The organism is Gordonia amicalis NBRC 100051 = JCM 11271 (genome assembly GCF_000332995.1).
In the GTDB taxonomy this organism is placed as follows: Bacteria; Actinomycetota; Actinomycetes; order Mycobacteriales; family Mycobacteriaceae; genus Gordonia; species Gordonia amicalis.
The window spans coordinates 56,874-107,759 of sequence record NZ_BANS01000004.1 but is presented as its reverse complement, the minus strand read 5'-3'; the positions used below and the strand labels follow the sequence as shown (position 1 = coordinate 107,759).

Annotated in this window: 49 protein-coding genes (1 of these 49 cut by a window edge); 10 read left to right on the top strand and 39 right to left on the bottom strand. The window is 67.1% G+C overall.

Going from position 1 to position 50,886, the window contains the following annotated elements:
- Positions 1–128 precede the first annotated feature (128 nt).
- From GOAMI_RS02825 to hrcA, 11 genes are all read right to left on the bottom strand, one after another.
- Entirely contained in the window at positions 129–1,985 is a 1,857-nt protein-coding gene (locus GOAMI_RS02825; RefSeq protein ID WP_006434875.1) for a pyruvate kinase, read from the bottom strand.
- 52 nt (positions 1,986–2,037) lie between these two features.
- Entirely contained in the window at positions 2,038–3,456 is a 1,419-nt protein-coding gene (locus tag GOAMI_RS02820; protein ID WP_006434874.1) for a YhgE/Pip domain-containing protein, read from the bottom strand.
- A gap of 73 nt (positions 3,457–3,529) precedes the next feature.
- Positions 3,530–4,459 (bottom strand): GTPase Era, encoded by a 930-nt coding sequence (era, locus tag GOAMI_RS02815; protein ID WP_006434873.1) that lies wholly within the window; start codon positions 4,457–4,459, stop codon positions 3,530–3,532.
- Positions 4,452–4,796: a cytidine deaminase-like protein gene (locus GOAMI_RS02810; protein ID WP_006434872.1), complete on the bottom strand. Its 345-nt coding sequence runs from the start codon at positions 4,794–4,796 to the stop codon at positions 4,452–4,454. Before GOAMI_RS02810 ends, era begins: the two co-directional genes overlap by 8 nt.
- Entirely contained in the window at positions 4,793–6,220 is a 1,428-nt protein-coding gene (locus GOAMI_RS02805) for a hemolysin family protein (RefSeq protein ID WP_006434871.1), read from the bottom strand. Before GOAMI_RS02805 ends, GOAMI_RS02810 begins: the two co-directional genes overlap by 4 nt.
- A gap of 2 nt (positions 6,221–6,222) precedes the next feature.
- Entirely contained in the window at positions 6,223–6,804 is a 582-nt protein-coding gene (ybeY, locus tag GOAMI_RS02800; RefSeq protein ID WP_006434870.1) for an rRNA maturation RNase YbeY, read from the bottom strand.
- A complete protein-coding gene (locus tag GOAMI_RS02795; protein WP_006434869.1) occupies positions 6,801–7,889 on the bottom strand; it encodes a PhoH family protein in 1,089 nt (362 codons plus the stop codon). Before GOAMI_RS02795 ends, ybeY begins: the two co-directional genes overlap by 4 nt.
- 169 nt (positions 7,890–8,058) lie before the next feature.
- The gene (locus GOAMI_RS02790) at positions 8,059–8,853 is read right to left on the bottom strand and encodes an alpha/beta hydrolase family protein (RefSeq protein WP_006434868.1); all 795 of its coding nucleotides are present in this window, start codon (positions 8,851–8,853) and stop codon (positions 8,059–8,061) included.
- Entirely contained in the window at positions 8,850–9,599 is a 750-nt protein-coding gene (locus tag GOAMI_RS02785; protein ID WP_006434867.1) for a 16S rRNA (uracil(1498)-N(3))-methyltransferase, read from the bottom strand. Before GOAMI_RS02785 ends, GOAMI_RS02790 begins: the two co-directional genes overlap by 4 nt.
- Complete coding sequence (gene dnaJ, locus GOAMI_RS02780) at positions 9,596–10,750, bottom strand: molecular chaperone DnaJ (protein WP_006434866.1); 1,155 nt, start codon at positions 10,748–10,750, stop codon at positions 9,596–9,598. Before dnaJ ends, GOAMI_RS02785 begins: the two co-directional genes overlap by 4 nt.
- A gap of 171 nt (positions 10,751–10,921) precedes the next feature.
- Positions 10,922–11,956 carry a heat-inducible transcriptional repressor HrcA gene (gene hrcA, locus GOAMI_RS02775; protein WP_006434865.1) on the bottom strand — a complete coding sequence of 345 codons (1,035 nt, stop codon included), beginning with the start codon at positions 11,954–11,956 and terminating at the stop codon, positions 10,922–10,924.
- Positions 11,957–12,061: 105 nt separating this feature from the next.
- Here hrcA and GOAMI_RS02770 point away from each other — a divergent pair, with 105 nt between their 5' ends.
- Entirely contained in the window at positions 12,062–12,556 is a 495-nt protein-coding gene (locus GOAMI_RS02770; RefSeq protein WP_006434864.1) for a type II toxin-antitoxin system VapB family antitoxin, read from the top strand.
- Positions 12,557–12,640: 84 nt separating this feature from the next.
- On the opposite strand, the gene hemW is transcribed toward GOAMI_RS02770, so the two are convergent.
- Positions 12,641–13,852 (bottom strand): radical SAM family heme chaperone HemW, encoded by a 1,212-nt coding sequence (gene hemW, locus GOAMI_RS02765; protein ID WP_006434863.1) that lies wholly within the window; start codon positions 13,850–13,852, stop codon positions 12,641–12,643.
- A 397-nt stretch (positions 13,853–14,249) separates the two neighbouring features.
- On the opposite strand from hemW, the gene GOAMI_RS02760 reads away from it, so the two are divergent.
- Genes GOAMI_RS02760 through GOAMI_RS02740 form a run of 5 tightly spaced genes read left to right on the top strand, consistent with a single transcriptional unit; the run spans position 14,250 to position 19,719 of the window.
- Positions 14,250–15,992 (top strand): nitrite/sulfite reductase, encoded by a 1,743-nt coding sequence (locus tag GOAMI_RS02760; RefSeq protein ID WP_040004523.1) that lies wholly within the window; start codon positions 14,250–14,252, stop codon positions 15,990–15,992.
- Positions 15,989–16,741, top strand: a complete 753-nt coding sequence (locus GOAMI_RS02755) for a phosphoadenylyl-sulfate reductase (protein ID WP_006434861.1) — start codon at positions 15,989–15,991, stop codon at positions 16,739–16,741. The genes GOAMI_RS02760 and GOAMI_RS02755 overlap by 4 nt, the downstream gene beginning before the upstream one ends.
- Positions 16,738–17,679, top strand: a complete 942-nt coding sequence (gene cysD, locus GOAMI_RS02750) for a sulfate adenylyltransferase subunit CysD (protein ID WP_040004522.1) — start codon at positions 16,738–16,740, stop codon at positions 17,677–17,679. The genes GOAMI_RS02755 and cysD overlap by 4 nt, the downstream gene beginning before the upstream one ends.
- 1 nt (position 17,680) lies before the next feature.
- Positions 17,681–18,976: a sulfate adenylyltransferase subunit 1 gene (locus GOAMI_RS02745; protein WP_006434859.1), complete on the top strand. Its 1,296-nt coding sequence runs from the start codon at positions 17,681–17,683 to the stop codon at positions 18,974–18,976.
- The gene (locus GOAMI_RS02740) at positions 18,973–19,719 is read left to right on the top strand and encodes a sirohydrochlorin chelatase (RefSeq protein WP_006434858.1); all 747 of its coding nucleotides are present in this window, start codon (positions 18,973–18,975) and stop codon (positions 19,717–19,719) included. The genes GOAMI_RS02745 and GOAMI_RS02740 overlap by 4 nt, the downstream gene beginning before the upstream one ends.
- Before the next feature lie 86 nt (positions 19,720–19,805).
- Here GOAMI_RS02740 and GOAMI_RS02735 read toward each other — a convergent pair whose 3' ends face one another.
- Complete coding sequence (locus tag GOAMI_RS02735; RefSeq protein ID WP_006434857.1) at positions 19,806–20,006, bottom strand: hypothetical protein; 201 nt, start codon at positions 20,004–20,006, stop codon at positions 19,806–19,808.
- Positions 20,007–20,101: 95 nt separating this feature from the next.
- Here GOAMI_RS02735 and GOAMI_RS02730 point away from each other — a divergent pair, with 95 nt between their 5' ends.
- Complete coding sequence (locus GOAMI_RS02730; protein ID WP_040004521.1) at positions 20,102–22,123, top strand: glycoside hydrolase family 15 protein; 2,022 nt, start codon at positions 20,102–20,104, stop codon at positions 22,121–22,123.
- 54 nt (positions 22,124–22,177) lie between these two features.
- Here GOAMI_RS02730 and GOAMI_RS02725 read toward each other — a convergent pair whose 3' ends face one another.
- The 18 genes from GOAMI_RS02725 to lepA form a co-directional block, all read right to left on the bottom strand.
- A complete protein-coding gene (locus GOAMI_RS02725) occupies positions 22,178–22,867 on the bottom strand; it encodes a hypothetical protein (RefSeq protein WP_006434855.1) in 690 nt (229 codons plus the stop codon).
- Positions 22,868–22,955: 88 nt separating this feature from the next.
- A complete protein-coding gene (locus GOAMI_RS02720; protein WP_006434854.1) occupies positions 22,956–23,915 on the bottom strand; it encodes an MlaD family protein in 960 nt (319 codons plus the stop codon).
- Positions 23,912–24,289, bottom strand: a complete 378-nt coding sequence (locus GOAMI_RS23370; protein WP_006434853.1) for a hypothetical protein — start codon at positions 24,287–24,289, stop codon at positions 23,912–23,914. Before GOAMI_RS23370 ends, GOAMI_RS02720 begins: the two co-directional genes overlap by 4 nt.
- 106 nt (positions 24,290–24,395) lie before the next feature.
- Positions 24,396–24,935 carry an MlaD family protein gene (locus GOAMI_RS23365; RefSeq protein WP_255219173.1) on the bottom strand — a complete coding sequence of 180 codons (540 nt, stop codon included), beginning with the start codon at positions 24,933–24,935 and terminating at the stop codon, positions 24,396–24,398.
- Positions 24,932–25,975 carry an MlaD family protein gene (locus tag GOAMI_RS02710; protein WP_006434851.1) on the bottom strand — a complete coding sequence of 348 codons (1,044 nt, stop codon included), beginning with the start codon at positions 25,973–25,975 and terminating at the stop codon, positions 24,932–24,934. The genes GOAMI_RS23365 and GOAMI_RS02710 overlap by 4 nt, the downstream gene beginning before the upstream one ends.
- A gap of 1 nt (position 25,976) precedes the next feature.
- Positions 25,977–26,753, bottom strand: coding sequence for an Mce/MlaD family protein (locus tag GOAMI_RS02705; RefSeq protein WP_238063802.1), 777 nt, complete (start codon positions 26,751–26,753; stop codon positions 25,977–25,979).
- Entirely contained in the window at positions 26,741–26,959 is a 219-nt protein-coding gene (locus GOAMI_RS23360; protein ID WP_006434849.1) for a hypothetical protein, read from the bottom strand. The genes GOAMI_RS02705 and GOAMI_RS23360 overlap by 13 nt, the downstream gene beginning before the upstream one ends.
- Positions 26,947–27,900 carry an MlaD family protein gene (locus GOAMI_RS02700; RefSeq protein ID WP_243829121.1) on the bottom strand — a complete coding sequence of 318 codons (954 nt, stop codon included), beginning with the start codon at positions 27,898–27,900 and terminating at the stop codon, positions 26,947–26,949. Before GOAMI_RS02700 ends, GOAMI_RS23360 begins: the two co-directional genes overlap by 13 nt.
- Positions 27,782–29,038, bottom strand: coding sequence for an MlaD family protein (locus GOAMI_RS02695; RefSeq protein WP_006434847.1), 1,257 nt, complete (start codon positions 29,036–29,038; stop codon positions 27,782–27,784). Before GOAMI_RS02695 ends, GOAMI_RS02700 begins: the two co-directional genes overlap by 119 nt.
- A gap of 1 nt (position 29,039) precedes the next feature.
- Positions 29,040–29,867 (bottom strand): MlaE family ABC transporter permease, encoded by an 828-nt coding sequence (locus GOAMI_RS02690; RefSeq protein ID WP_006434846.1) that lies wholly within the window; start codon positions 29,865–29,867, stop codon positions 29,040–29,042.
- Positions 29,868–29,916: 49 nt separating this feature from the next.
- Positions 29,917–30,723: an MlaE family ABC transporter permease gene (locus GOAMI_RS02685; RefSeq protein WP_040004526.1), complete on the bottom strand. Its 807-nt coding sequence runs from the start codon at positions 30,721–30,723 to the stop codon at positions 29,917–29,919.
- 548 nt (positions 30,724–31,271) lie between these two features.
- A complete protein-coding gene (locus GOAMI_RS02680; protein ID WP_006434844.1) occupies positions 31,272–32,267 on the bottom strand; it encodes a sulfate/molybdate ABC transporter ATP-binding protein in 996 nt (331 codons plus the stop codon).
- A 1-nt stretch (position 32,268) separates the two neighbouring features.
- Positions 32,269–33,207, bottom strand: a complete 939-nt coding sequence (cysW, locus tag GOAMI_RS02675) for a sulfate ABC transporter permease subunit CysW (protein WP_006434843.1) — start codon at positions 33,205–33,207, stop codon at positions 32,269–32,271.
- Positions 33,204–34,100, bottom strand: coding sequence for a sulfate ABC transporter permease subunit CysT (cysT, locus tag GOAMI_RS02670; protein ID WP_006434842.1), 897 nt, complete (start codon positions 34,098–34,100; stop codon positions 33,204–33,206). The genes cysW and cysT overlap by 4 nt, the downstream gene beginning before the upstream one ends.
- Positions 34,097–35,227, bottom strand: coding sequence for a sulfate ABC transporter substrate-binding protein (locus tag GOAMI_RS02665; RefSeq protein WP_040004520.1), 1,131 nt, complete (start codon positions 35,225–35,227; stop codon positions 34,097–34,099). The genes cysT and GOAMI_RS02665 overlap by 4 nt, the downstream gene beginning before the upstream one ends.
- A 152-nt stretch (positions 35,228–35,379) precedes the next feature.
- Positions 35,380–36,285: a cation diffusion facilitator family transporter gene (locus tag GOAMI_RS02660; protein ID WP_006434840.1), complete on the bottom strand. Its 906-nt coding sequence runs from the start codon at positions 36,283–36,285 to the stop codon at positions 35,380–35,382.
- Between the two features lie 12 nt (positions 36,286–36,297).
- Complete coding sequence (locus GOAMI_RS02655; protein ID WP_006434839.1) at positions 36,298–38,349, bottom strand: M3 family metallopeptidase; 2,052 nt, start codon at positions 38,347–38,349, stop codon at positions 36,298–36,300.
- Positions 38,350–40,236: a translation elongation factor 4 gene (gene lepA, locus GOAMI_RS02650; protein ID WP_006434838.1), complete on the bottom strand. Its 1,887-nt coding sequence runs from the start codon at positions 40,234–40,236 to the stop codon at positions 38,350–38,352.
- A 50-nt stretch (positions 40,237–40,286) separates the two neighbouring features.
- Here lepA and GOAMI_RS02645 point away from each other — a divergent pair, with 50 nt between their 5' ends.
- Both GOAMI_RS02645 and GOAMI_RS02640 read left to right on the top strand, forming a co-directional pair.
- On the top strand, positions 40,287–40,985 hold the full coding sequence (locus tag GOAMI_RS02645) for an alpha/beta hydrolase family protein (protein ID WP_006434837.1): 699 nt from the start codon (positions 40,287–40,289) through the stop codon (positions 40,983–40,985).
- Entirely contained in the window at positions 40,982–41,410 is a 429-nt protein-coding gene (locus GOAMI_RS02640) for a type II toxin-antitoxin system PemK/MazF family toxin (RefSeq protein ID WP_006434836.1), read from the top strand. The genes GOAMI_RS02645 and GOAMI_RS02640 overlap by 4 nt, the downstream gene beginning before the upstream one ends.
- Here GOAMI_RS02640 and GOAMI_RS02635 read toward each other — a convergent pair.
- The 4 genes from GOAMI_RS02635 to GOAMI_RS02620 form a co-directional block, all read right to left on the bottom strand.
- Positions 41,407–42,255 (bottom strand): transglutaminase family protein, encoded by an 849-nt coding sequence (locus tag GOAMI_RS02635; RefSeq protein WP_006434835.1) that lies wholly within the window; start codon positions 42,253–42,255, stop codon positions 41,407–41,409. The two genes, GOAMI_RS02640 and GOAMI_RS02635, sit on opposite strands and share 4 nt — an antisense overlap.
- Positions 42,252–43,229 (bottom strand): alpha-E domain-containing protein, encoded by a 978-nt coding sequence (locus GOAMI_RS02630; RefSeq protein ID WP_006434834.1) that lies wholly within the window; start codon positions 43,227–43,229, stop codon positions 42,252–42,254. The genes GOAMI_RS02635 and GOAMI_RS02630 overlap by 4 nt, the downstream gene beginning before the upstream one ends.
- Positions 43,226–45,046, bottom strand: coding sequence for a circularly permuted type 2 ATP-grasp protein (locus tag GOAMI_RS02625; protein ID WP_040004519.1), 1,821 nt, complete (start codon positions 45,044–45,046; stop codon positions 43,226–43,228). The genes GOAMI_RS02630 and GOAMI_RS02625 overlap by 4 nt, the downstream gene beginning before the upstream one ends.
- Positions 45,047–45,125: 79 nt before the next feature.
- A complete protein-coding gene (locus GOAMI_RS02620) occupies positions 45,126–46,277 on the bottom strand; it encodes a hypothetical protein (RefSeq protein ID WP_006434831.1) in 1,152 nt (383 codons plus the stop codon).
- Between the two features lie 230 nt (positions 46,278–46,507).
- On the opposite strand from GOAMI_RS02620, the gene rpsT reads away from it, so the two are divergent.
- Positions 46,508–46,768 (top strand): 30S ribosomal protein S20, encoded by a 261-nt coding sequence (gene rpsT / locus GOAMI_RS02615; protein WP_006434830.1) that lies wholly within the window; start codon positions 46,508–46,510, stop codon positions 46,766–46,768.
- Positions 46,769–47,131: 363 nt separating this feature from the next.
- Here rpsT and holA read toward each other — a convergent pair whose 3' ends face one another.
- The 4 genes from holA to GOAMI_RS02595 form a co-directional block, all read right to left on the bottom strand.
- Positions 47,132–48,100, bottom strand: coding sequence for a DNA polymerase III subunit delta (gene holA, locus GOAMI_RS02610; protein ID WP_006434829.1), 969 nt, complete (start codon positions 48,098–48,100; stop codon positions 47,132–47,134).
- 214 nt (positions 48,101–48,314) lie between these two features.
- Complete coding sequence (locus GOAMI_RS02605; protein WP_006434828.1) at positions 48,315–49,871, bottom strand: HD domain-containing phosphohydrolase; 1,557 nt, start codon at positions 49,869–49,871, stop codon at positions 48,315–48,317.
- Positions 49,872–49,894: 23 nt separating this feature from the next.
- The gene (gene mddA / locus GOAMI_RS02600; RefSeq protein ID WP_006434827.1) at positions 49,895–50,722 is read right to left on the bottom strand and encodes a methanethiol S-methyltransferase; all 828 of its coding nucleotides are present in this window, start codon (positions 50,720–50,722) and stop codon (positions 49,895–49,897) included.
- Positions 50,719–50,886: the end of a hypothetical protein gene (locus GOAMI_RS02595; RefSeq protein WP_040004518.1), read on the bottom strand. It continues 579 nt past the right edge of the window; 168 of the gene's 747 nt are visible here — the last part of the coding sequence; its start codon lies off the right edge, out of view — the gene reads right to left on this strand; the stop codon is at positions 50,719–50,721. Before GOAMI_RS02595 ends, mddA begins: the two co-directional genes overlap by 4 nt.

Genomic DNA, 50,886 nt, shown 5'->3' with positions numbered 1-50,886 from the left:
ACACGCCCCAAGACCGCAGCAGACCAGCCCCCTCACACGCCCCGAGACCGCAGCAGACCAGCCCCCTCACACGCCCCAAGACCGCAGTAGACCAGCCCCTCACACACGCCCCGGGACCACCAGTGACGTCAGTCCAAGCCGATGTCGAAAGAGGTCAGGGGTCGCAGCAGCGACCGCTTCTTCTCGACGTGACCGCCCATCCGGTCGAGGATCGAGGTCAGCGCTTCGATGGCCTCGACGATGTAAGGGCCCTTGTTGAGCATGACCCCCTCCGCGCGGCGGCTCATCGCGGCGTCGGTGACCTCCGCGCGCGTCGGCACGCCTGTCTTCGCCAGACCGTCGAGCACCTGCGTCGCCCACACGACCGGGATGTGGGCGGCCTCGCACAGCCAGAGGATCTCCTCCTGGACCTCGGCGAGCCGCCCGAAACCGACCTCGACGGCGAGGTCTCCGCGCGCGATCATCACCCCGACCTCGTCCCACCGCATCGCCTCGAGCAGCATCTGCGGCAGCGATTCGAACGCGGCGCGGGTCTCGATCTTGAGGACGATCCCGACGTTCCGGGCGTCGAGGCGCTCGAGTTCGGCGATGAGGTCGGCGACATCCTCCGGCGACCGGACGAACGAGTAGTTGACCATGTCCGCGTGCGTCGCCACGAACTCGAGAGCCGCGCGGTCATCCGGTGTCAGCGCGGGAATGTGGAGGGTCGTGTCCGGGAGGTTGACGCCCTTCTCCGCACGCAGTTTGGAACCCTTCGGGCCGGCGCGTTCGACGTCGACGACGATCTCGTCGTCGAGCCTCTCACGCACCCGTCCGGCGATCTTCCCGTCGTCGAACAGCACCCGGTGTCCGGGCTCCACGTCGTCGAAGGCGTCTCCGAGTTCACACCCGATCCGATGCGGCCCGACCCTGGTCGCGGGCATGGGCGACAGGTCGCGCCGGAGTCGGATCTCATCGCCGGTGCGGATCAGCAGATGCTGTGGCTTCTCCGGCAGTTCACCGATGACGAGTGTTCCGCCGCCGAACCGTTTGACCCTGATCGACGCGCCCGTCCGGTAGTAGACGGTGCGGTCGCATTCGGCGTCGATCCCGTCCTCGGAGACCCCGACGACGTCGAGGCGTCGACGCCGGCCCCGCGCATCGCGCAACACGAGCCGGTCACCGTCGGACAGGCTGCCGAGGTCGTCCACCGGGATTACCGCATCGATACCGTCGGGAAGGTCGTGCTCGGCATCGTGGGGGGTTGTGCTCAACCGCACCCGTGACCGCCGTTCGACGGTCCCGTCGTCGGCGCGAACGGGTTTGACCTTCACGACCTTCGGTCCCGGCTCGAGCGGCCCGGTCCGGAGTTTGGGTCCGGCCAGGTCCATAGCCACGCGCACCCGTCCGGGGAGTGCACGCACCGACTCGATCATCCGCGCCCATTCCGCGGGTCCGTCGTGGGCGCAGTTCACCCGCGCCACATCCATGCCGGCCGCGCCCATGCGTCGCACCAGGTCCGGCTCGTCGGCGGCCTGCGTCGGCATCGTGACCATCACCCGACTCGTCCGCTCACCGTGCTCGTCGCCGGACCGATCGGCGGTGACGTCGTCGACCCCGCCGGGGTGCACACTCCCCAGCAGTCGGTCCCGGTTGGCGCTGAGAACCCGCACGCCGTCGGAGAGATCGCCCCAGATCGGTTGTCGCCGTCGGCCTTCGGCGAGTGCGTCAACGGTTTCGATGACCGTCTCGATCCAGGAGTAGACGATCGACTCCATCCGGCCGAGACTCGACAGCCCGTGAGCGGCCATCGACGCCTGCAGCGGTCGCAGGTCACGACGACGGACGGTGACGTAATGCACGAGATTGCGTGCACTCTGCCGATGCTGTACGGCGACCGCGGAGATCAGCGGACCGGCGTGCTTCTCCGCGCGGTCGAGCTCGTCTCGCAGGTCGTGCAGAGCGTCCGACATCTCCTCGATCGACATCTCCACCGGGAACCCCATGCCTCCACCCTGCCAGGTTTCCGCCTCGGGGGGCGCGGCGACAGCGGCCTGCTCATCCAGCGTTCACGATCTTGTCGAGTTTGGGCGGCAGCGTCATGCCCCCCGGGTAGCGGTGCCAACCCTTGCGGTCGTAGTACTTGGTGCCGAGCAGACCCAGCAGGACACCGATGCACAGTCCGATCAGGCACTGGACGACCGACCGCGCGAGCCCCGCCGACAGGTCGGCGTCGAAGTACAGGACCGACCGCACCCCGAGGTAGATGACGTGCATCGGTTCGATCGCGGCGATCCACTCGAAGATCCGCGGACTGGCCTCCAGCGGCAGGGTCCCGCCCGACGACGGCAGGCCGAAGACCACGAAGAACAGGAGGTTGAACAGCAGACCGGCGTTGCCGAAGACGGCCATCATCGCGCTCGCGCTCACGCCGACGGCGAAGATGCCGAGGATCGAAATCACCCACAGCACGAAGGCATTCGGCAGGGACGTGCCCACCCAGGCGCCCACCACGATGAACAGGGTCGAGAGGACCACCGCGACGAGGAACATGATCGTCCACTTGGCGGCGAGGGTCGCCCAGCGGCTGATCGCCAGACGTTCACGGAGTTGGTAGAACGGGCCGTACTCGATGGGCGTCTGACCGAGCATGCCGTCGACGACGATGCTCACCATCATCGCGCCGGTGAAGCCGGCGAGCACCAGGAGAAGCGTGAGGTAGAACGCCGACAGTCCGTTTCCGGCACCCTGGGGCAGCGGCGTGGGCTCCGACACCGAGACCGCGACCGGATCGGCCAGCGCGAGCTGTGCGGCACCGGTGAACGTGACGTCGTTGCGGTCGAGCTGATCTCGGACCTGTGCGGTCAGCTGCGCGCCGACCTCGGCGTTGACCCGCTCGGTCAGTTGCTCGGCGAAGGTCGAGGTGATCGACGACGCGAAAGCGCCCGAGCCGCGGTTGATGAAGATGTCGATCGCCGGACGCGTGGGCTGCGCCGGAAGGACCGTCGAACGTCCCAGCGCGACTGCGCGATTGGTGAAGTTCGAGCCGATGACGACGACGCCGTACACCTTGCCGCTGTTCAGTTCACCGATCGCGGTCGAGCGGTCGGTGCGCCGGACGACGATGCCGCTGTCAGCGGCCGACGAGATGATCCCGTTCGCGACCTCGTTCCCGATGTTCTGCTCGGTGGCCTTTCCGTCCGCGCCGGTCACCTCACCGCCGGAGTCCTCGTTGACGAGGGCGACCGGGAAGTCGTGGAGGTGGCGTTGCGGGTCGACGACGGCCGACATGTAGAGCGCGGCCATGAGGGAGAACAGCACCGCCACGAGGACCAGTGGGGCGAGCCAGAACCGGGGTGACCCGAGTACGCCGGCGATCGTCCGGCCGGTCGGCTGTTCGACCTCGGGTGCCTCATGGGCTCCGCGACCAGTGTCGGCGTCGGAGTCCGAGACCTTGTGCGACTCGTGCGTTCCCATCGACGTACCTCCCCCGCAGGCGCGTGCCCGCCGTCTGAACACCGTCGCGAGGACGGTGCCGGCATTCTCTCCTCTAGAAGCCCAGTCGGCGTAGCTGCTTGGGGTCGCGCTGCCAGTCCTTGGCGACCTTCACGTGCAGATCCAGGTACACCTTGGTCCCCAGCAGCCGCTCGATCTGTGCGCGCGCAACTGTACCGACCTCTTTCAGACGCGCCCCCTTGCGCCCGATGATGATGCCCTTCTGGCTGTCCCGTTCGACGAAGAGCACGGCGTGGACGTCGACCATCGGCGGCTGGTCCGGGCGCCGGTCCTCGCGATCGATGACCTCCTCGATGACCACGGCGAGCGAATGCGGCAGTTCGTCGTGGACGCCTTCGAGGGCGGCCTCGCGGATGAATTCCGCCATCAGGACCTGCTCGGGTTCGTCGGTGAGCTCACCGTCGGGATAGAACGCCGGACCTTCCTCCATCAGACCGACGAGCACGTCGCTGAGGACGTCGAGCTGCTTGCCGGACTTCGCCGACACGGGGACCACCTCGGCGTCCGGGCCGAGGATCTCGGAGAGCGCCACGAGCTGCTTGGCAACCTGCTCGGGACCCACCCGGTCGATCTTGGTGACCACGCCGAGAAGTGTGGTGCGCGGGGCCATCTCGCGGACCTGGGAGATGATCCAGCGGTCACCCGGGCCGATCGCCTCGTCGGCCGGGATGCACACACCGATCACGTCGACCTCGGAGTACGTGTCGCGCACCAGGTCGTTGAGCCGCTGCCCCAGCAGCGTGCGGGGCCGGTGCAGTCCCGGGGTGTCGACGAGGATCAGCTGGGCGTCGGGCCGGTTGACGATTCCGCGGATCGTGTGGCGGGTGGTCTGCGGCCGGTTGGAGGTGATCGCGATCTTCTCCCCCACCAGCGCGTTGGTGAGCGTCGACTTGCCGGTGTTGGGGCGCCCGACGAAACAGACGAAACCGGAGCGGAATTCAGGAGCGGAGCCGGACTCAGACATCGGCGCCACCGAGTCGCTGCTGCGGCCGCCCGGCGGCATCGGTGACGTACGCGTAGGCCTGCGGACTCAGTTCGTGCAGGGTCGCGAGACCGGGATCGTCGGCGTCGCCGTTGACCAGGACGGCCGCCTCGAAGGAGCCGGCCCCGCTCGAGATCGCCGAGGCGACCGCGACCTGCAGACCGCTGAGTGTGAGGGTCTTGGTGCGGACCTCGGCACCCGCGTAGGTCCGACCGTCGCCGTCGCGAACGGCGGCTCCCGATCGCGCTTCGGCACGCGCGAGCGCGCCGCGAGCGAGCACCACGAGCTTCTGATCCTCGTCTGCGAGGGTCTCGGTCACTGATTCATCCTTGCTGTCGTCTGCTCGTGTGTACTGCGATGGGATTCGTCCTCGTGTTCACGCGCCGCGGTGCGGTCATGACGTCCGGAACGGCCGGAGTGCCCACGACCGCCCGAGGATTCGTGCCGCTGCGGGTCCGGTCCGTCGGCGCCCTCCCCGGGTACCCGGGTGACGAGGACGGTGATGATGCGTTGGCGCCCCTTGCGATTGGGACCGCCCTCCGCGACGAGCTGCAGGCCGTGGGACTTGACCCGGGCGCCGGGGAGCGGGACGCGGCCGAGTTCGAGTGCGACGAGTCCACCCACCGTCTCGACCTCTTCCTCCTCGATCTCGACGTCGAACAGCTCACCGAGATCCTCGACCGGAAGACGCGCCGACACCCGGTACGACCCGTCGCCGAGGTCCTCGACCGGTGCGAGTTCGTCGGTGTCGTACTCGTCGGTGATCTCACCGACGATCTCCTCGAGCACGTCCTCGATCGTCACCAGGCCGGCGATGCCACCGTATTCGTCGACGAGGATCGCCATGTGGTTGCGCGTGAGCTGCATGTCGGCGAGGACCTTGTCGAGCGGTTTGGAGTCCGGGATGAACTCGGCGTCGCGCATGATCTCGGAGACGCGCAGCGTGGTGGGGTCGGTGCGTTTGGCGACCGTCCGTTCGACCATGTCCTTGAGGTACACGATCCCGAGCACGTCGTCGGTGTTCTCGCCGATGACCGGGATACGCGAATGTCCCGACCGGGTCGCGAGGTTGGTGGCCTGCAGGACGTTCTTGTCGGCCTCGATCCAGACCATCTCCGGACGTGGCACCATGACCTCGCGCGCGCTGGTGTCGCCGAGGTCGAACACCGAGTGGATCATCCGGCGCTCGCCGGCCGCCACCACTCCGCGGGCCTCGGCGAGGTCGACGACCTCACGCAGCTCGATCTCGGTGGCGAACGGGCCGTTCCGGTAGCCGCGACCCGGGGTCAGCGCGTTACCGATGAGGATGAGCAGCCGCGTCACGGGCTTGAGCAGGATGCCCAGCGCGAACAACAGATACGACATCGACAGTGCGATGGTGTACGCGTGCTGCCGGCCCAGGGTGCGCGGCCCGACGCCCATGGCGACATAGGAGATGACCGTCATCGCGGTGATGGCGACGACGAGTCCCCAACCGACGCCGAGCCATTCGGCCGCGGACAGGGCGATGAGTGCGGCGGCCGCGGTCTCGCAGACCACGCGCAGCAGGACCACGAGTCCCACGTAGGTGGCGCGGGCGTCGAGGATGATCGCGAGGCGTCGTGCACCGCCGCGGCCCTCCCGGACCATGTCGTCGACGCGGGCGTTCGAGACGGTGGACACGGCGGTGTCGACGGCGGCGAACAGTCCGCCGAGCCCGATCAGAACGACTGCGGCCACGATGAACCAATAGTCGGAGGACACGCTCAGTCCTCCTCGGACCGTCCGGTCGCCCCCGCGTCCCCGGTTCCCTGTTCGGTCCCGGTGAATCCGATGTTGGACAGCAACCGCGAATCACGATCGGTCTGCCGCTGTTCCTGCGCGCGTCGGTTCCGCTCGGCATAGAACGCGTCGAGGATCTCGTTCTGCAGCCCGAACATCTCGCGCTCTTCCTCGGGTTCGGCGTGGTCGTAGCCGAGGAGATGGAGCACACCGTGGATGGTGAGCATCGCGAGCTCGTGTTCGAAGGACCTGCGCGCCTCGCGGGCCTGCTTCCGTGCGAACTCGGGGCACAGGACGATGTCGCCGAGGATGGCCGGTCCCAGATCGGTGGCGTCGGGTCGGCCGCCCGGGACGAGCTCGTCCATCGGGAAGCTCATCACGTCGGTGGGTCCGGGCAGGTCCATCCACTGCACGTGCATGTCGGCCATGGTGTCCTCGTCGACGCAGAGGACCGACAGGAGCGCGCCGGGGTTGACGTCCATCGCGTTCACGGCGAAACGTGCGGCGTCGATGATCAGCTCGGCCGGGACCTCGACCCCGGACTCGTTGGCCAGTTCGATGCTCATGAGCGACGTCCGTGGGAAGCCGCACGACGCGCCGCGCGGTTGCCGCCGATCGCGGTATCGATGCGTGCACCGGCTCGCTGGGATTCCTCCGCGCGCCCGTAGGCGTCGACGATGTCGGCGACCAGACGATGCCGGACGACGTCCTGGCTGGTGAGACGGGAGAAGTGGATGTCGTCGATGCCCTCGAGGATCGCGGTCGCCGCCATCAGGCCGCTCTTCGCGCCGCCCGGCAGGTCCACCTGGGTGACATCGCCCGTGACGACGACCTTGGAGCCGAAGCCCAGGCGCGTCAGGAACATCTTCATCTGTTCGCTCGTCGTGTTCTGCGCCTCGTCGAGGATGATGAAAGCGTCGTTGAGGGTCCGCCCGCGCATGTAGGCCAGCGGCGCAACCTCGATGACCCCGGCGGCCATCAGCTTCGGGATCGCCTCGGGGTCCATCATGTCGTGCAGCGCGTCGTAGAGCGGGCGCAGGTACGGGTCGATCTTCTCGCTCAACGTGCCCGGCAGGAAGCCGAGACGTTCGCCGGCCTCGACGGCGGGACGAGTGAGGATGATGCGGTTGACCGACTTCGACTGCAGCGCCTGCACGGCCTTGGCCATCGCGAGGTAGGTCTTGCCGGTACCGGCCGGCCCCAGACCGAAGACGATGGTGTGGTTGTCGATCGCGTCGACGTAGTGCTTCTGGTTCAGCGTCTTGGGTCGGATCGTCTTGCCGCGGCGCGACAGGATGTCCAGCGACAGCACCTCGGCGGGCGACTCCTGGCTGCCGTCGGAGAGCATCGACACGCTGTGCCGGACGAGGTCCGGGGTCAGCGGGGTGCCACGTCCGACGAGGTCGGTGAGTTCGGCGATGACACGTTCGGAGGCGGCGACATCGGCGGGCTCGCCGGTCAGCGTCACCTGGTTGCCACGCACGTGGATGTCGGCGGGCAGCAGCTGCTCGAGCGTCCGAAGGTTGACGTCACTGGCGCCGAGCAGCCCGAACACCACTCCGGGAGAGACTTCGACGGTGGATGTGACCCCAGACCGGCGCGGCTGCGTACGGCTGGATTGCGCGCTCGGGTCGGGGTTGTCGTCACTCACGTATGAAATCACTCCTGGTGGTCTGCGGTTGTGGGCTGCGCGTCCGTCACCTCACAGTGAGAATTCACTGAAGGAAACACACAGCTGTGTGAACAGTGTATCGCTATGCAACGGCCGGTCAGCAGGCAATATTTCTCAGCACGGCCACGTCACCGCCGGACCGCGTGCTTCAGATCCCCAGGACCCGGATCGTCTGCCGGGCGCACCCGGTGCCCGGGTCGACGAAGGCCTCGTGACCTTCGCCCGGTACGACGATCAGTTCGGCCGACTGTCCGCGGGAGATCGCGTCGTCGACGTAGCGGCGGCTCACCACGTCGGGTACCAGGTCGTCCTCGTCGCCGGTGATCGCGACCACGTGCGCGTCGAAGACCGGCGCGAGCAGAGGCGAGGCCTCCTCGTAGCGGCGCGGCGACTCACTGTACGGCCGCCCCATGAGGGCCCGCAGGGATTGTTTGTCCGCCGCGGAGACCGTGTCGAGGACCGCCGCCTGGGCGACGACGGTGGTGATGGTGGTCGAGGCGGTCCGCGCCCCCAGCTTGCCGACGGCCCACACCGCGAGCTGGCCGCCGGCCGAATGCCCGACCACGCCGACTGTGGAGAAGTCGACCGCGGCGAGATCGACCTCCTGCTCCTGCAGCGCCTCGCGCACCGGGCCGTCGAGGGCACGGATCGCGCCGACCACATCGCGGCCGGTGTTCGGCCAGCCGCCGCCGGGCTCCCCGACGCGGCGATACTCGATGTTCCACACGACCGCGCCGCGCTCGGCCATCGTGCGGGCGACCGCGGTCTGGATCGTGGAGCCGTACTCCACCGACCACGAACCGCCGTGGACGAGCACGACCACACGGGCCGGGGTGGCGGGGTCGAGAACGTCACGCGGCACGTAGAGGTGGCCGAATTGTGAAAGCTCGGTGCCGTATTCGATCTTGGTGCGGCGCACGGCGCAGCGTCGGACGGCACTCACCGCGACCACCGTCGGGTCAGCACGCCGATCGCACCCAGCGCGACGGCTGCCGCCGTGGAGGTCCGCAGGACCTCCGGGCCGAGCACCACCGAATGCGCGCCGAGAGCTGTGAGGTCGGCGACCTCGGTGTCGTCGAGTCCGCCTTCGGGACCCACGACGAGCACGATCTCGCTCGCATCGGCGAGCGGCAGTTCGGCAAGGGGCCGGGCGGCCTCCTCATGCAGCACGGCGACGACTCCACCGCCGGCGACCGCGTCGGCACACCGCGCGCGGACGTCGATGGTCGAGGCGAGCTCGGCGACCTCGGGGATCCACGGCCGTCGACTCTGCTTCGCGGCGGCCGACGCGGCGGCCCTCCACTTGGCAACACCCTTGTCCGCCTTGCCCGTCCATCGGGCGACACAACGCATGGCCTGCCACGGCACGATGACGTCGACGCCCGCTTCGGTCGCGAGGTCGACGGCGAGTTCGGACCGTTCGGACTTCGGCAACGCCTGGACGACGGTCACCTGCGGGGTGGGGCGCGCCTGGAACGAGAACTCACGCACCGAGGCGACGAGGGTGTCCTTCCCGGTGATCTCCCGGATCTCGCACCCGGCGACCGAACCGGCGCCGTCCCCGACGAGGATGCGCTCCCCCGCCCCAAGCCGTGCGACCGTCACCGCATGCCGGCCCTCTGGCCCGCTGAGAACGAGGTCGGCTCCCGGGGCGGGGACGGAGTCCGCCCAGAAAAGCGGTGGGCTCACTTGCCCGCGAACGCGTTGCGCAGTCGTGAGAAGAGGCCGCCCGGGGCGGACGCGGCCGAGGTGTTGACCACCTCGATCTCGTCCTGCGCCACCGTCTTGAACTTCTTGAGGGCGTCGGTCTGGGCACCGTCGAGCTTGGTCGGGACGACCACGTCGAGGTGGACGTGCAGGTTGCCGCGGACACCGGCGCTGACGTGCGGCATGCCCTGGCCGCGCAGCTTGACGACCTGACCGGGCTGCGTTCCCGGAGCGATCGTGACGGTGACCGGGTCGCCGAGGATGGTCTCGACGTCGAACTCGGCGCCGAGCGCGGCGTCGACCATCGGCACCTTCACCGTGCAGTGCAGGTCGTCCTTGTCACGCAGGAAGACCTCGTGCGGGCGTTCGGTGACCTCGACGTAGAGATCGCCGGCGGGCCCGCCTCCGGGACCGACCTCGCCCTGACCGCTGAGGCGGACCCGCATGCCACTCTCGATACCGGCCGGGATGCGGACGGTCATGGTGCGGCGCGAGCGCACACGCCCATCGCCGCCGCACTTGTGACAGGGGTCGGGGATGACCTCGCCGACGCCGTGACAGGTGGGGCACTCGCGCACGGTCATCACCTGACCGAGGAACGACCGCTGCACCGACTGGATCTCGCCGGCCCCGTTGCAGGTGTCGCAGGCAACCGGCTTGCTGTCGCCGTTGGTTCCCGACCCGGTGCACGCGTCGCACAGGATCGCGGTGTCGACCGTGATCTCCTTGTTGACGCCCTTGGCACACTCGGCGAGATCGAGTTTGACGTTGACCAGCGCGGGCTCACCCGGCTGGACGCGCGAGCGGGGACCGCGCCCCGAGCCGAATCCGCCGCCACCGAAGGCGCCGCCGTTGCCGAAGAACGCCTCGAAGACGTCGCCGAAGCCGCCGCCACCCCCGCCGAAACCGCCGGCGCCCGCACCCGCCAGGGGATCGCCTCCGGCGTCGACGATGCGACGCTTCTCCGGATCGGTCAGCACCTCGTAGGCGGTGCTGACTTCCTTGAACTCGTCTTCCTTGCCCGGGTTGACGTCGGGGTGCAGTTCGCGGGCCTTCTTGCGGTAGGCGCGCTTGAGCTCCTGGTCACTGGCACCCTTCGCCACACCCAGGATTGCGTAATAGTCACGTGCCACGGTTGTAGTGATCCTTCGGTTCAGTTTGGTACCCAAGCGGTCTCGGGTGATGCCCGCGCGGTGCGTGCCTCATCGGGATGGACGTACGTCCGCGCGGTACGCAGTGGAACCACTCGATTCTGCCGACGACCGGTCGAGGCCCTCACCCGACGTCCGTCGCCGGGGCGGCGGTCATCGTTCGGCGAGCACCTCACCGATGTATTTGGCAACGGCTGCGACCGAGGCGATGGTTCCCGGATAGTCCATTCGTGTGGGGCCGAGCACACCGACGCCGCCGAACACGGTTCCCGATGCACCGTACCCTGTGGACACCACCGAGGTTCCACGCAGGTTCTCGGTCTGCGTCTCTTCTCCGATCTGCACGGTGACCTGGCCCATGTCCTGCGTCGTGGCGAGGATCTTGAGCACGACGACCTGCTCCTCGAGTGCTTCGAGGACGGTGTCCATGCCGCCGACGACGGGCGTGAAGTCGGCCGCCGACCGCGCGAGGTTCGAGGTGCCGCCCAACACGAGACGGTCGTCGCCGCGTTCGACGAGGGTCTCGACGAGAACCATCACGATGTTGAGGACCGCGCCGCGGATGTCGTCGGGTGCGGAGTTGGCGAGTTCCGCGACCGCCGCCGACGCTTCTTCCAGTCGTTTGCCGTGGAGTGCCGCGGAGAACATGTCGCGCAGGCGCGCGATGTCCCCCTCGTCGTGATCCTCGTTCAGCGCGACCATGCGCTGTTCGACCCGGCCGTTGTCGACGATCACCACGAGCAGCAGTCGCGACGGCGAGAGGGACACGACCTCGAGATGCCGAACGCGCGAAACCGACAGGACCGGGTACTGGATGACCGCCACCTGACGGGTCAGCTGGGCCAGCAGCTTCACCGAGCGCCGCAGCACGTCGTCGAGGTCGACTCCGGAGTCGAGCACCGACAGGATGGCCCGTCGTTCGGCGGAGGAGAGCGGTTTGATCTCGCTGATGCGGTCCACGAACATCCGGTAGCCCTTGTCCGTGGGGACACGGCCGGAGCTGGTGTGCGGCTGGGTGATGTACCCCTCGGCCTCGAGCACCGCCATGTCGTTGCGAACGGTGGCGCTCGACACCCCTAGCTGATGTCGTTCGACGAGTGCCTTCGATCCGATGGGCTCCTGCGATTCGACGTAGTCGGTCACGATCGCGCGGAGGATCTCGAACCTACGGTCGTCCGTAGTGGACACGCGGTACACCTCCTGATCCGAGTCCCGGTCCATGGAGTTGGGCCATAGAGTCGGGTACGTCCCATACTGGGTAGGTTCCATACTACGAAACCGGCGCGGAGTCACATGATCTTCAAGGGGGTACGGGAGGGTAAGCCCTATCCCGACCACAAGCTGTCGACGCGGGGCTGGGCGAAGATCCCGCCGCGTCAGCTGCGGCTCGACCAGCTGATCACGCTGACCAAGGTCTTGGCCCTGGACAAGCTGCTGAGCGAGGACTCGACGTTCTACGGCGACCTGTTCGCGCATGTCGTGCGCTGGGAGGGCGAGCTCTACCTCGAGGACGGACTGCATCGCGCCGTGCGCTCGGCGCTGCGGAACCGCAACATCATCCACGCGCGCACCCTCGACCTCGACGCCCTCGATCTCTCCGAGGGCGCCCGCCCTCTGGAGGAGCAGCTCGATGACACCGCCGAGATCCCGGCGCGTCCCCGCGTCGTCGACGTCCCGTCCGAACCGGTCCGGCCGAACCGTGGCGCCGACGATCCGCACAGCGGCGGCGGCGCCCATCGTCGAGGCCCCCAGTCCACGGGCTGGACGAGGCCGACTCGCCCCTGGTAGCCGGCGAGATCCACCACTTTTCGCCGAACCCACCCCGCGACGCGGCGGTGGATCTGCCGAAAAGTGGAGGGTTTGCGGAGCGGGTCAGCCCCAGAGGACGCAGCGGATCACACCGTCGGCGAGGAGCCGGCCGGCGTCGGTGAGGACGTAGGCGTCCCCGGTCGAGGTGAGCAGGCCGTCGGCGCAGAGTGCGTCGGCGTTCGCGCGTTCGGTGTCGTCGAGCAGCCCGCCCGGCAGTCCGGTACGGCACCGTGTGGTGAGCATGACCGCCTCCATGTGGCGGTCCTCGGCGGTGAGTTCCTCCGACGACGCGGCGGGCAACACACCCTCACCGAGCGTCTGCGCATAGCGCGCCGGATGCTTCACGTTCCACCAGCGCACCCCGTTGACATGCGAGTGCGCGCCGGGACCGATCCCCCACCAGTCGTGACTGTTCCAGTAGGCGATGTTGTGCCGGCACGCACCGGCGTCGTCGAGTGCCCAGTTCGACACCTCGTACCAGCCGAAACCGTTGGCGCTCAACCGGTCGTCGAGGATCTTGTAGCGGTCGGCGAGGACGTCGTCGTCCGGTGCGGGCATCTCGCCGCGCCGGATTCGGCGCGCCAGGGCCGTGCCGTCCTCGACGATGAGCGCGTAGGCCGACACATGGTCGACACCCGCGGACAGCACGGCGTCGAGGGTGGCGTGCAGGTCGGCGTCGGTCTCGCCGGGCGTGCCGTAGATCAGGTCGAGGTTGACGTGTTCGAAGCCGGCCGCCCGGGCCTCGCGCGCCGCGGCGACCGCCCGTCCCGGCGTGTGGACCCGGTCGAGGACCTTGAGGACATGCTGGGCCGCGGACTGCATGCCGAGCGAGATCCGGGTGAACCCGGCGGCGCGCAGCTGCTCGAAGAACTCCGGCGACGTCGACTCCGGGTTCGACTCGGTGGTGACCTCCGCGTCGGGAGCGAGGTCGAAGTGGGCGCGCACCGCGTCGAGCAATCGCGTGAGACCGTCGGCACCGAGCAGCGACGGCGTGCCGCCGCCGACGAAGATCGTCGACACCTTCCTCGCCGGCTGCAACAGCCGCGCGGCCGACTCCAGTTCCGCGGCCACGGCCTGCTGCCACGACTCCGGCGACGACGTCGAACCCAGCTCCCCCGCGGTGTAGGTGTTGAAATCGCAGTAGCCGCAGCGGGTGGCACAGAACGGGACGTGCAGGTAGAGACCGAACGGCACCTCGGGGTCGACGTCGCGGCAGGCCCCGGCGACGAGCTCGGTGGTGAGCTCTCGGGCGGGCGCTTCGATGTCGACGTTCACCGTTCCATCATGCCGACCTCGGCGTCTGCACCGAAATCGTCGCGTTCTGTCCCCCTCGTCGGTGGGGCCGGGGAACAACCAGGCGGCCGGGCTGCTTGACCGGCTCAGGTAGGACCTCCGGCCCCGCCGGCACCGGCGCGTTTCCATCATCATGATGGAAAATAACCCCAAGTAGACGAGGCGATGATGGTCGTGGCACTATGGACCCCGTGATTTTCCCCGGGGTGTGGCTCGCAGCGCGTCGCCACATTGATCTCAAGCGCGTCAACAGCGCTTTCTGTCGCGTCTAGCGACGTCTCGGCCCCGATTGATCCCTGAATCCAGGGATGCCGGCACGTTTCAGCCCACCTTTTCGTGCGATTGAAGCCGGCCCCTGTGCGCCGGCACAGGAGATTTCATGACGTCCACAACTGATGCCCCAGCTGTGCCCGATGCCGTTCCCGCTCCGGCCGCCGAGAAGCGAACTCGTCCCGCCCGCAAGGCGCGCCCGGTCAAGCGCCGCGCCGAAGGCCAGTGGAAGCTCGGTTACCGCGAGCCGCTGAACCCGAACGAGCAGGTCAAGAAGGACGACAACCCGCTCAACGTGCGCGCCCGCATCGAGAACATCTACTCCAAGCAGGGTTTCGACTCCATCGACAAGCAGGACCTGCGCGGCCGGATGCGCTGGTGGGGCCTCTACACCCAGCGCGCCGAGGGCTACGACGGCACCTGGACCGGCGACGAGAACATCGACCTCCTCGAAGACAGCCACTTCATGATGCGCGTGCGCTGCGACGCCGGCGCGCTGAACGTCGAGCAGTTGCGCACGCTCGGCGAGCTCTCCACCGAGTTCGCCCGCGACACCGCCGACCTCTCCGACCGCCAGAACGTCCAGTACCACTGGATCCGGATCGAGGACGTCCCGACGATCTGGGAACGTCTCGAAGGTGTCGGACTCAAGACCACCGAGGCCTGCGGCGACTGCCCCCGCGTCGTGCTGGGCTCGCCGCTCGCCGGTGAATCCCTCGACGAGGTCCTCGATCCCACCCCGGCCATCGACGAGATCGTCCGTCGCTACATCGGCGACCCGAAGTACTCGAACCTGCCGCGCAAGTTCAAGACCGCGATCTCGGGCCAGCAGGACGTGGTGCACGAGATCAACGACGTCGCCTTCGTCGGCGTCGTACATCCCGAGCACGGCCCGGGTCTCGACCTCTGGGTCGGTGGCGGACTGTCCACCAACCCGATGCTCGCCCAGCGCGTCGGCGCCTGGGTCCCGCTCGACGAGGTGCCCGACGTGTGGGAGGCCGTGGTCTCGATCTTCCGCGACTACGGATACCGACGTCTCCGCGCCAAGGCCCGTCTGAAGTTCCTCATCAAGGACTGGGGCATCGAGAAGTTCCGTCAGGTGCTCGAGGACGAATACCTCGGCCGCAAGCTGATCGACGGCCCGGCTCCGGAACAGCCCGAGCGCCCGATCGACCACATCGGTGTGCAGAAGCTGCGCAACGGACTGAACGCGATCGGCTTCTCCCCCATCGCCGGCCGCGTCTCGGGCACCATCCTGACCAAGACCGCCGAGGCCGTCGCCGCGGTCGGTTCCGACCGCGTCCGCTTCACCCCGTATCAGAAGCTGATCGTGCTCGACGTCCCCGACGACAAGGTGGACTGGCTGATCGACGAGCTCAAGCCGCTCGGTCTGCACGGCCGCCCGACGCAGTGGCGACGGAATCTCCTGGCGTGCAGCGGTATCGAATTCTGCAAACTCTCGTTCACCGAGACCCGCAAGCGGTCGCAGGTCCTCGCCCCCGAGCTGGACGAGCGGCTCGCGGACATCAACTCGCAGCTCGACGTGCCGATCACGGTGAACATCAACGGCTGCCCCAACTCCTGCGGACGGTCGCAGATCGCCGACATCGGTTTCAAGGGACAGCTCGTCGAGGACGCCGACGGCAACCAGACCGACGGCTTCCAGGTCCACCTGGGCGGCAGCCTCGGCCTGGACTCCGGTTTCGGTCGCAAGCTGCGCCAGCACAAGGTGCTCGGCACCGAGCTCGGCGACTACATCGAACGCGTGGTCCGCAACTTCGTGGATCAGCGCGAAGAGGGTGAACGGTTCGCGCAGTGGGCCGTTCGCGCCGACGAGGAGGCACTCCGATGACCATCAGCACCACGGCGCCGGCCACCGGCCGCCGCCACAGCGAGGACGAACTCCGCGCGATCGCGGCGAAGGGCGCGGCCGACCTCGGTCCCGAGGCCACCCCGGAGGAACTGATCCGCTGGACCGCGGAGACCTTCGGCACGAACTTCGTCGTCGCGTCGAACATGCAGGACGCCGCCCTCGTCGATCTCGCGGTCAAGAACGTCGACCGCGAACTCCTCGGCGGCGACCCGGTCAAGGTCCTGTTCCTCGACACCGGCTACCACTTCGCCGAGACCATCGGCACCCGTGACGCCGTCGAGCAGGTGTACGGCGTGGACATGGTCAACCTGACCCCCGAGCACACCGTCGCCGAACAGGACGAACTGTTGGGCCGCAACCTCTTCGCACGCGACCCCGGTGAGTGCTGCCGGTTGCGCAAGGTCGTCCCGCTCAAGGCGGGTCTGGCGGGTTACGACGCCTGGATCACCGGCATCCGCCGCGTCGAGGCGCCGACCCGGGCCAATGCGCCGCTCATCTCGTTCGACGAGGGCTTCGGGCTCGTCAAGATCAACCCGATCGCACCGTGGTCCGACGAGACGATGCAGGACTACATCGACTCCAACGGAGTGCTGGTCAACCCGTTGGTCGACGAGGGCTACCCCTCGATCGGTTGTGCACCGTGCACCGCCAAACCCGAACCCGGATCCGATCCGCGCAGTGGCCGCTGGGCCGGCCGCGCCAAGACAGAATGTGGGCTCCACGCATGACCGTCACCGAACCCGTCCACGACGCAACCGTCTCCGCCGAGGCCGACGACTTCACCACGCTCGACGCCCTCGAATCCGAGGCCATTCACGTCTTCCGTGAGGTGGCAGGCGAATTCGAGCGCCCGGTGATCCTCTTCTCCGGCGGCAAGGACTCCACCGTCCTGCTCCACGTCGCACTCAAGGCGTTCTGGCCTGCGCCGCTGCCGTTCTCGCTGCTGCACGTCGACACCGGCCACAATCTGCCCGAGGTCCTCGAGTTCCGCGACAACGTCGTCGAGCGTCACAACCTGCGGCTCCACGTCGCCAAGGTCGAGGACTACCTCGCCGACGGCCGGCTGACCGAGCGCCCCGACGGCGTCCGCAACCCGCTGCAGACCATCCCGCTGCTCGACGCGATCACCGAGAACCGCTTCGACGCGGTCTTCGGCGGTGGCCGCCGCGATGAGGAGCGGTCGCGCGCCAAGGAGCGGATCTTCTCGCTGCGCAACGCCTTCGGCCAGTGGGATCCGAAGCGTCAGCGTCCCGAGCTGTGGAATCTCTACAACGGCCGGCACGCACCGGGCGAGCACGTGCGCGTGTTCCCGCTGTCGAACTGGACCGAGCTCGACATCTGGCGCTACATCGCGCGCGAGCAGGTTCTGCTCCCCTCGATCTACTACGCCCATGAACGTGACGTCTTCCTGCGGGACGGCATGTGGATGACCCCCGGCGTCTGGGGTGGGCCCCGTGAAGGCGAAGAGCTGCAACGTCTCTCGGTGCGCTACCGCACCGTCGGCGACGGCTCGTCGACCGGCGCGGTGCTCTCCGACGCCGCCGACAACGAGGCCGTGCTCGACGAGGTGGCCGCGTCGCGGCTGACCGAGCGCGGCGCCACCCGTGGCGACGACCGGGTCTCCGAGGCCGCCATGGAAGACCGCAAGCGCGAAGGATATTTCTGACATGAGGCATGCACCCGACCTTCTCCGCATCGCCACCGCGGGCAGTGTGGACGACGGCAAGTCGACGCTCGTCGGCCGCCTGCTGTACGACACGAAGTCCGTTCTGGCCGATCAGATCGACGCAGTGACCAAGGCGTCGGTCGACCGCGGACTCGAGGGGCCCGACCTGTCGCTGCTCGTCGACGGCCTGCGGGCCGAGCGCGAACAGGGCATCACCATCGACGTGGCGTACCGCTACTTCGCAACGCCCGCACGCTCTTTCGTGCTCGCCGACACCCCCGGACACGTGCAGTACACGCGTAACACGGTGTCCGGCGCCTCCACCGCGCAGCTGGTGATCCTGCTCGTCGACGCCCGCAACGGCGTCGTCTCGCAGACCCGTCGCCACGCCGCGGTGATGGCCCTGCTCGGTGTTCCGCAGCTCGTGCTGGCGGTCAACAAGATCGACCTCGTCTCCGATCAGGCGTCGGTGTTCGCCGAGATCTCCGCCGAGTTCGCCGAGCTGACGCGCTCGCTGGGCTGGTCGGACGAGCAGGTCACCTCGATCCCCGTCTCGGCGCTGCACGGCGACAACATCGCGAACCGTTCGGAGAACACCCCGTTCTACGATGGCCCCACCCTCATCGAGCACCTCGAGACGGTGCCGAACCTCACCGAGCGTGCCCCGGTGGGACTGCGTTTCCCGGTGCAGTACGTGATCCGTCCCCGCACCTCCGAGTACCCCGACTACCGCGGTTACGCGGGTCAGATCGCGGCCGGCCGGGTGTCGGTCGGCGACGAGGTCGTCGTCCTGCCGTCGGGTCAGCGGACCACCGTCAGCCAGATCGACACCGCCGACGGACCGTTGGAGACCGCGCACACCGGACGCAGCGTCACGATCCTGCTCGCCGACGACGTCGACATCTCGCGCGGCGACCTGATCGCGGCTGCGGCGGACGCTCCGGAGCCGGTTCAGCAATTCACCGCCACCGTGTGCTGGCTCGCCGAGAAACCGTTGCGCCCCGGTGTCCGCCTGCTCCTCAAGCACGGCACCAAGACCACGCAGGCCATCGTCGGCGGGCTCGACGCGCTCTTCGACGAACAGAACCTCGCGCTGGAGCAGGCTCCGGAATCGGTGGAACTCAACCAGATCGTGCGGATCTCGGTGCAGACCGCCGAGCCGATCCCGGCCGACGACTATCAGGTGAACCGCGAGTCGGGCAGCTTCCTGCTGATCGACCCGCAGGGTGGCAACACCCTCGCAGCCGGCCTGGTCGGCGACGCGCTCGCGCCGCTGCACCTCAAAGAGTTGGTGTGAATCCGGCTCTCGTCCTCGTCGCACACGGCAGTCGCGATCCGCGCTTCGGCGCGACCGCACGCCGTGTGCGCGACGCCGTCGCGGCGACCCTGCCGGGCGTCGAGGTGGTCTTGTCCTACCTCGACCTCGACGAGCCGCTCGTCGGCGATGTCCTCGGTCGGACCGGGAACGATGCCGGCGGGGATGGGGCGGGCGGCGATCCTATTGTGGTGCCGTTGCTGCTGTCCGCGGGTTATCACCACAAGATCGACCTGCCGGCGATCATCGCCGAGCACCGGCCGTTCGCGTATCAGACCGATGTCATCGGAACGCGGTCGTTCACCGCGGCCCTCGCCGACCGTCTGCTCGAAGCAGGCCTCGACGAGCGCTACGGCGTGATCCTGTCGGCGGTGGGTTCCTCCGACGAGTCCGCCGACCGTCACGTCCGGCGGAGGGCCCTCGAGCTCTCGACCCACCTGCATCGACCGGTCGAGGTGGTCTTCGCGACCAAACTCGGTTCAGGTGACCGCGCGGTCGCCTCGGCTGTCCGCCGGCTCCGTGCCGCCGGTGCCGAGCACGTCGCCCTCAGTCCGTACTTCCTCTCGGCGGGTCTGCTGATCGAGCGGGTCGAGACCGCTCTCGACGCGCTGGTCGAGGAGATGCTCGTGGCCGGCCCGCTCGGCGCGCACCCCGATGTCATCGGGGGCATCTGCAGCCTCTATCGCGCGGCCGCACGGGATCGGGCCGTCACCGCGTCACGGTGACGACTCCTAGATCGTGACGAGCCAGGCGATCACGACGAGGACCAGCAGCGCCAGCAGCGCCAGGGTGACCGGCGAGCGCAGTAGTTTCACAGTCCGGTCCCATCGTCGTCGGCGAAGCGTCTGCGGTCGAACAGCGTCGCCGCCAGATCGACCATGAGACTGAGAACATAGGCGATCAGGATCGCGACCGGAATCACCACGGCGACGGTGACCAAGAGCTGCGGAACGAAGGAAAGGCCGGTCAGCCACTCCTCCACACCGTCCCACCAGGCGAAGAACGCCGTCACCTCATCACCTCGTCCGTCCGATTCGGATCATCCTTCTGCCCGGCCCCGTCGAGACCGACTGGCGTCGGACAGCGCCCGTCGCAATGATAGATCCCATGTCTGTTGCAGATGACTCCACCGTAACGTCCCTGCCGACGGCGACCTCCGCACAGGGCACCGGCACCGACGCCGCACGAGTCAGCGTCCCGGGACCGGCGCCGATGGCCCCGACCAACCCGGCGCACGGGAGCGCCTTCCCACCCATCGGCGACTACGCATTCCTGTCCGACACCGAGACGAACTGCCTGATCGCCCGCAACGGTTCGGTCGAGTGGATGTGCGTGCCGCGACCCGATTCGCCGAGCGTCTTCGGGGCGGTGCTCGACCGGAGCGCCGGCCACTTCCGCCTCGCGCCGTACGGCGTCAACGTGCCCGTCGATCGCCGGTACCTGCCGGGCAGCCTGATGGTCGAGACGACCTGGCAGACCGACACCGGCTGGATCATCGTGCGCGATGCCCTGGTCATGGGCCCGTGGCACGACAACGACCGACGCTCCCGTACCCATCGCCGCACGCCCACCGACTGGGATGCCGAGCACATCCTGCTCCGCACGGTGCGCTGTGTATCCGGCACTGTCGAACTGCACATGAGCTGTGAGCCGGCGTTCGATTACCACCGCGGGACGACCAAGTGGGAGTACTCGGGTCCGGCGTACGGCGAGGCCATCGCCACCGCCCGGGACACCGACGCCGACACCCCGACCCTCAAGCTCACGACCGACCTCCGCCTCGGGCTCGAGGGCCGCGAGGCACGTGCCCGCACCCGCCTCGTCGAGGGCGACAATCGGTTCGTCGCGTTGAGCTGGTCTCGGTTCCCGGCACCGCAGAACTGGGACGAGGCGGCCCAGAAGATGTGGTCCACGGCCGAATCGTGGCGGCAGTGGATCAACATCGGAACCTTCCCCGACCATCCGTGGCGCTCCCATCTGCAGCGCTCCGCGCTGACCCTCAAGGGACTCACCTACTCCCCGACCGGCGCCCTGCTGGCTGCCGCGACCACCTCGCTGCCGGAGACCCCTCAGGGCGAACGCAACTGGGACTACCGCTATGCGTGGGTGCGTGATTCGACGTTCGCCCTGTGGGGTCTGTACACGCTGGGCCTCGACCGTGAGGCCGACGACTTCTTCTCCTTCATCGCCGATGTCTCGGGCATCACCAACGGTGAACGCCATCCGCTGCAGGTGATGTACGGGGTCGGCGGCGAGCGGACCCTCGAGGAGGAGGAACTCACCCACCTCTCCGGCTACGACGGCGCACGCCCGGTCCGGATCGGCAATGGTGCGTACAACCAAGCGCAGCACGACATCTGGGGCACGATGCTCGACTCGGTGTACCTCAACATCAAGTCCCACGAGTCCGTCCCCGAGACCCTCTGGCCCGTCCTCAAGGCGCAGGTCGAGGAGGCGATCAAGCACTGGCGCAACCCCGATCGCGGCATCTGGGAGGTCCGCGGCGAACCGAAGCACTTCACCTCGTCGAAGGTGATGTGCTGGGTGGCACTGGATCGCGGCTCCCGCCTCGCCACCATGCACGGCGAGGTCACCCATGCCCGGGAGTGGGCGGCGATCGCCGACGAGATCAAGGCCGACGTCCTGGCCCATGGCGTCAACGACCGCGGGGTCTTCACCCAGCGCTATGGCGACGACGCCCTCGACGCCTCGCTGCTCCTCGTACCCCTCCTGCGGTTCCTGCCGCCCGACGACTACCGCGTCCGCGCAACGGTTCTCGCGATCGCCGACGAACTCACCGACAACGGTCTCGTGCTGCGCTACAAGGTCGAGGAGACCGACGACGGCCTCACCGGCGAGGAGGGCACCTTCACGATCTGTTCGTTCTGGCTGGTGTCGGCACTGGTCGAGATCGGTGAGCTGGAGCGGGCCAAGACGCTGTGCGAACGTCTCCTGTCCTACTCGAGTCCGCTCAAGCTGTACGCGGAGGAGATCGACGCGAAGACCGGTCAGCAGCTCGGGAACTTCCCGCAGGCGTTCACCCACCTGGCGCTGATCAACGCGGTCATGCACGTCATCCGCGCCGAGGAGGCCGAGCACCAGCACACGTTCCAGCCGGCGAATCACTGACGCAGGGCCGGCAGGATCATTCCCGCGGACCGCGCGAATGATTCTGGCCTCGGACTATTTCGGACCTGATCCGCCGCCGAGCGACGTGGGGATGCCGCTGATCTCACTGATGACCCAGTCATTGTTGGAGTCGATGGTCATCCTGTAGGTGGCCGTCGACTCGATGCCGGCGGGCGCCTGCACGTTCTTGGTGAGCACACTGACGAATGCAGCCACCTGGTAGACACCGTCACGCTCCGACTGCACCTTCGCCGTCAACTTCTCCGACGACGACGTCCACTGCATCGGTTTGATCAGCTGTTCCATGGACGTCGACGCCTTACGGAGCCGGTCGGCGAGTTCCGGTGTGGTGCCCGCCGTCAGGCGGTTCTGCCACTCGGCCGGATCCTGGAAGTTCATCGATGCCGCACCGACGGCGTAGTCCAGTGCGACCTGTTCGGCACGGGCCTCATTCGCCCGGGTCTGCTCGAGTGCCGAGTAGTCGTCGGACTTGTCCATCAAGCGCCAGCTCAGAACCGCAACGACGACCAGCAGGATCACCAGGGCGCCACCGGTCAACAATTGCTGTACGGTGATCGGTTTCTGCCGCAGGCCCGAGAGCTTGCCTGATGCCGAAGTCCGTGACTGTCCCTCGACGACAACCTTTTCGGTATCGCTGTCAGCTGCGGCGGAGGTGTCTGCGGCGTCGGTGACTGCCTGATCGGTGAGGGGGGTGTGCTTGTCGGTGGAAGTCGACGATGCCATGTCGATGACCTGCTTTCTTCGTCGTGTGGAACGGATTCGGATGTGGGTCGTCCCGACCGTCGGGCCGGTCGAGCGTGAACTCAAACCATCAACGCCCTCCCGTGGGCACGGTGAGAGTGAGAACGCCCTTGTCCCGGGTCGCCGCCAGGAAGCTGTCGAGCACGCGGCTGATGTCGACTCCGTTCAGCGATGCGGCACCGGCACGTGCCGCGGGCAGCAGGTTGACGCCGATGGTGTTCAGGTCCTTCGCGTTGGCGTCCAGGAACGCCTGGAGTTCGTCGACCACCGGCCCCGCCCCCTCGCCGATTCCCTTCTCGGTGCCCACACCGAAGACGGTGACGTCTGCGATGGCTTCGAGAGTGACGTTGAACTCACGTCCGAAGCGCGGAACCAGCGGCGTCGTGGCGGCCAGTTGGGCCGGTACGTTTCCGGTGCTCATGATCAGCGGCTGCAAGGTACTCAGGAGGGTTACGAAAGCATCGGATTGCTCGGTCAGTTCGCCGGCCAACAACGACCCCGCCCGACTGATGCTGGTCAGGACCTCCGCGCCATCGGGCAGGCCCGCGTCCACCTCCCCTACGATGCGCCGGACCTTGGTCGGATCCACTTGCCGCAGCAGGACCGTCAGCCGCTGGGACAGTTCCTTGAACGTGGTGGGGACCAGCACGCGCCGTTGGTCGACGCGCTGCCCCTCACTCAGGAACGGACCGGCCTTGCCGTCGGGCATCACCGCGACGTAGGACTCGCCGAGCGCCGACAGATTGTCGAGACGGAAGATGCTGCTCTCGGGGATCTGGACGTCGGCGTCGTAGTCCCACGCGACCTCAACCCCCTCGACGACCTGTGCGATACCCGTGACATGCCCGATCTCGATGCCGCGCATCAGCACTCGCGATCCGACGAGGATGCCGTTCGTGTCGGGCACCACCATGGTCGCCGACCGCAGATTCGGAGTGCGTACGTGGAGACCGACATTCATGATGTAGCCGACCGACACCACGGCCGGCGCGATCATCGCGATCACCGAGATACGAGTTTTGGTGATCATCGAATCGCCCCCAGCATCCGGAGAATCGTCGTCGCGTCGTCGACGAGCTCGTCGTGCCCGCCGGCGGCCTTCACCGTCCTGATGTCGCCCTGTGGTCGAGATGCCCAGGGCAGCAGGGTGTTCCGCAGGAAGTTCGTCACCGTTGTCGCCGCTTCGGCGCCGGTCGCGGCGTCGAACTCGCCGCGTCCCGATTCCACGAGGGTGGCGGCCGATTCCAGCATCGGGACGAGCCACAGGCCGCCGATGAAGACCGAACCGATGGACGGGAGCAGAGTGGAGATGTGGGCCACTGCGCTCTTCGCCACACCGGTGAAATAGTGGACACCGTCGTCGGTGAACACCGCACCGATCTCTTTTCGCTTGTCGGCGAACACCTTCGATGTGTCATCGAGGCCGGCGATGAGTCGATCGATCTCGGTGGTTCCCGAGCGAGGTCGGTCAGGTCGATCGAGACGGTGGCCGCCAGGTCACGGACCCGGCTCAGGGGGGCATGGTCTGGTTCAACGTCGCCATGGTGTCCTGCACCTTCTGGATGGTGCCGCCGTTCACGAAGTAGGCCAGCACCGCGATCGTGTCCTCGAGTGGGGGCGGCGACGTGGTCTTGTCCAGGCCGATGATCCCGCCATCGCCCAGGAATCCCGCGCCGCTCGCTCCGTCATCCTGGGCCGGCGTCAACGCGACGTAGGTGTCGCCCAGCAGCGTGTTCTGCCGGATGATCGCGGTCGAGCCCACCGGGATCTTGGTATCCCCGGCCAAGCCGGCGACGACGTCGACACCCTGCGGTGTCTGGGAGGTGGATTCGACGGTACCGACCCTCAGACCGTTCATCATCACGTCCGCTCCCTGCGGAAGGTTGAGGATGTTCGCGAACTGCAGGGTGATCGAGTAGTCGCTACTCACACCGGCTCGTACCGAGGGCAGATCGTTGGGCGTGAGGGAGCACGCGCCGACGCCGACCGTCATCGTCGCCACGGCGACCACCGCAGTCAACCGCGCACGGATTCCCGCCCGAGTTCTCATTTCGCACCCGCCGTCGACAGCATGAAGGTGAACAGGTCGGTAGAGGTCCTGCCGTCGGTGATCTTCGGGGATCGGTACGGGACGGCGAGTCCGCCTGAGGCCCTGGCCTGTTGCTTCAGGACTGCCGCGATGGACGGGACCGTCTCGTAGAGACGACGAAGATCGGGCGCCCGGGTGGCTGCGGTCTCGATGATGTCGCGCACAGGCCCCTTCAAGGTCGGCCAGAGTGTGTCGCCGTAGTTGATGTGGATGTCCCACAGCACGGTCACCAGCCAACCGACTCCGTCGTTGAAGTCGGGAACCCACTCCTTCGACAACAGCTCCGCGCCTTGACTTGCCGCTACGGGCGCCTTCGACAGCAGGGCATCGATCGTGTTCCACTGCGCGAGTGCCTCATCCGTCAGCGGGGCCATGTTGGAGATGGTGGTGCCGATATCGGAGATCACCTGGTCGGGGTTGCGGGCGGCCTCCGCGGCATGCCGGTACATGTTCGCCGCATCCGGGGACGTGCCGGCGAGCGCCTCGTCGAGGCCGGTGACGGCGTCCTGCACGTCGGGCGAACCCGCGTCGGTCAGTGCCTCGATGAAGTCCGACGCCGAGCCGGAGATCTCCGAGATGCTCTTCGGCGTGAACGACCGGTCGGAAGTGATGCACCGACCCGGCTGCAGTTGCGGACCGCCGACGTAGTTGCCGACCAGTTCCAGACTGCGATCTGCCAGCAGTGATTTCGATCGGGTGACCGCTTTCACGTCTGCCGGATATGCTCGCCCGCCGTCGAGGTCGAACATCACCCGGACCGTCGCGCCGTTGCCCCTGACCGACGTCACCTCGCCGATCTGGTGACCCATCTGGGTGATCGGGTTGCCCACGTACAAGCCGATGACGTCGGGCAGGTCCGCGCAGTAGCCCTCTCGCCCGTCCCCACGGTCCGCGGCGAGCTTCACGGTGTCCCCGGACTGGGCGACGAGTACACCCGAGCCGACGATGCCGACTGCTGCGACCACTGCGATCGCAACGCTCTTCAATCGTTGTCCGGTCATGTCAACAGTCCCTTCCCGCGATGGGAACACAGATCCCGCGCACCCATTGCGTGCCGCCACCGAGTTGCTTCATCCCCTCGGGCGTCACCCACTCGGCGAGCCGGGCACGCATCGCCATCAGGTTGTCCAGCATCGGATCGAGGTGCTGTTGCGCGTTGCCGATGCTGTCGCGGAGTCGATGCAAGTTGGTGCTGACCAACTCCGAGTTGTCCCGATAGAACCGCAGGAACGGAGTGAGCTTGCCGAAGACGTCGGCCAGCAACCAGTAGGTCCGGTTGAAGCCGACAGACGAGTTGTTGTAGGCGGCCACCACCTGATCGATCTTGTTGATCAGGGAGAAGACGAACTCTCGACTTCCGTTGAACGTCTGCATGTATTCGCCGGCCAGGCCGGCGATCTGATGCACCTGCTCTCGTTGTCGATCGAGAACACCGCTGATCGCATTCATGCCGTCGACGATCGATCTCAACGACGTCGAGTTACCCGTGAGCGCCTCGGCGACCTGGTGCACGCTTGCATTGACCTCCCCCGCATCGACCTTGCCGGTCAGTGTGGGGGCGCTCTGCAGCACGTCACCGATCGAATAGGGCACCGCCACCCGCTCGGTCGGGATGGGACCGTCGAGCGGCCTCGATCCCAGGGGGATCAGGGTCACCGCGTAACCGCCTACGGGAGTGAGCATTCGCACCTCGACCCGCGAGCGGTCACCGATCTCGGTGTTCGCGTCGACCCGGGCGGTGACCGCGACGCGCTGCTCACGCATTTTCACCGACTGCACCTTGCGACGCTGATCCCGGCGACGCGAACATCCTGGCCCGCGGTGACCGCGGAAGCATCGGTGGTCTCGAAAGAGAAGGTCTTCTGCGCGGGGGGCCGCATGTACAGCAGACCCAGCACGAGAAGCGTCACGACCACGATCACCACGAACCCGATCCCGAGAGCGGCGTCGCCACCGACGGCCTTGCGAAGTCCTACTCGTTGCACAGGACCACCTCACTTCCCGCCAGCAGCACCTTCACATCGCTGGGTAGCTGCGCTTGGCCCTTGCTGCACGTGCGGTTGGCCCCGGTGTTCTGCGAGACGGTGAGTCCGGCGAGCGCACTGGGCATCAGGGTGAACGACGAGGCCGCTTCGGCCATCGACCCGTAGGCGTTCTTCAGGAACTTGTCCACATCAAAACCTTCGTTCAAGCCCATCGCGGACATCAGTCGCCAGATGGGTTCCATCAGCGCAGGGCCGGTCGTGGCCGTCTTCTGGAATTCGTCGAGGACCGTCATCGCCGAACTGATCGGGATGTCGGCGGCCTGCATGAAGCCGAGGACGTTCTTGGAACGTCCGCCCATCGAGTCGGCGATCCTGGCCATGTTCGTGGTCAGTGTCGAGATGACCTGCTGTCGATCCGAGGCGTAGTCGGCCAGTTTCTGGGCACTGTCCAGCATCGGCCCGAGACCTTCGCCGTCGCCCTGCAGGAGCGCGATGGCGTTCTGACTGAACTCGTTGATCTCATCGGTGTTCATCGTGGACAGCACCGGCTGTAATCCGTTGAACAGCAGAGTGATGTCGTACGACGGCGTCGTCTGGCTCGCGGAGATCGTCCGGACCGGCCGACCGGGCACCCCGTTCTGCGCGACATCGAGGTAGCGAACCCCCGTCAGGCTCTGGTACTTGATCGCCAACTCGGTCGAGTCGGTCAGGGTGAACTTCTCGTCCATCGAGAATTCGACATGCGCCACGGGAGTTCCGTCTGAGGCCTTGTCGAGTTCGACCGCCTCGACCTTCCCGATGCGCATGCCCTTCATCCGGACGTCACCGTTGACGTGCAGCCGGGAGGCGTCGGTGAACTCCGCGCTGTACCTGTTGGTCGCGGTGTCCACCGGGTTGCGCATGGCGTTGATCACCAGGATGAACAGCATCGCCGTGATCAGTTCCACCACAGCGACTTTGGATGCGGTCAGCAGAGTTCTGGTTCGTTGTGACATGTCGACGGCCTCCTGCAACGGACGCGATGCCCATCTGGTTCAGCGAACTCTTGACCGCCGGGAGTTGCCCCAGCACGATCTGCAGCTGCAGTGTCTTCTGATCGGGGGTTCCGGTGAACGCCGACTCCAGCCGTCTGGTGATCGTGACGGTGTCGTCGACGACATCTCCACCGCCGAGAGCCGTCGGTAGCGGGTCGAGCATGTACTTGAGCATGGTGGTCAACACGTCGAGCTCCGAGTCATGTGAGGACAGCAGGGATCCGGCAGCACCGAAAAGCCGATCGGCCGCCAGCTGCAACCCGCGATCGGTCTTGCCGAGCAGCACGTCGTCGGCCTTGGTCACGTACTCGGGTCCGGTGTTGTACTCGTTGCGGGAGAAGGCATAGATCGCACCGAGGACCTCGCGGCCGAACCCGGGAAACTCCTCGAGTGTGTCGTTCGTCTTCCGGAGGAGTGTCGTCGGCAGCTGCCTCTGCGTCTGGGCCACGCTGTCGGCGACGATGACACCGGCCTGGATCAACGGGGCCAGGCCGTTCGCATACCGGATGACCTCGTTGAGACCGGCGATCATCTCCTTGGTCAGCGCGCCGTCCACGACCAGCGATCCGTTCTCGAGCATCGTCGACATCGTGAAGTCGGGCGACGACTGCCTCCGGATCACCTGTCCCTCGCTGATGGGCGAGCCACCCTCTCTCGCAACGAGGTTCACCGCCGTGATCCCGAAGTAGTTCTCCGGGCGGAAGTCGACGTCGAAGGAATCGGTGAGCAGCCCACGTGCCCCGGCATCGGTCAGCACCAAGTCGACGTTCACCGAACCGGGGACGGGCGCCTGCACACCGGTCACCTCCCCGACCTGGGCTCCGCGCAACAGCACGCTGGACCCCTTCTTGATCCCCGGGCCCAACGCCGGCACCACCAGATGGATGACTGTGCCCGCGGGCTCCTTCGCCTTCGGGAAGATCACCGACGTCGCGGTCAACGCGACGACGAGGACGACCAGGCACACACCACCCGCGACGGCGAGTGTGCGCAACTGACCCCGTAGGTCACCTCGAATGAAATCCTGATTGGTGTGTCTCGCCATCTCAACCCCTAAACGGCAGAACGGGATTCAGCCCCCAGATCGCCACGGTAAGTACGAAGTTCAGTACGACGATGGCCACCAGACTCGCGCGGATCGCCCGCCCCGATGCCTGACCCACGCCGGCTGGACCGCCTGATGCGAAGTAGCCGTAGTAGCAGTGGATGAGCGTGACCACTGCACAGAACAGCAGCGCCTTCGCCACCGAGGCCAGCAGATCGGGCAGGGTGACGAACTGGGCGAAGTAGTGGTCGTACGTGCCGTCGGGCTGATCATGGAAGAGTTTGACGATCAGACCGCCGGTGAAGAATGAGACGACAAGCGCCAACAGATAACTCGGCAGGACGACGAGCATCCCGCCGATCAGCCGCGTCCCGACGACGAACGGGATGGCACGCAGTCCCATCGCCTCGGTGGCGTCGATCTCCTCCGAGATCCGCATCGCGCCGATCTCCGCGGTCATCCGACAGCCCGCCTGGGCGGCAAACCCGATGCCGGTGATGATCGGAGCGATCACCCGGATGTTGCCGAACGACCCGGTGATCCCCGTCAGTGCCCCGAACCCGAGAAGGTCGAAGGCCATGAACGACATGATGGCGACCACCGCGCCGACCGCGATGCCGAGGAAGAACATCAGGCTGACGACACCACCGTCGACGATCAACGAGCCCGAACCCCAGGCCATGTCGTTCATCGTCTTCGCGGTCTGCTTGCGGTATTGCCGAATGGTCACCGGCAGCAACGAGATCGTCTTGCCGACGAACACCGTGATCTGACCGAGCCCCAGCACCACATCTGTCAACACCCCGGCGACCCGACGGCCGACGTGCATCGACCGGCCACCATACGACGACGCCCGTCGTTTCTCTGTGGTAGTCATGTCACGCCAACTGGGCCGGGAAGAACATGGTCTGCAGTTGCGAGACCATCAGGTTGGTCATGAAGATGCAGAACACCGACAGGACGACCGACGCGTTCACGGCGTTGGCAACACCTTTCGGTCCGCCCTTTGCCTCGAGGCCGCGAAGACTCGCGATGATGACGACGATCATGGCGAACAGAACCGATTTCAGGACCGAGAAGCCCAGGTCGACCGGCGTCGCGAAGGCGCCGAAGGTCTGCCAGAAGCTGGCCGGGACCACGTTGTTGACGTTGGCCGAGATCGCCAGTCCCGCAACGACACCCGAAGCGACGATGATGATGCACAGCGCGGGCGCGAGGATGAGCATCGCCAGGAATCGCGGCACCACCAGACGCTGCACGGGATCGATACCCATCACCCGCATGGCCTCTATCTCTTCGCGGATCGAGCGCGCACCGAGATCCGAGGCGATCGCCGAGGCCGCAGCTCCCGACATCAGCAGTCCCGCGGCCATCGGGGCACCTTGTCCCACCACTCCGAGTCCACTGGCTGCACCCGCGAGCGAGTTGGCGCCGACCTGATCCATGATCCCGCCGACCTGCACCGATACCTCACCACCGATCGGGATCGCCATCAGCAGCGCCGGCAGTGCGGTCACCTTGAACAGTCGCCATATCTGGTCGATGACCTCCCCGACCGGGAGGCGCAAGCGCACGATGTCCGTGGCCGAGAATGTGGCCACCGCAGCCGCGAGTCGCACGGACCGCCCCAATGTGTTGAGACTGTCAACGACGCGGTTTCCCGAGTTCGAGCACGTCCGGCGCACGGTCGCAACGACATTCGACACCGGTCGGGTGTTTCGTTGGTGCGCAGTAGTCACCACGCTCACTGGCCACTCCTGGCAAGCAGCATCACCGATGCGTGGGTTGCGGTGCTCGACGTGGCCGCCTGGGGAAGGCTTCGCGCACGTTGGATCGGTTGTTTCCAGACCATCATTCCTCCGAGATGGGGGCGTGATCCCGACAACACCTTCCGTCGGGCTGTGAGCTCGATTACATAGTTACTACTAACTACGGAAGACTCTTCCAGTACTTTCCCCACCGGATTCCAGCGATCGCGCAGAACGGGTGTTCACAAACGTTTGACGGACGAACCTGGTAGACGTGCTGACATGCGGATTCGTGCCCGATCATCGCCGGATCGGGGCACAGCGAAGCCTCGCCCGGAAGGTCCACCGGACACGTCCGGGTCGGGATGCGTGACTGCGTTCAGATCGCCGCCGGGCTACTGCAGTCCGTCCTCGACCGGCTGACGGCACCATGCATCGGCCGGTCACCGTAGCCGGTGCCTGCGGATGCAGGATCTATCGTGCCCTCAGACCTCGGTCAGGGCGGCGACCTTGGTGGCCCGCGCGTACACGGTCTCGCCGGTCTTCAGGTTGAGGGCGTTCTGGTCCCCTCGGGTGATCTGGGCCGCGAACTCGTCTCCCGTCGTCGCGGCGACGAGCTCAACCCGGGTCTCGAAACCGAGGTTGACCACACGCAGGACGGTCGCCTTGATCACACCGGTGTCGAGGGACGCGTCGGCCGCCGGCGACGCCATCTCCGGGGTACGTCCGATCCGGATGTCGTGTGGGCGGACGAGTTCGCCGTTCAGACGCACCGTGGATCCGAGGAACGACGCGACGAACTCGTTGGCCGGGCGGTCGTAGAGGTCGTCGGGAGTGCCGACCTGCTCGATGCGCCCCTTGTTCAGGACAGCGATGCGGTCGCTCACGTCGAGCGCCTCCTGCTGGTCGTGGGTGACCAGCACGGTGGTGACGTGGACCTCTTCATGCAGTCGACGTAGCCAGCGGCGCAGGTCATCTCGCACCTTCGCGTCGAGCGCACCGAACGGTTCGTCGAGGAGCAGCACCTTGGGGTCGACGGCGAGTGCACGGGCCAGCGCCATACGCTGCCGCTGACCGCCCGACAGCTGTGCCGGGAACCGCTGCTGGAAGACGGTCAGTCCGACCACCTCGAGCAACTGGTCGACCTTCGCGTCGATCTCCTTCTTGGGCCGCTTGCGGATCTTGAGGCCGAAGGCGATGTTGTCGCGCACCGTGAGGTGTTTGAACGCGGCGTAGTGCTGGAACACGAATCCGATGTCGCGCTTCTGCGGCGACTTCTGCGACACGTCGTTGTCGTTGATGCGGACGATGCCCGAGTCCAGTGTGTCGAGGCCGGCGATCGCGCGCAGCAGGGTCGACTTTCCCGAACCCGACGGACCCAGCAGCGAGGTCAGCTGCCCGTCCGGGATGTCGATGGAGACGTTGTCGAGGGCGGCGAAGTCGCCGTAGCGCTTGTTCGCACCGATCACCTGGATGGACATGTCACACGTCTTCCTTGTTGTGGGCGTTCGAGTGGACGACCTGCTTGGCGTCGACGGACTCCGGCCCGTGCGGCGGGGTGAGGTCGACTTCGGTGAGTTCGGCGTCGCCCGAGGTGGATTCACTGGCGTCGACGAGACGGGACTTGGCGCGGCGCTCGATGAGCGACATGAGCACGAGCACCAGGATGGCGACGAACATCAGCAGCGTCGCAGCCGCGTAGGCGCCGAACTCGTTGTAGTCGTCGGTGTAGCGGGAGTGGACCAACAGGGTCAGCGTCTGGGAGACACCGGGATAGTTCGACGAGACCATGGTCACCGCACCGTATTCACCGAGCGCTCGGGCGACGGTCAGGACGATGCCGTAGGTCAGGCCCCAGCGGATCGCCGGAAGGGTGATCCGCCAGAAGACCTGCCACGAGTTCGCGCCCAGCGTCGCGGCCGCCTCCTCCTGTTCGGTGCCGATCTCACGTAACACCGGTTCGACCTCACGGGCGACGAACGGCAGGGTGACGAACAGCGTGGCCAGCACCAGGCCGGGGAAGCCGAAGATGATCCGGAATCCGAGGCTCTCGACGCCGCCGAACCAACCCCCATGGCCCCACAACAGGATCAGCGCGACACCGGCGACCACCGGCGACACCGCGAACGGCAGGTCGACGACCGCCTGCAGGAGACCCTTGCCGGGAAACCGTCCGCGGGCCAGGGCCAGCGCCGTGATCACCCCGAACACCACGTTGAGCGGCACCACGATCGCGACGATCAGCAGACTGAGCTGGAGCGCCGAGATGGCCGCCGGGGTGGTGATCCACTCCCAGAACTGGACGATGCCGTGTTCGAAGGAGCGATAGAAGATGGTGCCGACGGGGACGACCAGCAGGATGAACAGGTAGACCAGCGCGACGGTGCGCAGCCCGTACTTCGTCAGCGGTGAAACCTTCATCGGTCTGCGTCCTCCCGCTTGGACTGCCACCGGCCCGCGACGCGCAGGACGAGCAGGGTGACGAAAGCGATCAGCAGCAGTACCACCGAGATCGCCGCCGCGTCGACCGGTGCGTCGATCTCGACCTGCTGCTGGATGTACTGCGACGCCACCTGGGTGTCTCCGGGAATGTTGCCGCCGATGAGCACCACCGAACCGAATTCACCGATAGCACGGGTGAACGCCAGGCCGGCACCGGTCAGGATCGCCGGGAGCAGTGCCGGCAGGATGATCTTGCGGAAGATCGTGGCGTTGTTGGCGCCGAGCACCGCCGCGGCCTCCTCGACATCGACATCGAGTTCGATGAGCACCGGCTGTACCTGACGCACCACGAACGGCAAGGTGACGAAGGTCAGCGCGATCACCAGTGCGGGCTTGGTGGCGTTGAGCTGGATGTCGATGGGACTGTTCGGCCCGTACAGCGACAGCAGCACGAGGCTGGCGACGATCGTCGGCAGTGCGAACGGCAGGTCGATGATCGCGTTGACGAATCCCTTGCCGGGGAACTCGTCGCGCACCAGCACCCACGCGATCAGCGTGCCGAAGACGACGTTGATGAGCGCGGCCACCGCGGACACGAGGACCGTGATCCAGATGGCGTCCACCGCGACGGGCGCGGAGATGGCCTCCCAGAAACCGCTCCAGCCGTCGTCGAAGGACTGCACCGTGATCGCGGCCAGTGGGAGCAGCACGATGATGCTGAGCCAGAGCCAGGCGATGCCGATGGTCATCGGGCTCACGCCGGCGAACGTCCGCGAGCGTCCGAGGAATCCGCGCGGCGGTCCGGCATCGGGGACCGGCGAGCCGGTGTCCGGGGCCGTGGCCGGTGTTCCGACAGGATCGACCGAGGTCACTGCTCACCCCCTGAGTCGTAGATCTTGGTGATGGCGCCCTTCTTCCCGAACAGGGCGTCGTCCACGGGTTTCCAACCCGTCAGATCCTTGCCATTGTTCTCCTCGGCGGTTCCCGCCCCGAGTACCTTGCCGAGTTCGGCGATCGTCCACAGCTTCGCGATGTCACCCGGGAACAGGTTCCGGGTCTCGGCGATGACCGCCGGGTCGACGGGCCGGAAGCCCTGCTCGGCCCAGATTCGTTGCGCCTCCGGGGTGAACAGGAAGTCCACGAACGACCGCGCGCCGGCGAGGTCGTCGGAAGTGTTGATCACCGCGACCGGGTTCTCGATCTTGAACGTCTGCGGCGGGATCACGTACTCGACCTCATTGTCCGGGCCGGCGGTGGCGTTCGCCCGGTCGAGCATGATCGCCTCGTTCTCGTAGCTGATCAGCACATCGCCCTGGCCCTGCTCGAAGGCCGTGGTGGCTTCGCGACCCGACTTGGGGACCACCTTGATGTGGTCACGCACCAGTTCGGACACGTAGTCGAGGCCGGCCTGCGGGTTGCGACCGCCGTCGCTGATCGCGGCGAACGGTGCCAGCAGATTCCACTTCGCCGAGCCGGAGCTGCCCGGATTCGGGGTGACCACCTGCACGCCGGGCTTCAGCAGATCCGCCCAGTCGCGGATGTTCTTCGGGTTGCCCTTGCGAACCACCAGCGCGACGACCGACCCGAACGGGGTGCTGTTGTTGGGAGCCTGCTTCTTCCAGTCCTCGTCGACCAGGCCAGCCTTCACCAGTCGGGTGATGTCGGGCTCGACCGAGAAGTTCACCACGTCGGCCGGAACACGACGGGCCACCTTGCGCGATTGGTCACCGGACGCGCCGTACGACACCGAGAAGCCGATGTCCTCACCCGCCGGGGTTTCGCGGAAGGCCGGGATGATCTCGTCGAAGCCGATCTTGGGGACTGCGTAGGCGACCAGATCGAGGTGTCGATCACCGCTGGAGATGTCCACTCCGCCGGGTTCGTCGGTCGATCCGCCACCGCAGCCCGCGACGACCACCATCACCACTGCCAGCAAGCTCACCAGCACAGCGGTGCTCGTCCGACGGATGCCGCGCCGCGCGGCTGGGCCAGCGCTCACTCTTCCTCCAAGACTCAACGGGACCGGCCGGTACGGGCTGTGACCGGCGGACCGAACCACGCTAGCAACCAGCGTGATCGTCATCGGATTTCAAATCAGTGAGATCGAAACTCTGCCCAGGCCACACCTGTGGTCGGCCGGCACACGTCCTGCTACTCCAGCCGCCAGTCCTCGTAGGCCCGCGGATCGTTGACCGGCTCGAGGTGTGTCGTGATGTTCAGATCGGGGACCGCGGCATGCAGATCGCCTTCGACGACCTCGGTGAGGTCGTGGGCGTGCTGTACCGACCAGTCCCCCGGCACCAGCATGTGCAACTGCACGAATCTCTGGTGACCCGCCTCGCGCGTGCGGATGTCGTGGAAGACGATACCGTCGGCGCGGTACCGGTCGAGCACGTCGTCGATGGCGTCACGCTGTTCTGCCGGTAGTGCGGAATCCATCAGACCCGAGCCCGACCGCCACACGAGTTGGGTGCCGACGACCATGATGTTGACGGCGACCGCGATGGCGATCAGCGGGTCGAGCGGGAGCCAACCGGTCCACGCGACCAGGAACACACCCACGACGACGCCCACCGTCGTCCACACATCGGTCATCAGGTGCTTGCCGTCGGCCTCGAGGGTCAACGAGCGGTGTTTCCGGCCGGCGCTGATGAGAATCCAGGCCACCACCGCGTTCAGGACCGTGGCTCCCACGGATATGCCGAGGCCGAGTCCGACTTCCTCGAGTTCACGCGGGTTGATGAGCCGGTCCACCGCGGTTACCACGATGATGACCGCGGCGACGACGATCAGCACACCCTCGAAGACCGCCGAGAAATACTCGGCCTTGGTGTGCCCGAAGTTGTGACCGTGGTCCGGCGGTTTCGCCGCGACCCGCAGGGCCACGAACGCACCCACCGCGGCGACGACGTTGACGATCGACTCGAGTGCGTCGGACAGCAGTCCCACCGACCCGGTGACCCACCAGGCGAGCAGTTTGAGCCCGAAGACCGCAACCGCGGTCACGATGCTGAGCATCGCGAACCGCGACAGGTTCCGGCGATGGTTGCTCGTCATGACCGGCCCCGATCAGGCAGCAAGGCCACGACGACGCAGCAGCGGCTCGATCTGCGGCTTGCGGCCGATCAGCGTCTCGTGCGACACGAGCGGGTCGACGCTGTCACCGCGCGACAGCGTCGCCTCGGCGAACCGCCGGCCGTTCTCGCGCTCCAGGCCGCCCGAGGCGAGGAACCACTGTTCGGTCTCGGCGTCGAGGACCTCCGACCAGATGTAGCTGTAGTAACCGGCCGAGTATCCGCCGCCGAAAACGTGGTTGAAGTAGGCGCTGCGATAGCGGGGCGGGATCAGATCGGTCTGCAGGCCGACCTCGGTGAGGGCCTTCGCCTCGAAGGCCTCGACATCGGTGACGGCAGCGGCCTCCTCGACCGTCAGCCGGTGCCAGGCCAGGTCCAGCGACGACGCCGCCAGGTACTCGAGGGTCCCGTGTGCGGTCTCGGCACCCGCGGATTCGCGTGCGGCAGCGGCCAGCTCGGCCGGGATCGGGTCGCCGGTCGCGTGGTGCAGCGCGTAGTTGGCGAGCACCTCCGGATGCAGCGCCCACATCTCGTTGACCTGAGAGGGGAACTCGACGAAGTCGCGCGGCACGGATGTCCCCGACTGCGACGGGTACTCGACCGACGACAGCAGACCGTGCAGTGCGTGTCCGAACTCGTGGAACAGGGTCGTGAGCTGATCGATGCTGAGCAGACACGGCTGCCCCCCATCGGGTTTCGTCAGGTTCAGGACGTTCACGATGATCGGCTGGGTCTGCAACACCGACGACTGGTCGACGATGTTGTTCATCCAGGCACCGCCGCGCTTCGACGGCCGCGCGTAGAAGTCACCGAGGAACAGGCCGATGCCGGTGCCGGCGTCGTCCCGCACCTCCCACACGCGCACGTCGGGGTGATAGACGGGCAGGCCGGTCCGTTCGACGAACTGCAGGCCGTACAGCTTGTTCGCGGCGTAGAAGACGCCCCGCGTGAGCACGATGTCGAGTTCGCAGTAGTCGGCGAAACCGTCGAGCGGGACCGACGATCTGGCCTGCTTCTCGCGCTCGAGCCAGAAGGTCAGGTCGGCGGGACCGATCTCGACGTCGCCGGCGAACTCGGTGAGCCGCGTCAGTTCCCGACCACCGGCACGCATCGCGGACTCGTTCAGCTCACGGAGCAGGTCGTCGACCGCCGACGGGTCGGGTGCGGTCTGCTCGGCGATCACGAACTCGGCATGGTCGCGGTAACCGAGGAGCTCGGCGCGGCGGGCACGCAGACGCACAATCTCGAGGACGAGGTCACGGGTGTCGTGGTCGTTGCCGCGCGAGCAACGGTTCATCGACGCATCGAAGACCCGTTGTCGCACAGCGGGGTTCGTCAGCTCGGTGAGCACGGACTGACTGGTCGGCAGTTCCAGGGTGAGCAGGTATCCGCTCTCGTGACCGGCATCGGCGGCCGCTCGTCGGGCGGCCGTGATCTGGCCTGCGGACAACCCGTCGAGGTCGGCCGCGTCGTCGACGAGCACCGCCGACTCGTTGGTGTCGTCGAGGATCTTCTGCGAGAACGTGGTCGTGAGATACGCCAGCCGAGAGGCGATCTGACGCATCTCCTCCTGCTCCGCCGCGGGCAGACCGGCGCCGGCGCGCACCGACTCGCGGTACCGCTTGTCGAGGAGACGACGCTGCGGCTCGGTCAGGTCGAGTTCGTCGGCACGGGAGGCGAGCTCCGAGATCCGGCCGAACAGAACCGGATTCATCGCGATGGTGTTGCCGTGATCGGTGAGCAGCGTCGAGAGTTCTTGGGAGATCTCGTTGCGCTTGGGGTTGGTGTCGGGGCCGACGAGGTTGAAGAAGATTCCCGACGCGCGAGCCAGGTCACGGCCCGACAACTCCAGCGCCTCGACGGTGTTGGCGAACGTCGGCTCCGCGGGATCGCCCGCGATGGCCTCGACCTCGGCGAGATGCGACGCCATCGCCGAGATGAAGGCAGGCAGGAAATCGCCGTCGGAGATCGACGTGAAGTCCGGCAGCTCGTAGGGCAGATCGCTCTGTGCCAGTACCGGATTGGTTGCGCTGTCCTGCCCCGCCATCTACTTACCCTTCGGTTTGTCACCTGCTGCATCGGTGGAGAGCGCCGCGACGAACGCCTCCTGCGGGACGTCGACGCGGCCGATCGTCTTCATCCGCTTCTTGCCTTCCTTCTGCTTCTCGAGCAGTTTGCGCTTACGGCTGATGTCGCCGCCGTAGCACTTCGCGAGCACGTCCTTGCGGATCGCCCGGATGTTCTCGCGCGCAATGATCTTGGAGCCGATGGCCGCCTGGATCGGGACCTCGAACTGCTGGCGCGGGATGAGTTCCCGGAGCTTGAGCGCCATCCGGTTGCCGTAGGCGTAGGCGGCGTCGCGGTGGACGATCGCGCTGAACGCGTCGACGGCCTCACCCTGCAGCAGGATGTCGACCTTCACCAGGTCCGCTTCCTGCTCGCCCGCCTCTTCGTAGTCGAGGGAGGCGTAACCGCGGGTCCGCGACTTCAGCGAGTCGAAGAAGTCGAAGATGATCTCCGCCATGGGCAGCGTGTAGCGGAGTTCGACGCGGGTCTCGGAGAGGTAGTCCATGCCGCCGAGCTCGCCGCGGCGCGACTGGCACAGTTCCATGATGGCGCCGATGAACTCGCTCGGCGCGATCACGGTGGTCTTCACGACCGGCTCGTAGATGTGGCGGGTCTTGCCCTCCGGCCAGTCCGACGGGTTGGTGACGACGTGCTCGGAGCCGTCCTCCATCACCACGCGGTACACCACGTTGGGAGCGGTCGAGATGAGGTCCAGATTGAACTCGCGCTCGAGACGCTCGCGGGTGATCTCCATGTGGAGCAGACCGAGGAAGCCGCACCGGAATCCGAACCCGAGCGCCACTGACGTCTCCGGCTCGTAGGTGAGCGCGGCGTCGTTGAGCTGCAGCTTCTCCAGCGCCTCACGCAGCACCGGATAGTCCGAGCCGTCCATCGGGTACAGGCCCGAGTAGACCATCGGCCGCGGTTCGCGGTAGCCCGTCAGGGCCTGGGTCGCGCCGTGGCGGGCGGTGGTGACGGTGTCACCGACCTTCGACTGCCGCACGTCCTTCACACCGGTGATGAGGTAGCCCACCTCGCCCACACCGAGACCCTGGGTGACCTTCGGTTCCGGTGACACGATGCCCACCTCGAGCAGTTCGTGCGTGGCGCCGGTCGACATCATCTGGATCTTCTCGCGGGGCACGATCTTGCCGTCGACCACACGGACGTAGGTGACGACGCCGCGGTAGGTGTCGTAGACCGAGTCGAAGATCATGGCTCGCGCCGGGGCGTCGGCGTCGCCGACGGGTGCGGGCACCTTGCGGATGACCTCGTCGAGCAGCTCCGACACGCCGACACCGGTCTTGCCCGACACCCGCAGGACGTCCTCGGGCTCACAACCCACGATGTGGGCGAGCTCGGCGGCGTAACGGTCGGGGTCGGCCGCGGGCAGGTCGATCTTGTTGAGCACCGGGATGATGGTGAGGTCGTTCTCCATCGCCAGATAGAGGTTGGCGAGGGTCTGTGCCTCGATGCCCTGGGCCGCGTCGACGAGCAGCACCGCACCCTCACACGCCTCGAGCGCACGCGACACCTCGTAGGTGAAGTCGACGTGGCCGGGGGTGTCGATGAGGTGCACGACGTAGTCGTCACCGTCGAGCTGCCAGGGCAGGCGTACGTTCTGCGCTTTGATGGTGATACCGCGCTCGCGCTCGATGTCCATGCGGTCGAGGTACTGCGCTCGCATCTGGCGCTCTTCCACCACGCCGGTGAGCTGCAGCATCCGGTCGGCCAGCGTCGACTTTCCGTGGTCGATGTGGGCGATGATGCAGAAGTTCCGGATGCGCGCCGGGTCGGTGAAGGTCTGGTCGGCGAAGGTGGGAATTGGAACTACTCCTCGAGGATGGACACGGGCGTTGACCACCATGTTCTCATGAGCGCCGCGAATGGTGCCCAGGCGGATGGCGGGGCGCTACCGTGGCAGCCGTGACAGCCGAGTCCGACGAGTCGGAAAAGCCAGGGACCACCATCACCGTCGTCGAGACCGACGACGTCGCCGCCGACGTGCACCGGCCCGACGGCACACCGCGCGCCACGATCGTCCTCGCGCATGGCGCCGGCGGGAACCGTTCCGCCGTCATCCTGCGCGCGCTGGCCGACGAGCTGGGTTCGCGCGGGTATGTCGTCGCCCGGATCGACCTCCCCTATCGCCGCCGCCGCCCCAAGGGACCTCCCAGTCCGTCGACGTCGCCGGCCGACCGCGACGGCATCCGCGCCGCCTGCGCGATGTTCCGGGCCGAGTCCGACGGCCCGCTGTTCGTCGGCGGTCACTCCTATGGCGGCCGCCAGGCGTCGATGGCCGTCGCCGAGGACGGCCCGGCCCTCGCCGACGGTCTCCTGCTCAGCTCCTATCCGCTGCACCCACCGGGCAAGCCCGACCGGCTGCGCACCGAACACCTGCCGTCGATCACGGTGCCGACCCTCGTCGTCCACGGCAGCACCGACCCGTTCGGAACCACCGAGGAGATGGCCGAGGCCATCGGTCTGATCGATGCGCCGACACGGATCGTCGAACTCGAGAAGGTCGGTCACGACCTGAACCCGAAGAAGAAGCCGACCGCCGCGCTGACCGCCGACGCGGTGGACGAGTTCCTGATGGGAGAAACTTCCGCATGACCCGCACCAATCGCCCCGCCGCTCTCCGACCGAGTCGGGAGCTGGCGCGCACGATCAGCTACGTCCCGGACCTCGACGGCGACGCCGATCCCGGCGAGATCGTGTGGACCTGGGTCGCCTACGAGGATGATCCGAGCCGGGGCAAGGACCGCCCCGTGCTCGTCGTGGGCCGCGATGCCAACGACGGGACCTCCGATGACGTCCTCGGGCTCATGTTGTCCAGCAAGGACTACCACCGCGATGACGACGACTGGTTCGCCGTCGGGGCCGGCACCTGGGACTCCCAGAACCGGCCGAGCTTCGTGCGACTCGACCGCGTCCTCGTCGTCGACGCCAACGGAATCCGACGCGAGGGCGCCGTCCTCGACCGTCGCCGCTTCGACGCCGTGGCCGACGAACTCAGGTCGCGCTTCGGCTGGCGTTAGGCCAACCTGGTGATCTCCACGATGACGTCGAGATCCGTTGCGCCGCCGCCGGTGTAGACACCCTTGAGCGGCGAGACGTCCGCGTAGTCGCGACCCACGCCCACCGACACGTGCTGTTCGCTGATCGAGGTGTCGTTGGTCGGGTCATAGCCCCACCAGCCACCGGTCCACGCCTCGATCCACGCATGGCTCTGGCCCTGGACCGTCTTGTCGATCGCGGCATCGGGTTCCGGATGCAGGTAACCCGACACGTAGCGAGCGGGAATCCCCAGGCCCCGCAACATCACCAGGGTGAGATGTGCGTAGTCCTGACAGACGCCCTTGCGCTCGTTCCAGGCGTCGACGGCGGTGGTGTGCACGCCCGTGGTGCCCGGAACGTACTCCATCTCGTCGTGGACGAACCGCGAGATCGCCTCGACCGTCTCCCCCGGTGTCAGGCCTTTGGCCACCTTCTTGGCCGCCGAGATCAGCTGACGGTTCCTCGGCACGTACGTGGTGTTGGACAGCATCTCGTCATAGCGGTCGATCACGGCGTCGCTGGTGATGTCCTCCCAGGTCGCCTGCTCGTCCTCGCCCGGCCGTTGCCCGCGATCGGTCTCGACCACCGACATCCCCGACACCTCGAGTTCCTCGTGCGGCGCGTGGAGATCGAAGGCGGTGACCGCGGTTCCCCAATAGTCGGTGTAGCGGTACGACCTGGTGGCCGGGACCGTCTCGACACGGTTGACGATGACGTTCTGCCGGGCGTCGCTGCGAGGCGTGAGCCGGGCCTCGTTGTACGACGAGGTGACGGGACCGTTGTACGCGAAACCGGTGGAATGGACGACGCGTAGACGCCAGCTCACAGTTCACTCTCCTCGATGACTTGCCCGTCGCTGACCCGGGCGTCGGCCCACGAGACGTACGGCGACACATGGAAGTACTGCTTGGTGACCGCCTCGTTGACGGCACGGCAGGTGTCCTGCAGATCGACGAGCCGTTCCTGCAGCCCGTCGAGCAGCTCACCCGGTTCGAGGAACTCCAGCGAACTCCGCGCCCGGCCGAGCAGCAACTGGGCCTCGGCCTGTGCGCCGACGCGGCTGGGGCCCTTCTCGAGCTGGGCGAGGTTGCGCTCGGCGACGCTGAGCGCATGGAAGATCGCCCGCGGGAACAGACGGTCGAGCAGCATGAACTCGACGATGTTCTCCGCGTCGAGGACGCCGCGGTAGGTCCGCAGGAAGGTGTCGTGACCGCCGGCGGACACCAGCACGTTGACCCACGCGGGCGACGACGTGCGATCCCCCGCACGCGACAACAACATCCGGATCGTCATGTCCACCCGCTCGACCGATCGGCCGAGCAGCAGGTAGCGATAACCGTCGTCGTGGCTCAGGGTGGCGTCGGCGAGGCCGGCGAACATCGCCGCACGGTTCTTCACATACGAGAGGAACTCGTGCGGCCCCAGGCGACGTGAGCGGCGTTCGGCGGCGTCGAGCCCGTTGTAGGTGGTGTTCAGACACTCCCACAGCTCGCTCGACGTGACTTCCCTTGCGCCCCGCGCATTCTCGCGTGCCGCACGGATCAGGTCGACGATCGACCCGACCGCGTCGGCGTCGTAGGCGACGCGCTCGGTCAGCGTCCAGACGTCGAGCTCCTCGTCGGTCTCGGGGGCCTCGAGGCCGAGCACCTGGATGATCAGTCGCGCCTGCTGGTCGACGTCGACGGTGGTGTCCTCGAGCAGCTGATGGATCGCGACGTCGAGGATGCGCGCCATGTCGTCGGCGCGTTCCACGTACCGGCCGATCCAATAGAGGGATTCGGCGTTGCGCGCCAACATCATCGGGGATCACCGCCCTGCTGCTGGATCATGTCGCCGAGTTGCTGACACTGCCCGCCGGACGACTGCGACCGGGATGTCGTGCCCTGCTGCTGCTGCTGGGTCTGTGTGTGGACCGGGTCGGGGGCGCTGTCGGCGGGTCGGGCCGCGGCGACGCCGCTGGAGGTGACCACCTTCGCCCCGGACAGTTCGCGTTCGGCCTCCGACGTCCGGCTGGCCAGCACCCAGGTGTCCTTGGAACCGCCACCCTGACTGGAGTTCACCACCAGCGACCCCTCCGGCAGCGCGACGCGCGTCAGCCCACCGGGCAGGACCCACACGGACTCACCGTCGTTGACGGCGAACGGACGCAGGTCGACGTGACGCGGCCGGATCTCGTTGCCGATCTTCGTCGGCACCGTCGACAACTGCACGACGGGCTGCGCGATCCAGCCGCGCGGATCGTTGCGGACTTTACGCGCCAGCGTGTCCAGTTCCGCCTTGGTGACCTCCGGCCCGAAGACGATGCCGTATCCGCCCGATCCCTCAACGGGTTTGACGACGAGTTCGTCGATCCGGTCGAGCACTTCCTCGCATTCCTCGGGAAGCCAGCAGCGCAGGGTGTCGACGTTCTGCAGGCTGGGCTTCTCCCCGAGGTAGTACTGGATGATCTCCGGGACGTAGGTGTAGATCAGCTTGTCGTCGCCCACTCCGTTGCCGACCGCGCTCGAGATGACCACGTTGCCGGCGCGGGCCGCGTTGAGCAATCCGGCGACACCCAGCATCGAATCGGGGCGGAACTGCATCGGATCGAGGAAGTCGTCGTCGATCCGGCGGTAGATGACGTCGACGCGCTGTTCGCCCTCGGTGGTCCGCATGTAGACGACGTTGTCGCGGCAGAAGAGGTCTCGCCCCTCGACCAGCTCGACGCCCATCAGCCGCGCGAGCAGCGAGTGCTCGAAGTAGGCGGAGTTCGCCACACCCGGCGTCAGCACGACGATGTTCGGGTCGGCCTCGTTGAACGCGGCCGACGCCCGCAGTGCCCGCAGCAGATGGCTCGGATAGTCGGCCACCGCACGAACGCGGTGTTTGGAGAAGAGGTCGGGGAACACGCGTGCCATCGCACGACGGTTCTCGAGCACATACGACACACCCGACGGGGAGCGCAGATTGTCCTCGAGGACACGGAAGTCGCCGTTCTCGTCCCGGATCAGGTCGATGCCGGCGACGTGGATGCGAACACCGTTGGGCGGCCGGATGTTTGCCGCCTGCCGATGGAAATGCTCACACGAGTGGACGAGGCGTTTCGGCAGCACACCGTCGCGCAGGATCTCCTGCTCGCCGTAGATGTCGTCGAGGAACAACTCGAGCGCCTGCACACGCTGGGTGATGCCCGCTTCGAGCTTGCTCCACTCACTGGCCGAAATCACGCGCGGCACAATGTCCAACGGGAACGGACGCTCCTTGCCGGACAGCGAGAAGGTCACGCCCTGGTCGAGGTAGGCGCGGCCCAGTGCTTCGACGCGGGCCTCGACCACATCGGACTGGTCCTCGTCGGCCATCGCCTTGTAGATGCCGCGGTAGGGCGTACGCACCTCCCCCGCGGCATCGAACATCTCGTCATATGCCTTGCCGTACGGGCCTTTTGCGTATCCACCGAAGTTTCCGGTGAAGTTTCCCTCGCCACTCGACTTCGTCGGCTTGGCGGCCGATCCCGAACTCTTCGTCGCGCCGGATCGGCCCGACGCCGATTTCCCGGACGAGCTCGACGTCGTCGTCTTCGCGGATGCGGACTTACGCGCCGCCTTCTTGGCGGGCGCACTTGTCGATGCGGGGGTCATAAAGTGCCATGGTGCCGCATAACCGCGTAAACGGCACGACGGTTGGCCACCCGTGTCGCGCAGGGCACGCGACCGCAGCTCAGCGCGAGCGACGCATCGCGAGAGCGCGGCGCTTGACTCGCCGCAGGACGTTGGCCGCGCGGGTCTTGACCGGTGGCCCCACCTTGGGCAGCGGCGCCGCCAGCACCATCGACGCAATCGTGTCCAGCGCCACGTCGAGCACCTCCCGGTCCGACGGCATCGGCGCGTCGGCGGCGCCCTCCGTGGAAACCTCGAGGTCGGCGAGGTCGCCGGCGACGTCGTATCCGGCGTTGCGCACCGACTCCACCATCGTGGCCGCCTGGGCGGCGGCCCACTGACGATGTTCGACGGTCAGCCCCTGCGGCGCGCCCGACCGCGCTTCGAACAGGATCTCGCCGATCAGCTGCCCCTTGATGATGCGTTCGTAGCGACGCCATTCGATGGTCTCGGGCTGGAGGCGCTGGTTGAGACCGCGCAGGAACTCGGCCTGAGCGGCCGACAACGAACTGTTGAGACTCGGCACCGGGATGTTCAGCGGTGCGGGGTCGACGTTCATGACCCGGAGGAAGCGATCCCACAGGGTGTCACCCGTCGCCGGCCGGCCGCGCGGGACGGTCACCACGTGCACCCGTTCGGGCCCGACGAACTTCGCCCATTTGGCGAGGATGCCGACGTGGTCCTGGAACTCCCAGAACGGTTCGTCCTCGACGAGCGGACCGGCGTCGTCGGTGGCCGTCTCGCCCACCGAGTTCGACTCGGCCGCGAAAGCCACCGCGTCGACGAACTCGTCGAAGGAGGCACGACGCTGATTCTTGACATTCTCCTGCCACACCGAGGGGAGCTGCCTACCGAGGTCGCGGACGGTGGCGATCACGTGGACCTCGTCGGCGAACGACAGATCGGCCAGCAGCCGCTCGATCTGCTCGCTGGTTGCGGTGCTGTACAGCTCGTGGGACAGCAGTGACGTCTGCGGCCAGGCCCGCATCTGCCCGAGCAGCTTGGGCCACACGCCGGCGAAGGCCGGGTCGGCCCAGTCGAGGTAGCGCTCCGGCTGGAGGTGGACCGCGGCGTGGAAGTGATCGGAGATCACATTGCCCGGATAGAGCAGCCCCGACGTCTGCAACGCCAGGTCACGGTTGCGCCAGAGTCGATCCTGCAGGTGCGTGGTGCCGGTCTTGGGGAGACCTATGTGTACGTAAACGACGGACATGATGACTCGAGCCTAGACTTTCACGCACGATGATTCTTTCCGGCGTGCGTCGCGCGCGCAACGGATTTTGGGCTGGCCGAACCCGGCTGGTAATGTTGTCCGCTGTTGCGGTGATGCCGTGAAGATACTTCACGCGCCAACACCGCGCGGGGCGAGCCCGGACCACCCGGTCCGCCGCCCCGACCCAGAACAGACAGTCATATCCACCAGCAACGACAGAGGTAACACGCGTGGCGAACATCAAGTCTCAGATCAAGCGCAACCGCACCAACGAGAAGAACCGGCAGCGCAACGTGTCGGTGAAGTCGGCGCTGCGTACCTCGATCCGTAGCTTCCGCGAGGCCGTCGAGGCCGGCGACAAGGCAAAGGCTGCCGAGCTCGGGCAGGCCGCGAGCCGCAAGCTCGACAAGGCCGCCAGCAAGGGTGTCATCCACGCCAACCAGGCCGCCAACAAGAAGTCGGCCATCGCTCTCGCGGTCAACAAGCTCTGAGCTGACCCACTCCGACCTCCGGGTCGCCTCGGCGCGGCGCGCCGCCATATCCTCATACGTACGATCACCCCGGCAGCATCCACGCGGTTGCCGGGGTGATCGTCGTTCTCGGGCGCCTTCGGGCGATGGGCCCCTGTTACTCGCAGAGTCGCCTGCTGTGGAGCCGCCCCTTCGCCGGTTGAGCCGCCCCCTCCCGCTGGTTGAGCCGGCCACAAGCGCAGCGAGAGCCCCCCCTCCGCCGGTCGAGCCGGCCACGAGCGCAGCGAGAGCCCCCCTCCGCCGGTCGAGCCGGCCACAAGCGCAGCGAGAGCCCCCTCCGCCGGTCGAGCCGGCCACGAGCGCAGCGAGAGCCGCGTCGAAACCTCAGCTCCGACGACGCCCGTCCGGCCGGAGGTCGGCGACGGCCGCAACGGCGTACGTCAACGCGAAATCGGCGTCCGCGGCCTGGCCCTTGACGTCACCGTTGAGTTTGGCGACCACGCCGATCGCGTGCGCGATCGACTCCGAATCCCACGCCTTGGCCTTCGCCTGCACGCTTTTCACCCGGTTCGGCGGCATGCCGAGTTCGGAAGCGGCCGCGAAGTGATCGATCGACCCCATCGGCCTGATACGGGCGATGGCGTGCACGGCCTCGGCGAGGGCATCGGCCAGCAAGACGCGCGGCACGCCGTGATGCAGAGCCCAGGCCAGCGACTCGAGTGCACCGGCCCGGTCACCGAGGACCGCTTTGTCGGCCACCTCGAAGCCGGTCACCTCGGACCGACCCTGGTAGTAGAGCTGGACGGTCTCGCGGTTGACCTTGCCACCGGTGTCGGCGACGAGCTGGGCACACGCGGCGGCGAGCTCACGCAGCTCGGAACCCACACTCTCCACGACCTGCTCGACGACGTCGGCGCTGACCTTCACCCCGAGGGACCGGAACTCGTTGCGGACGAACGTCATCCGGTCCGACGGCCACTTCGGTGCGGTGGTCGCGTGTTCCACCGCGCCGGCCTTCTTGAGCGCCGGCACCATCGACTTGGCGCGCCCCCCACCGTGGTGGATCACCATCAGCGTGATGCCCTCGGGCAGGGATGTGGCCGACGCGGCGATGAGGGCCGCAGGTTCCTTGCCCGCGTCGGCGGCCGCCTCGATGACGACGACCCGCTCCTCGGCGAAGAGCGACGGGCTCAGCAATTCGGCCAGCTCGTGTTCGCTGACGTCGCCCGCGCGCACCCGGGTCACCGGGACCGGAGTGCCCGCCTCCTTGGACGTGGCCTCGGCCACCGCGGAGATCACCCGGCCGGTCAGGAAGTCGTCGTCTCCGAGGAGCAGGTGCAGGCGATCGGTCACGTGCTCATCGTGCCAGATCCGGCCGACAACGCCGCGGGGGCTACTGCGACGGTCTCAGCGCCGTGTGATCGACCTGCCCCGCGCCGAAAACCGCCCCTGACAAGCACCCTGTCAAGCGGCGTCGACGACGTATTGTCTCCCGCTGTCCCCTCGAGGGCGCATTTCCGGGGCGCTTTTCGGGGGTGCATTTCGGGGGCGGGCTCCGGCCGCGGGCTCACGACGGTCCCGCGAATCCGTTCTCCAGGGCGTACAGGCTCGCGCCGACCCGGTTGGATGCCCCGATCTTCGTGTAGGTGCGCTCGACGTGATTGCGCACCGTCTTCTCGCTGAGCACCAGTTTCGACGCGATCTCCCGATTGGACAACCCTCGCGCGACGAGGCCAAGGATTTCCCGCTCGCGAGGTGTGAGCGCGTCGGTGCGCCGTGCCCGGATCCGGGCGTGGCCGGCGGCGGCGAGGACGGCCTCGACGCAGTCGGCGTCGAGCTCCCCGCGAGCGGCGCGGCGTCCGAGCCGCGCCACCGCGTCCTCCGTGGACATCGCATCCCGATAGGGCCGCGGTTCGATCGCCGATCGATATGCGACTGCCGCGGCGAGGATGCGTTCCGGTCGTCCGAGCGCCGGCCCGCCGAGTCCCAGGGGATAGCCCGTGCCGTCCAGGTGCTCGTGATGGGTCCGGGCGATGCGAGCCTCGTCTCGGAGCCCGGGAATGCGCGTGAGGACGCGGTCGGTGAGATACGGGTGCATACGTACTCGCTCCCACTCGGCCGCGGTGAGGTCACCGGCTTTCGACCAGATCTGGTTGGAGACCCCGATCCGGCCGACGTCGTGGAGACAACCGGCACGACGGATCACCGCGATGTCGTGCCGGTCGAGACCGAGGTGTCCGGCGGCCGACTCGGCCAATGCCGACACATCGCGCGAATGGCCCAGCGCGAAAGGACATTTCAGGTCGACGAAATCACCGATGGCGAGTAGGAGGTGGTCGAGACCCGGATCGTCGAGGCGCAGCTCCGCGTCGGGTGCGATGGAAAGCGCCAGCTCCCAGGGATCGTCGGAGTCGGCCGGGAACAGTGTCGCGGGGTCGTCGACGAACGCGTCGACGACCCCGGGATCGAAATGACCGCCCCGGCGACTCCGGGCCATCGCCACCGCGCCCTCGACCCCGTACATGCGGTGGTGAACCTCCGCCATGTCGGCCAGTTGCGCCACCCGCATCTCGATCGGGATACCCGCACCCGACACCCCGCCGGGTAGTCCTCCCCCGTCGAATCGTTCGAAAGTGAACGTGATCGCGTGCTCGACGTCGGCACCGAGTCCGATGTGGCCGGCCAGGGCGGCCGCCGACAGGCAGTGTGAGTGCACGAGCAGCGACATCTGGCCGCGCGCATCCCGGAAGAGTTCGGCCATCGTCCGCATCCGCCTGGGGAGGGATTCTCCCCGACCGAGATTGCCGACGACGAACCGCAGGTACGGCAGACCCGACCAGTCGACGAGGTAGGCGTCGCGCCGAACCGCGATGTCGTCGCCGAACCAGTGGGCGTACTCCGCGGAGTCGGCATGGCACCCGATCCACATCACGAGCGTCGTGTAGTAGACGGTGTCCTGCTGGTGACGGTCGAGTCCGAGCCGATGAGCCAACCGACTGGCGATGACCGCCGAGCGCAACATGTGCTCGGCCGGCTGACCGAGCCCGAGATCGATCGCGACCGAGAGCCCGGCCAGCACCTCGACACGACGCGGCAGCACATCCTGCGCACCCATGGCGTTCATTGTCGCGCTCTTCGGCCCGGGTGTCAGCTGACCGGCACGTGCACCGGGTGCGACGTCCGACGTGTACGCAACCCCGGCAGCAGCATCGGCACGCGACGGCGGTATTCGACGTAGTCGTTCCCGAAGGCCCGGATCAGGTCCCGTTCCTCGAGATGTATGCCGACGAAGATGTAACCGGTTGTCGCGCAGGCGAACAGAAGGTGCCCGACGGTCATCGTCGGCGTCACCCAGAAGGCGATCACGAAGCCCAGATAGATCGGATGACGCACGACCCCGTACCAGAGGGGTGTGATGAACCGATATGGCGGGAGCGGACGCCGGCGCGCATTGGCGACCACCTGCCGCAGCCCGAACAGGTCGAAGTGGTTGATGAGGAACGTCGAGGTGAGGACGAGAAGCCAGCCGAACACGGACACCCCGACGAGAAGCGCCCGCGCAATCGGCGCCGAGACATCCCAGATGGTGGCCGTGACCGGATGCCACCACCACAGGAGTGCGGCGAGACAGGCGGTCGCCGCCAGCACGTAGGTGCTGCGTTCGATCGGGGTGGGCACGATCCTGGTCCACCTCTTCTTGAAACCTTCGCGCGCCATCACGCTGTGCTGCGCGGCGAACAAGGTCAGCAAGGCCAGGTCGATCACCACCGCCAGGGCCACTCCCGTCGACGGTCCGCTCCGATCGACGGTCCGCGGGACGATCTCGACGCCTCCGACGACGATCGAGGCATTCTCGACGAAGGCGATCGCCCACAGGAACGCGATCAGGAAGGCAACGTAGGCGATCACACCGTAGGCGAGGTATCCGAGGCGGACGAGAACTCCTGTCGTAGCGCCGGTTTCGGTGGTGGTCATCGCACTGCTCCCGTGTGGTGAAGTGAGTCCGGGTCGGTCGTGATGGTGCTCGGAGTGTCGAACGCCGATCGTCCGACGAAGAACAGACCGCGTTGCGGAAGCGGGATGTCGCCGATCCGGACCTGCTCGTCGAGTGGTGCGGGAGCACCGAGAGTCTCGCCGTC

What these genes read in the sequence shown, in the direction of transcription:
- GOAMI_RS02825 (WP_006434875.1), bottom strand. Translation starts at nt 1,985, where the DNA reads ATGGGGTTCCCGGTGGAGATGTCGATCGAGGAGATGTCGGACGCTCTG.
- GOAMI_RS02820 (WP_006434874.1), bottom strand. Translation starts at nt 3,456, where the DNA reads ATGGGAACGCACGAGTCGCACAAGGTCTCGGACTCCGACGCCGACACT.
- era (WP_006434873.1), bottom strand. Translation starts at nt 4,459, where the DNA reads ATGTCTGAGTCCGGCTCCGCTCCTGAATTCCGCTCCGGTTTCGTCTGT.
- ybeY (WP_006434870.1), bottom strand. Translation starts at nt 6,804, where the DNA reads ATGAGCATCGAACTGGCCAACGAGTCCGGGGTCGAGGTCCCGGCCGAG.
- GOAMI_RS02770 (WP_006434864.1), top strand. Translation starts at nt 12,062, where the DNA reads ATGATCTTCAAGGGGGTACGGGAGGGTAAGCCCTATCCCGACCACAAG.
- GOAMI_RS02760 (WP_040004523.1), top strand. Translation starts at nt 14,250, where the DNA reads ATGACGTCCACAACTGATGCCCCAGCTGTGCCCGATGCCGTTCCCGCT.
- GOAMI_RS02755 (WP_006434861.1), top strand. Translation starts at nt 15,989, where the DNA reads ATGACCATCAGCACCACGGCGCCGGCCACCGGCCGCCGCCACAGCGAG.
- cysD (WP_040004522.1), top strand. Translation starts at nt 16,738, where the DNA reads ATGACCGTCACCGAACCCGTCCACGACGCAACCGTCTCCGCCGAGGCC.
- GOAMI_RS02745 (WP_006434859.1), top strand. Translation starts at nt 17,681, where the DNA reads ATGAGGCATGCACCCGACCTTCTCCGCATCGCCACCGCGGGCAGTGTG.
- GOAMI_RS02730 (WP_040004521.1), top strand. Translation starts at nt 20,102, where the DNA reads ATGTCTGTTGCAGATGACTCCACCGTAACGTCCCTGCCGACGGCGACC.
- GOAMI_RS02725 (WP_006434855.1), bottom strand. Translation starts at nt 22,867, where the DNA reads ATGGCATCGTCGACTTCCACCGACAAGCACACCCCCCTCACCGATCAG.
- GOAMI_RS02720 (WP_006434854.1), bottom strand. Translation starts at nt 23,915, where the DNA reads ATGATCACCAAAACTCGTATCTCGGTGATCGCGATGATCGCGCCGGCC.
- GOAMI_RS23365 (WP_255219173.1), bottom strand. Translation starts at nt 24,935, where the DNA reads ATGAGAACTCGGGCGGGAATCCGTGCGCGGTTGACTGCGGTGGTCGCC.
- GOAMI_RS02710 (WP_006434851.1), bottom strand. Translation starts at nt 25,975, where the DNA reads ATGACCGGACAACGATTGAAGAGCGTTGCGATCGCAGTGGTCGCAGCA.
- GOAMI_RS02695 (WP_006434847.1), bottom strand. Translation starts at nt 29,038, where the DNA reads ATGGCGAGACACACCAATCAGGATTTCATTCGAGGTGACCTACGGGGT.
- GOAMI_RS02690 (WP_006434846.1), bottom strand. Translation starts at nt 29,867, where the DNA reads ATGCACGTCGGCCGTCGGGTCGCCGGGGTGTTGACAGATGTGGTGCTG.
- GOAMI_RS02680 (WP_006434844.1), bottom strand. Translation starts at nt 32,267, where the DNA reads ATGTCCATCCAGGTGATCGGTGCGAACAAGCGCTACGGCGACTTCGCC.
- cysW (WP_006434843.1), bottom strand. Translation starts at nt 33,207, where the DNA reads ATGAAGGTTTCACCGCTGACGAAGTACGGGCTGCGCACCGTCGCGCTG.
- GOAMI_RS02660 (WP_006434840.1), bottom strand. Translation starts at nt 36,285, where the DNA reads ATGACGAGCAACCATCGCCGGAACCTGTCGCGGTTCGCGATGCTCAGC.
- GOAMI_RS02655 (WP_006434839.1), bottom strand. Translation starts at nt 38,349, where the DNA reads ATGGCGGGGCAGGACAGCGCAACCAATCCGGTACTGGCACAGAGCGAT.
- lepA (WP_006434838.1), bottom strand. Translation starts at nt 40,236, where the DNA reads ATGGTGGTCAACGCCCGTGTCCATCCTCGAGGAGTAGTTCCAATTCCC.
- GOAMI_RS02640 (WP_006434836.1), top strand. Translation starts at nt 40,982, where the DNA reads ATGACCCGCACCAATCGCCCCGCCGCTCTCCGACCGAGTCGGGAGCTG.
- GOAMI_RS02630 (WP_006434834.1), bottom strand. Translation starts at nt 43,229, where the DNA reads ATGATGTTGGCGCGCAACGCCGAATCCCTCTATTGGATCGGCCGGTAC.
- GOAMI_RS02625 (WP_040004519.1), bottom strand. Translation starts at nt 45,046, where the DNA reads ATGACCCCCGCATCGACAAGTGCGCCCGCCAAGAAGGCGGCGCGTAAG.
- GOAMI_RS02620 (WP_006434831.1), bottom strand. Translation starts at nt 46,277, where the DNA reads ATGTCCGTCGTTTACGTACACATAGGTCTCCCCAAGACCGGCACCACG.
- GOAMI_RS02605 (WP_006434828.1), bottom strand. Translation starts at nt 49,871, where the DNA reads ATGAACGCCATGGGTGCGCAGGATGTGCTGCCGCGTCGTGTCGAGGTG.
- mddA (WP_006434827.1), bottom strand. Translation starts at nt 50,722, where the DNA reads ATGACCACCACCGAAACCGGCGCTACGACAGGAGTTCTCGTCCGCCTC.